This window comes from Synechococcus sp. MIT S9451, from assembly GCF_047304725.1.
Taxonomy (GTDB): Bacteria; Cyanobacteriota; Cyanobacteriia; order PCC-6307; family Cyanobiaceae; genus Synechococcus_C.
The window spans coordinates 1,179,181-1,234,263 of the sequence record NZ_CP138971.1 but is presented as its reverse complement, the minus strand read 5'-3'; the positions used below and the strand labels follow the sequence as shown (position 1 = coordinate 1,234,263).

General features: G+C 56.7%; 63 protein-coding genes, 2 tRNA genes and 1 pseudogene (1 of these 66 only partly in view). 32 read left to right on the top strand and 34 right to left on the bottom strand.

Features of this window, described 5'->3' with window-relative positions; genetic code table 11:
• Positions 1 to 244: the 3' portion of a phosphoribosyltransferase gene (locus SIB72_RS06175; protein WP_413744986.1), read on the top strand. It extends 347 nt beyond the left edge of the window; 244 of the gene's 591 nt are visible here — the last part of the coding sequence; its start codon lies off the left edge, out of view; the stop codon is at positions 242 to 244.
• A 7-nt stretch (positions 245 to 251) separates the two neighbouring features.
• On the opposite strand, the gene pheA is transcribed toward SIB72_RS06175, so the two are convergent.
• Positions 252 to 1,094 (bottom strand): prephenate dehydratase, encoded by an 843-nt coding sequence (pheA, locus tag SIB72_RS06170; protein ID WP_413744985.1) that lies wholly within the window; start codon positions 1,092 to 1,094, stop codon positions 252 to 254.
• A 29-nt stretch (positions 1,095 to 1,123) separates the two neighbouring features.
• Between pheA and SIB72_RS06165 the strand changes: the two genes are divergently transcribed.
• Entirely contained in the window at positions 1,124 to 1,666 is a 543-nt protein-coding gene (locus SIB72_RS06165; protein WP_115121272.1) for a DUF1997 domain-containing protein, read from the top strand.
• A gap of 9 nt (positions 1,667 to 1,675) precedes the next feature.
• Here SIB72_RS06165 and SIB72_RS06160 read toward each other — a convergent pair whose 3' ends face one another.
• From SIB72_RS06160 to SIB72_RS06150, 3 genes are all read right to left on the bottom strand, one after another.
• Entirely contained in the window at positions 1,676 to 2,260 is a 585-nt protein-coding gene (locus SIB72_RS06160; protein WP_115121271.1) for a ribonuclease HII, read from the bottom strand.
• A 13-nt stretch (positions 2,261 to 2,273) separates the two neighbouring features.
• Positions 2,274 to 4,232, bottom strand: a complete 1,959-nt coding sequence (locus SIB72_RS06155) for an Rne/Rng family ribonuclease (protein WP_413744984.1) — start codon at positions 4,230 to 4,232, stop codon at positions 2,274 to 2,276.
• A gap of 278 nt (positions 4,233 to 4,510) precedes the next feature.
• Positions 4,511 to 7,180 carry a TIGR03960 family B12-binding radical SAM protein gene (locus SIB72_RS06150; protein ID WP_413744983.1) on the bottom strand — a complete coding sequence of 890 codons (2,670 nt, stop codon included), beginning with the start codon at positions 7,178 to 7,180 and terminating at the stop codon, positions 4,511 to 4,513.
• A gap of 97 nt (positions 7,181 to 7,277) precedes the next feature.
• Between SIB72_RS06150 and SIB72_RS06145 the strand changes: the two genes are divergently transcribed.
• From SIB72_RS06145 to SIB72_RS06135, 3 genes are all read left to right on the top strand, one after another.
• Positions 7,278 to 8,504 (top strand): LL-diaminopimelate aminotransferase, encoded by a 1,227-nt coding sequence (locus SIB72_RS06145; RefSeq protein WP_413744982.1) that lies wholly within the window; start codon positions 7,278 to 7,280, stop codon positions 8,502 to 8,504.
• Between the two features lie 211 nt (positions 8,505 to 8,715).
• A complete protein-coding gene (gene clpS / locus SIB72_RS06140; protein ID WP_115121380.1) occupies positions 8,716 to 9,030 on the top strand; it encodes an ATP-dependent Clp protease adapter ClpS in 315 nt (104 codons plus the stop codon).
• An 18-nt stretch (positions 9,031 to 9,048) separates the two neighbouring features.
• On the top strand, positions 9,049 to 10,029 hold the full coding sequence (locus SIB72_RS06135; protein ID WP_413744981.1) for a CPBP family intramembrane glutamic endopeptidase: 981 nt from the start codon (positions 9,049 to 9,051) through the stop codon (positions 10,027 to 10,029).
• Here the strand turns inward: SIB72_RS06135 and SIB72_RS06130 are convergent.
• Positions 9,993 to 11,606, bottom strand: coding sequence for a photosystem II high light acclimation radical SAM protein (locus SIB72_RS06130; protein WP_413744980.1), 1,614 nt, complete (start codon positions 11,604 to 11,606; stop codon positions 9,993 to 9,995). The genes SIB72_RS06135 and SIB72_RS06130 overlap by 37 nt on opposite strands.
• 235 nt (positions 11,607 to 11,841) lie before the next feature.
• On the opposite strand from SIB72_RS06130, the gene SIB72_RS06125 reads away from it, so the two are divergent.
• Both SIB72_RS06125 and psbA read left to right on the top strand, forming a co-directional pair.
• Positions 11,842 to 13,377, top strand: coding sequence for a bifunctional orotidine-5'-phosphate decarboxylase/orotate phosphoribosyltransferase (locus tag SIB72_RS06125; protein ID WP_413744979.1), 1,536 nt, complete (start codon positions 11,842 to 11,844; stop codon positions 13,375 to 13,377).
• A gap of 154 nt (positions 13,378 to 13,531) precedes the next feature.
• A complete protein-coding gene (gene psbA, locus SIB72_RS06120) occupies positions 13,532 to 14,611 on the top strand; it encodes a photosystem II q(b) protein (RefSeq protein ID WP_413744395.1) in 1,080 nt (359 codons plus the stop codon).
• A gap of 34 nt (positions 14,612 to 14,645) precedes the next feature.
• Here psbA and SIB72_RS06115 read toward each other — a convergent pair whose 3' ends face one another.
• Entirely contained in the window at positions 14,646 to 14,990 is a 345-nt protein-coding gene (locus tag SIB72_RS06115) for a hypothetical protein (RefSeq protein WP_413744978.1), read from the bottom strand.
• 42 nt (positions 14,991 to 15,032) lie between these two features.
• On the opposite strand from SIB72_RS06115, the gene SIB72_RS06110 reads away from it, so the two are divergent.
• Together SIB72_RS06110 and aroC are read left to right on the top strand one after the other, a co-directional pair.
• On the top strand, positions 15,033 to 15,533 hold the full coding sequence (locus SIB72_RS06110) for a cupin domain-containing protein (protein WP_413744977.1): 501 nt from the start codon (positions 15,033 to 15,035) through the stop codon (positions 15,531 to 15,533).
• Positions 15,534 to 15,601: 68 nt separating this feature from the next.
• Positions 15,602 to 16,690: a chorismate synthase gene (aroC, locus tag SIB72_RS06105; protein WP_413744976.1), complete on the top strand. Its 1,089-nt coding sequence runs from the start codon at positions 15,602 to 15,604 to the stop codon at positions 16,688 to 16,690.
• 39 nt (positions 16,691 to 16,729) lie between these two features.
• Here the strand turns inward: aroC and SIB72_RS06100 are convergent, their stop codons facing one another.
• The 5 genes from SIB72_RS06100 to psbO all read right to left on the bottom strand — a co-directional run bounded on the left by SIB72_RS06100 (position 16,730) and on the right by psbO (position 22,110).
• Positions 16,730 to 17,431 (bottom strand): hypothetical protein, encoded by a 702-nt coding sequence (locus tag SIB72_RS06100; protein ID WP_413744975.1) that lies wholly within the window; start codon positions 17,429 to 17,431, stop codon positions 16,730 to 16,732.
• A 39-nt stretch (positions 17,432 to 17,470) separates the two neighbouring features.
• Positions 17,471 to 18,085 carry a bifunctional 4-hydroxy-2-oxoglutarate aldolase/2-dehydro-3-deoxy-phosphogluconate aldolase gene (locus SIB72_RS06095; RefSeq protein WP_413744974.1) on the bottom strand — a complete coding sequence of 205 codons (615 nt, stop codon included), beginning with the start codon at positions 18,083 to 18,085 and terminating at the stop codon, positions 17,471 to 17,473.
• 46 nt (positions 18,086 to 18,131) lie between these two features.
• Positions 18,132 to 19,979, bottom strand: coding sequence for an ATP-dependent zinc metalloprotease FtsH (ftsH, locus tag SIB72_RS06090; protein ID WP_413744973.1), 1,848 nt, complete (start codon positions 19,977 to 19,979; stop codon positions 18,132 to 18,134).
• Between the two features lie 47 nt (positions 19,980 to 20,026).
• Entirely contained in the window at positions 20,027 to 21,187 is a 1,161-nt protein-coding gene (gene sat / locus SIB72_RS06085; protein WP_115015988.1) for a sulfate adenylyltransferase, read from the bottom strand.
• Between the two features lie 101 nt (positions 21,188 to 21,288).
• Positions 21,289 to 22,110, bottom strand: coding sequence for a photosystem II manganese-stabilizing polypeptide (gene psbO, locus SIB72_RS06080; protein ID WP_115015986.1), 822 nt, complete (start codon positions 22,108 to 22,110; stop codon positions 21,289 to 21,291).
• A gap of 21 nt (positions 22,111 to 22,131) precedes the next feature.
• Between psbO and SIB72_RS06075 the strand changes: the two genes are divergently transcribed.
• Complete coding sequence (locus tag SIB72_RS06075; protein WP_413744972.1) at positions 22,132 to 22,545, top strand: hypothetical protein; 414 nt, start codon at positions 22,132 to 22,134, stop codon at positions 22,543 to 22,545.
• 10 nt (positions 22,546 to 22,555) lie between these two features.
• Here SIB72_RS06075 and coaBC read toward each other — a convergent pair whose 3' ends face one another.
• Together coaBC and SIB72_RS06065 are read right to left on the bottom strand one after the other, a co-directional pair.
• Positions 22,556 to 23,824 (bottom strand): bifunctional phosphopantothenoylcysteine decarboxylase/phosphopantothenate--cysteine ligase CoaBC, encoded by a 1,269-nt coding sequence (coaBC, locus tag SIB72_RS06070; RefSeq protein ID WP_413744971.1) that lies wholly within the window; start codon positions 23,822 to 23,824, stop codon positions 22,556 to 22,558.
• Positions 23,814 to 24,026, bottom strand: a complete 213-nt coding sequence (locus tag SIB72_RS06065; protein ID WP_371410867.1) for a DUF2555 domain-containing protein — start codon at positions 24,024 to 24,026, stop codon at positions 23,814 to 23,816. Before SIB72_RS06065 ends, coaBC begins: the two co-directional genes overlap by 11 nt.
• A 61-nt stretch (positions 24,027 to 24,087) precedes the next feature.
• Between SIB72_RS06065 and SIB72_RS06060 the strand changes: the two genes are divergently transcribed.
• From SIB72_RS06060 to SIB72_RS06045, 4 genes are all read left to right on the top strand, one after another.
• Positions 24,088 to 24,160: transfer RNA gene (locus SIB72_RS06060), tRNA-Ala, on the top strand.
• A gap of 339 nt (positions 24,161 to 24,499) precedes the next feature.
• A complete protein-coding gene (locus tag SIB72_RS06055) occupies positions 24,500 to 25,102 on the top strand; it encodes a hypothetical protein (RefSeq protein WP_413744970.1) in 603 nt (200 codons plus the stop codon).
• A gap of 32 nt (positions 25,103 to 25,134) precedes the next feature.
• Positions 25,135 to 25,830, top strand: coding sequence for a LuxR C-terminal-related transcriptional regulator (locus tag SIB72_RS06050; RefSeq protein WP_413744969.1), 696 nt, complete (start codon positions 25,135 to 25,137; stop codon positions 25,828 to 25,830).
• A gap of 840 nt (positions 25,831 to 26,670) precedes the next feature.
• The gene (locus SIB72_RS06045) at positions 26,671 to 26,988 is read left to right on the top strand and encodes a DUF3303 domain-containing protein (protein ID WP_413745059.1); all 318 of its coding nucleotides are present in this window, start codon (positions 26,671 to 26,673) and stop codon (positions 26,986 to 26,988) included.
• 85 nt (positions 26,989 to 27,073) lie between these two features.
• Here the strand turns inward: SIB72_RS06045 and SIB72_RS06040 are convergent, their stop codons facing one another.
• Positions 27,074 to 27,256 carry a hypothetical protein gene (locus tag SIB72_RS06040; protein ID WP_413744968.1) on the bottom strand — a complete coding sequence of 61 codons (183 nt, stop codon included), beginning with the start codon at positions 27,254 to 27,256 and terminating at the stop codon, positions 27,074 to 27,076.
• A 369-nt stretch (positions 27,257 to 27,625) separates the two neighbouring features.
• On the opposite strand from SIB72_RS06040, the gene SIB72_RS06035 reads away from it, so the two are divergent.
• Positions 27,626 to 28,189 (top strand): hypothetical protein, encoded by a 564-nt coding sequence (locus SIB72_RS06035; protein ID WP_413744967.1) that lies wholly within the window; start codon positions 27,626 to 27,628, stop codon positions 28,187 to 28,189.
• 160 nt (positions 28,190 to 28,349) lie between these two features.
• Here the strand turns inward: SIB72_RS06035 and SIB72_RS06030 are convergent, their stop codons facing one another.
• Both SIB72_RS06030 and SIB72_RS06025 read right to left on the bottom strand, forming a co-directional pair.
• Positions 28,350 to 28,790 carry a hypothetical protein gene (locus SIB72_RS06030; RefSeq protein ID WP_413744966.1) on the bottom strand — a complete coding sequence of 147 codons (441 nt, stop codon included), beginning with the start codon at positions 28,788 to 28,790 and terminating at the stop codon, positions 28,350 to 28,352.
• A 346-nt stretch (positions 28,791 to 29,136) separates the two neighbouring features.
• A complete protein-coding gene (locus SIB72_RS06025) occupies positions 29,137 to 29,301 on the bottom strand; it encodes a hypothetical protein (protein ID WP_413744965.1) in 165 nt (54 codons plus the stop codon).
• A gap of 129 nt (positions 29,302 to 29,430) precedes the next feature.
• Here SIB72_RS06025 and SIB72_RS06020 point away from each other — a divergent pair, with 129 nt between their 5' ends.
• Entirely contained in the window at positions 29,431 to 29,688 is a 258-nt protein-coding gene (locus SIB72_RS06020) for a hypothetical protein (RefSeq protein WP_413744964.1), read from the top strand.
• A gap of 1,445 nt (positions 29,689 to 31,133) precedes the next feature.
• Complete coding sequence (locus tag SIB72_RS06015) at positions 31,134 to 31,331, top strand: hypothetical protein (protein WP_413744963.1); 198 nt, start codon at positions 31,134 to 31,136, stop codon at positions 31,329 to 31,331.
• Positions 31,332 to 31,424: 93 nt separating this feature from the next.
• Here SIB72_RS06015 and SIB72_RS06010 read toward each other — a convergent pair whose 3' ends face one another.
• Together SIB72_RS06010 and SIB72_RS06005 are read right to left on the bottom strand one after the other, a co-directional pair.
• Entirely contained in the window at positions 31,425 to 31,652 is a 228-nt protein-coding gene (locus SIB72_RS06010) for a hypothetical protein (protein WP_413744962.1), read from the bottom strand.
• 215 nt (positions 31,653 to 31,867) lie between these two features.
• Positions 31,868 to 32,113 (bottom strand): hypothetical protein, encoded by a 246-nt coding sequence (locus SIB72_RS06005; RefSeq protein ID WP_413744961.1) that lies wholly within the window; start codon positions 32,111 to 32,113, stop codon positions 31,868 to 31,870.
• A 540-nt stretch (positions 32,114 to 32,653) separates the two neighbouring features.
• Between SIB72_RS06005 and SIB72_RS06000 the strand changes: the two genes are divergently transcribed.
• The 5 genes from SIB72_RS06000 (at position 32,654) to SIB72_RS05980 (ending at position 35,471) form a co-directional block, all read left to right on the top strand.
• On the top strand, positions 32,654 to 32,818 hold the full coding sequence (locus SIB72_RS06000; RefSeq protein ID WP_115120041.1) for a PCP reductase family protein: 165 nt from the start codon (positions 32,654 to 32,656) through the stop codon (positions 32,816 to 32,818).
• A 26-nt stretch (positions 32,819 to 32,844) separates the two neighbouring features.
• A complete protein-coding gene (locus SIB72_RS05995) occupies positions 32,845 to 33,015 on the top strand; it encodes a hypothetical protein (RefSeq protein WP_413744960.1) in 171 nt (56 codons plus the stop codon).
• Between the two features lie 28 nt (positions 33,016 to 33,043).
• Entirely contained in the window at positions 33,044 to 33,244 is a 201-nt protein-coding gene (locus SIB72_RS05990; protein ID WP_007099795.1) for a hypothetical protein, read from the top strand.
• 251 nt (positions 33,245 to 33,495) lie between these two features.
• Positions 33,496 to 33,837: a DUF565 domain-containing protein gene (locus SIB72_RS05985; protein WP_413744959.1), complete on the top strand. Its 342-nt coding sequence runs from the start codon at positions 33,496 to 33,498 to the stop codon at positions 33,835 to 33,837.
• 119 nt (positions 33,838 to 33,956) lie between these two features.
• Positions 33,957 to 35,471, top strand: coding sequence for an NAD(P)/FAD-dependent oxidoreductase (locus SIB72_RS05980; RefSeq protein ID WP_413744958.1), 1,515 nt, complete (start codon positions 33,957 to 33,959; stop codon positions 35,469 to 35,471).
• On the opposite strand, the gene SIB72_RS05975 is transcribed toward SIB72_RS05980, so the two are convergent.
• From SIB72_RS05975 to SIB72_RS05920, 12 genes and pseudogenes are all read right to left on the bottom strand, one after another.
• The gene (locus tag SIB72_RS05975) at positions 35,414 to 36,460 is read right to left on the bottom strand and encodes an aspartate carbamoyltransferase catalytic subunit (RefSeq protein ID WP_413744957.1); all 1,047 of its coding nucleotides are present in this window, start codon (positions 36,458 to 36,460) and stop codon (positions 35,414 to 35,416) included. The genes SIB72_RS05980 and SIB72_RS05975 overlap by 58 nt on opposite strands.
• Positions 36,457 to 37,113 carry a DNA-3-methyladenine glycosylase gene (locus SIB72_RS05970; RefSeq protein ID WP_413745058.1) on the bottom strand — a complete coding sequence of 219 codons (657 nt, stop codon included), beginning with the start codon at positions 37,111 to 37,113 and terminating at the stop codon, positions 36,457 to 36,459. Before SIB72_RS05970 ends, SIB72_RS05975 begins: the two co-directional genes overlap by 4 nt.
• A 113-nt stretch (positions 37,114 to 37,226) precedes the next feature.
• Positions 37,227 to 38,111: a hypothetical protein gene (locus SIB72_RS05965; protein WP_413744956.1), complete on the bottom strand. Its 885-nt coding sequence runs from the start codon at positions 38,109 to 38,111 to the stop codon at positions 37,227 to 37,229.
• Positions 38,112 to 38,175: 64 nt separating this feature from the next.
• Positions 38,176 to 38,331 (bottom strand): hypothetical protein, encoded by a 156-nt coding sequence (locus SIB72_RS05960; protein WP_413744955.1) that lies wholly within the window; start codon positions 38,329 to 38,331, stop codon positions 38,176 to 38,178.
• A gap of 200 nt (positions 38,332 to 38,531) precedes the next feature.
• Positions 38,532 to 38,888 (bottom strand): hypothetical protein, encoded by a 357-nt coding sequence (locus SIB72_RS05955; RefSeq protein ID WP_413744954.1) that lies wholly within the window; start codon positions 38,886 to 38,888, stop codon positions 38,532 to 38,534.
• Positions 38,889 to 38,971: 83 nt separating this feature from the next.
• Complete coding sequence (locus tag SIB72_RS05950) at positions 38,972 to 39,058, bottom strand: hypothetical protein (RefSeq protein ID WP_413745057.1); 87 nt, start codon at positions 39,056 to 39,058, stop codon at positions 38,972 to 38,974.
• Positions 39,059 to 39,186: 128 nt separating this feature from the next.
• Positions 39,187 to 40,551: an MBL fold metallo-hydrolase gene (locus SIB72_RS05945; protein WP_413744953.1), complete on the bottom strand. Its 1,365-nt coding sequence runs from the start codon at positions 40,549 to 40,551 to the stop codon at positions 39,187 to 39,189.
• A gap of 27 nt (positions 40,552 to 40,578) precedes the next feature.
• Positions 40,579 to 40,794, bottom strand: coding sequence for a hypothetical protein (locus SIB72_RS05940; RefSeq protein ID WP_413744952.1), 216 nt, complete (start codon positions 40,792 to 40,794; stop codon positions 40,579 to 40,581).
• 82 nt (positions 40,795 to 40,876) lie between these two features.
• Positions 40,877 to 41,431, bottom strand: a complete 555-nt coding sequence (locus SIB72_RS05935; RefSeq protein ID WP_413744951.1) for a hypothetical protein — start codon at positions 41,429 to 41,431, stop codon at positions 40,877 to 40,879.
• Between the two features lie 321 nt (positions 41,432 to 41,752).
• A complete protein-coding gene (locus SIB72_RS05930) occupies positions 41,753 to 42,331 on the bottom strand; it encodes a site-specific integrase (protein ID WP_413744950.1) in 579 nt (192 codons plus the stop codon).
• A gap of 2 nt (positions 42,332 to 42,333) precedes the next feature.
• The gene (locus tag SIB72_RS05925) at positions 42,334 to 42,825 is read right to left on the bottom strand and encodes a hypothetical protein (protein ID WP_413744949.1); all 492 of its coding nucleotides are present in this window, start codon (positions 42,823 to 42,825) and stop codon (positions 42,334 to 42,336) included.
• Positions 42,826 to 43,003: 178 nt separating this feature from the next.
• Positions 43,004 to 43,330, bottom strand: a pseudogene (locus SIB72_RS05920) (DNA-3-methyladenine glycosylase); the annotation flags it as partial.
• Positions 43,331 to 43,351: 21 nt separating this feature from the next.
• Here SIB72_RS05920 and SIB72_RS05915 point away from each other — a divergent pair.
• The 8 genes from SIB72_RS05915 to gatC all read left to right on the top strand — a co-directional run bounded on the left by SIB72_RS05915 (position 43,352) and on the right by gatC (position 49,067).
• Positions 43,352 to 43,777: a hypothetical protein gene (locus tag SIB72_RS05915; protein ID WP_413744948.1), complete on the top strand. Its 426-nt coding sequence runs from the start codon at positions 43,352 to 43,354 to the stop codon at positions 43,775 to 43,777.
• A gap of 231 nt (positions 43,778 to 44,008) precedes the next feature.
• A complete protein-coding gene (locus SIB72_RS05910; protein ID WP_413744947.1) occupies positions 44,009 to 45,211 on the top strand; it encodes a hypothetical protein in 1,203 nt (400 codons plus the stop codon).
• Between the two features lie 193 nt (positions 45,212 to 45,404).
• Positions 45,405 to 45,914, top strand: a complete 510-nt coding sequence (locus SIB72_RS05905; RefSeq protein WP_413744946.1) for a hypothetical protein — start codon at positions 45,405 to 45,407, stop codon at positions 45,912 to 45,914.
• Positions 45,915 to 46,155: 241 nt separating this feature from the next.
• The gene (locus tag SIB72_RS05900) at positions 46,156 to 46,887 is read left to right on the top strand and encodes a VanW family protein (RefSeq protein WP_413744945.1); all 732 of its coding nucleotides are present in this window, start codon (positions 46,156 to 46,158) and stop codon (positions 46,885 to 46,887) included.
• A gap of 11 nt (positions 46,888 to 46,898) precedes the next feature.
• On the top strand, positions 46,899 to 47,630 hold the full coding sequence (locus tag SIB72_RS05895) for a queuosine precursor transporter (protein WP_115120019.1): 732 nt from the start codon (positions 46,899 to 46,901) through the stop codon (positions 47,628 to 47,630).
• Between the two features lie 151 nt (positions 47,631 to 47,781).
• On the top strand, positions 47,782 to 47,925 hold the full coding sequence (locus SIB72_RS05890; RefSeq protein ID WP_413744944.1) for a hypothetical protein: 144 nt from the start codon (positions 47,782 to 47,784) through the stop codon (positions 47,923 to 47,925).
• A 63-nt stretch (positions 47,926 to 47,988) separates the two neighbouring features.
• Complete coding sequence (locus tag SIB72_RS05885) at positions 47,989 to 48,777, top strand: creatininase family protein (RefSeq protein WP_413744943.1); 789 nt, start codon at positions 47,989 to 47,991, stop codon at positions 48,775 to 48,777.
• Positions 48,774 to 49,067, top strand: a complete 294-nt coding sequence (gatC, locus tag SIB72_RS05880) for an Asp-tRNA(Asn)/Glu-tRNA(Gln) amidotransferase subunit GatC (RefSeq protein WP_115120015.1) — start codon at positions 48,774 to 48,776, stop codon at positions 49,065 to 49,067. Before SIB72_RS05885 ends, gatC begins: the two co-directional genes overlap by 4 nt.
• Positions 49,068 to 49,123: 56 nt before the next feature.
• Here the strand turns inward: gatC and crtR are convergent, their stop codons facing one another.
• Both crtR and SIB72_RS05870 read right to left on the bottom strand, forming a co-directional pair.
• Positions 49,124 to 50,146, bottom strand: a complete 1,023-nt coding sequence (gene crtR, locus SIB72_RS05875) for a beta-carotene hydroxylase (protein WP_115120013.1) — start codon at positions 50,144 to 50,146, stop codon at positions 49,124 to 49,126.
• A 56-nt stretch (positions 50,147 to 50,202) separates the two neighbouring features.
• A tRNA-Leu gene (locus SIB72_RS05870) sits at positions 50,203 to 50,284 on the bottom strand.
• A gap of 29 nt (positions 50,285 to 50,313) precedes the next feature.
• Between SIB72_RS05870 and SIB72_RS05865 the strand changes: the two genes are divergently transcribed.
• Both SIB72_RS05865 and ileS read left to right on the top strand, forming a co-directional pair.
• Positions 50,314 to 51,222, top strand: a complete 909-nt coding sequence (locus tag SIB72_RS05865) for a hypothetical protein (protein ID WP_413744942.1) — start codon at positions 50,314 to 50,316, stop codon at positions 51,220 to 51,222.
• Between the two features lie 25 nt (positions 51,223 to 51,247).
• The gene (ileS, locus tag SIB72_RS05860; protein ID WP_413744941.1) at positions 51,248 to 54,154 is read left to right on the top strand and encodes an isoleucine--tRNA ligase; all 2,907 of its coding nucleotides are present in this window, start codon (positions 51,248 to 51,250) and stop codon (positions 54,152 to 54,154) included.
• A 1-nt stretch (position 54,155) separates the two neighbouring features.
• Here the strand turns inward: ileS and SIB72_RS05855 are convergent, their stop codons facing one another.
• Positions 54,156 to 54,464 carry a hypothetical protein gene (locus SIB72_RS05855; protein WP_413744940.1) on the bottom strand — a complete coding sequence of 103 codons (309 nt, stop codon included), beginning with the start codon at positions 54,462 to 54,464 and terminating at the stop codon, positions 54,156 to 54,158.
• A 4-nt stretch (positions 54,465 to 54,468) separates the two neighbouring features.
• Positions 54,469 to 55,080, bottom strand: coding sequence for a DUF3177 family protein (locus tag SIB72_RS05850; protein ID WP_115015856.1), 612 nt, complete (start codon positions 55,078 to 55,080; stop codon positions 54,469 to 54,471).
• Positions 55,081 to 55,083 lie beyond the last annotated feature (3 nt).

Genomic DNA, 55,083 nt, shown 5'->3' with positions numbered 1-55,083 from the left:
GGACGACCTGGTCGACAGTGGTGACACCCTGCATGCATCCAGACACTGGCTTCAGGAGACTCTGCAACCGGAATTGATCAAAACCGCAGTGCTTTGGCTCAAAACGAGCAGCCGGATAAAGCCCGACTTCTGGGCCATGGAACTGCCCGGCAATCCTTGGGTTGTACAACCGTTCGAACGATGGGAACACTTGCACCCCAGCCAACTGCAACCCCTGCCTGAGGGATCGGGCGACGCCAAATGAGCTCCAGTCAGCTTTCCTCCAATTCGCTACTGGGATAGGCACCAAAGTGGGCCAGATGCTCACAAAGGGGGAGAAGTCTTTGCGTGAGCTGATGCAGCAATGTCCCTCCCCCGTCGGGCAGCTCCACATCCACAAAGAACACATACTCACCGAGCTCACGCTTTGAGGGCCGCGATTCAATCCGACTCATATTCATGGCCAGGTCTGCCACTGCCGCAAGAGCCTCGAGAAGGGCTCCAGGTGCATTGCGATGCAGGGAGAAGGCCAGGCTGGCAACGTCTCCATCCTGACGTCGCTCCCCTCGCTGTAAGAACAGAAAACGAGTGCAGTTACCGGGTGCATCATTGATCGGAAACGCCAGCTCCGACAGCTCGCCCTGCTGATGGAGCGAATGACTGGCAATCGCGGCGCGGAAGCGACTTCCCTGCACCATCCGAGCCGCCTCAGCGGTGGAGGTGGTCGCTAGCTGCAGGGCATGGGGCAGGTGTTTAGCAAGCCAACCACTGCACTGAGCGAGGGCCTGGGGATGGGACAACACCTCTGAGATCTCTTCAAGCCGGCCGCTGCTCAGCAACGCATGGCGGATTGGCAGCACTAGGGCACGACGGATGCAGAGATCGGGATTGGACCAGAGCGCATCAAGGCTGGCGGTCACGCCGCCCTCAACGGAGTTCTCAACCGGCACGACAGCCGCATCACAGCGCCCATCCGCCACATGCTCCACAACGGAACGCAAACCAACACAGGGCACAAGCTGGGCATGCTCCACTCCTTCCAGCCTCAGCAACGCGAGGGCCGCACGCTCTCCGTAGGTGCCCTCGGGGCCAAGGAATGCCACTGAGTTCGGCATCGGTAGGCGCACAAACACTCGATAGGATCATGCCGCGTCAGCCAACGCCCATGCCTCTGGCCTTCAGCGCCAGCCAGCAGCTTGATCTGCCGGTACAAGCCGAGATTGATCGCCTGCCGGACTATCTGCAGGAAGAGGATCGGGTGGTGAAGGCTTTGCTCGATCCCAGCCAGCTCTCCCTGATCCAACCGGGTCATTACCGCTACACGGTGACCACCATTCAGGTTTTCCAGTTGCAGGTCAAACCTGTGGTGTCTCTGGAAGTGCTCCGGGAGGGACAGACCCTGATCATGCGAGCGGTCGATGCCCAGCTTGAAGGGCTCGGTTTGGTCGACGATTTTCAACTCAGCCTGGAATCTGTTCTGGAAGCCAGCAGCACGGGCCTCAAAGGCGTTGCCACTCTCGGAGTCGCGGTCAGCCAGCCACCGCTGCTGCGCCTGATCCCGCGCAAGGTGCTGGAAAGTACTGGGGAATCAATCCTCAATGGAATCCTGCTCACCATCAAAGGAAGAGTTGGTCGCCAGCTTGTCTGTGATTTCAAGCAATGGTGCGCCTCCACCAGCGTCGACTGAACGCGCGGTTCAGCCGAGCGGCGGCAACACCTTCTTCAGAAACGAACGCCGATGCATCGCTGTTGGGCCTTGAGAGAGCAGGGCTTGGCGATGAATGGCCGTTCCATATCCGGCATGGCGTTCCAGCCCATACGACGGGAATCGTTCCGCCAAGCGTCGGATCAGTGCATCCCGGGCCTCCTTCGCCAGCACGCTTGCGGCCGCAATGGCCGCGTTGCTGCTATCACCGCGAACGATCGTCTGCTGCGGATGGGGCCAGAGTCGCAGAGGCAACACCCCATCGACCAGCACGAGTGCAGGCTGCAAGGGCAAACGCTGCAGGGCACGCAGCATGGCGAGCTCCGTGGCTGTGCGAATGCCATGGCCATCCACCTCTAGGGCAGAGGCCTGACCAAGCGCCCAGGCAGTCGCAGCACTTTCGATCAAAGGCACGAGCCGCGCCCGCTTTCGTGGAGTGAGCGCTTTGCTATCGGTGAGGCCCAACTGACGCAGTTCGATCGCTGCCTGAGTCGACAACACGACGGCTCCCGCGAAGACGGGGCCGAACCAGCAACCGCGACCCACCTCATCGACTCCTGCCTCCCAGGCCGTCATCAGTGGATCGCCCTTAATCAGCGACTGCAGCCGAGGAGCGACGACGACGACGACGCGGCTCCTGCTCTCCACTATCGGCTTCCGCCGGTTCTGCCTCAGGAGGAGATACTGCTGCTGCCGATTCAACCGCGGGAGTGGACAGGGTGGACTGAGGAGCAGGGCTCGGATCCACTGCAGGAATTGTGGCTTCTAGAGGTGTGATCTCAACCAGCAATGGGGCGGATGACTCGTCAGGCAGCGAAGCCTTGCCATTCGCATCGGAGGCAGCACTGGAACGGCCATTGCCACGACTCACTCCACGACCACCCCGGCGGCGACGGCGGCCGGAGCTGGTTGCCAGTTGCTGACGAGCCTGTTCCAGTACCGCTTCCTCGCTATCGCCTGGACGAACCACACGCACCATCAGGTTCTCGGTTTCTGGCGGATTCTCGAGAAGCAGAGCAGGGCTGAGGCCAAGCCAACCAAACACCTGCTCCTGGTCATCACTCATCGGAACGGCGACCAATTCAGGTTCCGGGCGACGCGTCGGTGCTTCGACTGCAGGGCTGACAGCGGGAACAGCCGCCTCGTCGATCGCTGTGTTGGACGGTTCAGCCGTTCCCTCCGACACTGCAGCCACTTGGGGGGCAGAGCGGCCACGGCCACCCCGGCGGCGGCGGCTGCCACCTTCGCCAGCGGGGACGACTTCAGCGCGAGCCGATGCAGCCGAACGCACCATTCCGGAAGCGGTGGCTAAAGGCTGTAGGAGATCTTTCCCTGGCAGAACGGCGACATGGCCGAGTCCTCCGCAGCTGGGACAAGCCCGGCCAAACAGTTCATAGATGTTCTGCCCTTGGCGCTTGCGGGTGAGCTCCACCAGGCCGAGTTCGGAAAGCTGGGCGATCTGAGGGCGTGCAGCATCGTCACGGATGGCGGCGGTGAAGTGCTCCAGCAACTGCAACTGATCACGCCGTGAATCCATGTCGATGAAATCGACGATGATCACTCCACCGATGTTGCGCAGTTTGAGCTGACGAGCGATCTCAACAGCCGCCTCACAGTTGGTCCAGAGCACCGTCTCGCGAGCATTGGCGGAACGGGTGAACGAACCGGAGTTGACGTCGATCACCGTGAGCGCCTCCGTGGGCTCGATGATCACGTAGCCACCAGAAGGCAGATCAACTCGGGGCTTGAGGGCATCACGGATGGCCGCGTTGACCTTGAAGTGCTCCAGCAGCTCTGAGGGTTCGCTGTGGGCTTCCACCAACACATTGCTGTCGTCCTGTCCGAGGAACTCCTGCACCCGATCAACAGCCGCTGAATCATCGAGCACCACCCGCATCAGCTCAGGGGAGGCATGGTCCCGCAGGATGCGATGAATAAAATCCTCGTCACGATTCAGCAGCACAGGCGGAACAGCCGACTCGGCGGCCTTCTGAATCGCCTCCCACTGGCGAAGAAGAGCCTCAAGGTCATCGATCAGCAGTTCTTCACTGATCCCTTCGGCTTCGGTGCGGATCAGCAAGCCGGCCCCTGGCGGCTTGACCAGCACCCCAAGGGCCCGCAAACGGTTGCGTTCCCCTTCAGCGGCAATGCGGCGGGAGATATTCACACCCTGGCCACTCGGCTGCAGAACGAGATAACGGCCAGGCAAAGCAAGGTTGCCCGTCAACCGCGGCCCTTTGGTACCGGTGGGTTCCTTCATCACCTGCACCAGCACCTTCTGGCGGGGCTCAAGCAACTCGGTGATGCCTGCCGAGCCTTTTTTCAGGCGCAGGGGGCCGAGATCGGTGACATGAATGAAACCATTTTTCTCACTCTCACCAATGTTGACGAAAGCTGCATCAATTCCCGGCAGGACGTTCTCAACAGTGCCGAGATAAACGTCGCCGATCTGATACCGACCTTGGGCAACAATGAGTTCATCAACCCGTTCATCAGAGAGCACCGCTGCGATGCGCAGCTGCTCGGCGATGACAATCTGCTGAGGCATGGAAACGTTCAGGGATCGCCCACAGGGGCGTAAGTCCAGCCCATGACCAATTGGTCCAAGGGTTGGGTGAAAGGAAAGATTTGGGCCGAAGCCTTGGAATGAAGCGGAGCTAAAACTCCTCTGATTGGCACTCGGCTTCGACGCTGACGGGTCGAAGTACCGGAGGCGATGGGCCTCTCGTTCCTCAGGATCTGGGAAGTGAAAGGTCGGGACGTGGCAATGGCGATAACGCCCAAAGCCTTTCGTCTTGAAGTCAACTTAGCACCGGGCCCTTCCTGTTACTGCAGCAGCAGAGCGCTTCGTTGCACCTGCTCCAGTTGCAGCTCCATCCCCAGCTCCTCACTTAGCCAAGACTGAATCTGCAGCGGCTTGAGGCTGCGTCCCATTGGATCAATTGCGGCATGCAACTGCAACTCCACAGCATCAACGCCAGTGGGAGCAGGTTGCTCATGCTGATCGGGATGCAGCTGAAGATTGAGCAGACATGGTCGGCAGTCCCGTTCACGCGGCCTTCCCTTCTTGTCGGTGTCCTTCCAGATCAACTGTTGCCTAGCCATTAAGGCCGTGCACCCCTTCTGAACCGCAGCCGCGAATCGAACCTCCGAAGCAGAATCCGAACCACTGAGCCGAGACAGCCTGAAGCCCCAAACAGCAGACTCCAGGCGTTGGGACAGGCTTGATTCCGACACCGGAACCACTTTGGCCGACAGCAATCGGAACTCGTTGGGCAGAGCCCTTTGCCAGAGCGTCATCACCTGCTCGGGATCGACCACGTCTAGAAACTCCAGATCCATCCATTCCCCATGGGCTTCCACACCAAGGGGGAGGGCCAGGGCCAGCTGCAGACGGGGCAGCGGATGGAAGCCTCCGGTGAAACTCACCGGCAAGCCTGTCCGACGCAGGGATCGCTCAAGCATGCGCACCACATCGAGATGACTGAGGAGAGCCATGGAGCCTGTCTTACTGAACTGAAAACGGATCCGGCAGACCCTTGCACTGCCGGGTGCCTGACTGGGCCGCTGGACTGGAATGCTCGGAGGGGGCACAACCACGTTGTGCCCCAAGTCAGGTCCGCAGACACCACAGCTGCTACAGCCATCAAAAGAACAGTCCGGCACCACTGCAGCTGCCAGTGCGCGCTGAAGGTCCTCCGCTAGCCAGGTCTTCTCAATGCCTGAATCGATGTGATCCCAGGGCAGTGGCTGGGAGCAAAAGCTCTCGAGATCGGCGGCACTCAAGGCATTGGCCGCTCCCCAGCCTCCAAGTTCCAGATCGCGATATCGCCCTTCCAGACCAGCAGCAGCAATGGCCTCCGTCCAAGCGGTGTAGGTGCGATCAAGAGCCTCAAACCAGGCATCCATGCCAGCTCCCGCCCGCCAGGCGGCTTCGATCACCGCTGCGAGACGTCGATCACCCCGACCAACAAAGTCTTCCATCGCCGACAACCGCACATCAGTGAAGTTGAAGCGCACGCCACGGAGGCGTCGCGCCGCATCCCGCAACAGCCTCTGACGGCGTTCGAACTCCGCCGTCGAAACGCTGTGCCACTGAAAGGGGGTGTGTGGCTTAGGGGTGAAATTACTGATGGTGATGTTGAGGGAGAGGCGACCCAGATCACGACAGCTCTGTTGAAGCATCACGCAGGTGTCGACGATGCCGAGCACATCGTCATCCGTCTCGCCTGGTAAGCCGATCATGAAGTAGAGCTTCACCTTGCGATAGCCGTTCTGCATCGCTGTGCGGATGCCGTTGAGCAAGTCATCGTCTGTCAGTCCCTTGTTGACGATGTCGCGCAGACGTTGGGTGCCCGCCTCGGGCGCGAAGGTCAGGCCAGCCTGACGCCCTCCTCCAAGGATGTGGGCAATGTCATCGTCGAAACGATCGACCCGCTGACTGGGCAATTGAAGGGTGACGTTCTGATCCGCTAAGCGGTTGCGCAGCTCCACACCAACGGCTGGGAGAGCCAGATAATCGCTGCAGCTGAGCGAAAGCAGGGAGAAATCGCTGTATCCGGTGCGCTTCATCCCGGTCTCCACTGCTTCGATCACGGCCTCCGGCTCCACATCCCGGGCTGGCCGGGTCAACATGCCGGGCTGACAAAAGCGGCAGCCCCGGGTGCAACCGCGCCTGATCTCAACGGTGAGCCGGTCATGGACCGTCTCCACATGGGGCACAAGGCCCATCGCGTAATGGGGCATCGGCGTGGCCACCCGCCGCAACGGACGACGAGGGAGATCCGGATGCAGTGGCTCGACCGTCACCCCATCCTTTCCTGGGGCATACAGAGACGGCACATAGACGCCAGGCACCTGGGCCAAGTCATGGAGCAGGCGTGAGCGCTTCCAATTTTCAGCCTTGGCCTCGGCCACCACGAGACCGATCTCAGGCAGAAGCTCTTCACCATCTCCCAAGGCAAAGAAATCGAAAAAGGCCGCATAGGGCTCGGGGTTGCTGGTCGCAGTGGGACCACCCGCAAAGATCAGAGGAGGAGCCTGAGGATCACCAAGAGGCAGGTCTCCACGATCACTGGCCCGCTGCGGAACCCTTGCTAAATCAAGCATCTCCAGGATGTTGGTGGCGCCGAGTTCGTAGCTGAGACTGAAACCAAGAATGTCAAAGGCCGGCAGCGGTCGACGGCTCTCGACGGCGAACAACGCCTGCTGCCGCTCCCGCAGACGTGTCGCCAGGTCAGCTGCTGGCAAATAAGCGCGATCACAAAGCTGCCCCGGCACAGCATTGAGAATCGAATAAAGGATGATGTGGCCCAGATTGCTGGAGCCCACCTCATAGATCTCTGGATAGGTGAGAGCCCAGCGAACTCTTGCCGCAGACCAATCGCGGGGCTCCACCCCTAGTTCATGCCCCATATAGCGGGCAGGACGATTAATGCCTGAATCAACCAGACTGCTGAAATCGACTGGCTCCAGGCTCGGGGACGCGACGGTCATAGCCAGCGGGGCAGTGACTCCATCGTAAGAAGCCAAGGGAAGCCGACGTCAAGCCACGTCGCATAGCAGGATGCCCGGCAAGACACCAAGTGATTCCGTGGTTCAGGTCAACAGCAACTACCTCAAACTCAAGGCTGGTTATCTCTTCCCAGAGATCGCCCGTCGCGTCAAAAGCTTCAGCGAGGCCAATCCCAATTCGGCCCTCATTCGCCTGGGCATCGGCGATGTAACCGAACCCCTGCCGCTCGCCTGCCGCGAAGCGATGAAGGCCGCCATCGATGAGATGGGCACCAATGCAGGCTTCCACGGTTACGGCCCCGAACAGGGGTACGGCTGGCTGCGTGACGCAATCGCCAAACACGATTTTCAGGCTCGCGGTTGCCAGATCAGCCCTGAGGAAATCTTTGTCTCTGACGGCTCGAAGTGTGACAGCAGCAACATCCTCGACATCCTTGGCAGTGGTAACCGCATCGCCGTCACCGATCCGGTGTACCCCGTCTATGTCGACAGCAATGTGATGGCCGGCCGCACTGGTGAAGCAGGTGATAACGGGCGTTACGGAGGCCTGAGCTATCTACCCATCAGCGCCGACAACGGCTTCGCAGCCCAGATCCCTAACGAACCGGTTGACCTGATCTATCTCTGCTTTCCAAACAACCCCACCGGTGCCGTCGCCACCAAGGAGCAGCTCAAAGCTTGGGTGGACTTCGCCCGCTCCAACGGCTCCCTGATCCTGTTTGATGCGGCCTACGAGGCCTTCATCCAGGACCCTGGTCTGCCGCATTCGATTTATGAGATCGAAGGAGCACGGGAATGTGCAATCGAATTCCGTTCGTTCTCCAAGAATGCAGGCTTCACAGGAACACGCTGCGCCTTCACGGTGGTTCCCAAGGGACTGAAGGGCAAAGCAGACGATGGCTCGGAGGTTGAACTCTGGGGACTGTGGAACCGACGCCAGAGCACCAAATTCAATGGTGTCAGCTACATCATCCAGCGCGGTGCCGAAGCTGTGTACTCCGACCAGGGCCAGCAGGAGATCAAGGCCCTGGTGAATTTCTACATGGAGAATGCGGCGATCATCCGCCGTGAACTCAGTGCAGCAGGCATCGAGGTTCACGGTGGTGAACATGCTCCTTACGTGTGGCTGAAGACTCCCTCCGGAATCGATTCCTGGGGTTTCTTCGATCATTTGCTCCAAAAGGCCAACGTGGTGGGAACCCCCGGCAGTGGCTTTGGTGCAGCCGGCGAAGGCTATTTCCGCCTCTCGGCCTTCAACAGCCGCGCCAATGTGGATGAGGCCATGCGCCGGATCCGTGCCCTTTGATCCCGTCTAAGGCGCAGAAGAGCAAGATCAGCAAAAACCACACACCGCCTGCCTTATCGAGGTGGGCGGTGATCCACTGCAGACCAAGGACACCTGCAGACCAAGGACCAGTCCACGTCAGTGATCGGCCATGACGGCCGACAGAAGGATGTTTTTCACAGCGATCCCGAGACCCCCCATTTACATTGGGTTCCGTCCAAGCATCGTGGCCATGGCGGTGAATAGCACAAGCCCAGGCCCCGGCGGAGCTGCCGTTCTCGATAAGCAGACCGAGCGGGTGCGCAAGCGATCACCCCTCTACAAGGTGCTGCTGCATAACGATCCGCTCAACACCATGGAATATGTGGTCACCACCCTGCAGCAGGTGGTGCCTCAACTCAGCGAGCAAGATGCCATGGCCGTCATGCTCGAAGCCCACAACACCGGAGTTGGCTTGGTGATCGTGTGTGACCTCGAACCCGCAGAGTTCTATTGCGAAACCCTTAAAGCCAAAGGTCTCACCAGCACCCTCGAGCCGGAAAGCTGAGTGGGGATACGCCCAGGGATGCCTGAACAGCCAGCCAACAACGCTGAGAACAACGAGCTGAGCCAGCACAGAGCTGAGAGCGAGGCTGGCCTCGAGAGCAGCGAAGCTCCCAGCGGGGGCGGCACACGCAACGCCAGACCGCAACGAGCCAGACAACGGTTCCATCCAGGCTGGACGGCATGGCTGAAGCAACCCTCGAGCTGGATCCCCACCGTCACCCTGATCCCGATTCTGTATGGGCTGGGCTGGCTGGTGATGCAACCGGTCGCCCAACTACTTCCGGCACTGCCAACAGTGACCAGGGACCTGATGGGCACAGGGGTCAGCTTCGCGCTCTTACTACTGGTGCTGCCGAGCTGGGTGCGCATCCGCTGGGGCACGCGCCACCCCTGGCGAGAGCTGGGTTTGAGCGGCAGCAGAAAAGGTCCGCAGGGGAGTCGCGCCCTGCTCAATGGCCTGGGCTTGGCTGCGGCCCTGCTGCTTCTGATCAGCCTGATCAGCCTCGGAGGTCACTGGGGCTACTGGCTCGGCGATCTCACCCTGCCTGAACTGATCAACGCCGTATTGCTCGGCTTCGGGGTGGGATTCGTGGAAGAACTGCTATTCCGCGGTTGGCTTTGGGGAGAGCTGACGCTGCTGATCGGCCCGAGACGAGCGATGCCGATCCAAGCCCTTATTTTCAGCCTGGCGCACACCCGCTTCAACCTCGGGTTCTGGCCCATGCTTGGGCTCCTGCTGGGATTATTTCTGATGGGCATGGCCCTGGCGATGAGCCGCCGATTGCACCAGGGATCCCTTTGGGGATGCATCGGCTTACATGGCGGCCTGGTTGGAGGCTGGTTCGCCCTTCAGGCGGGCCTGATCCAATGGTCGCCTCAATCTCCGCTTTGGCTCACCGGCCCCGAGGCGAATCCCCTAGGAGGACTGGTCGGCATTCTGGCCATGATGGTGGTGCTGGCCTTTCAGCTCACAGCATTGGCCAAAGCAGCACGCCCCTGAACAGGAGCTCGCAGGGCTTGCTCCAAGGGAGCCTGACCGTAATCTCGCTCCAACAGATCCATCACAGTGCGGCCAAAGTTGCTGGGATCGCGATCAAAGGCCTCGAGACAGACCCGTCCGAAAACACTGCCCATTGGCTCGGGATTCCAGAGCAGCTTGCGAGCCGTCCAGGGCATCATGCTCATCGGGTTGTAACCAGGCTTGATCAGTCCCTGATCGAAGCCGTACTGCTCGAGATGGGTGTGGGGCTGAAGCCCGATGAAAAAGATTGCAGGCTCGACACGCTCTGCCCCAAAGATGCTCTCCATCGCCCGGTGGTAGGCGATCGTCTGGCGGATCGTTTCCGGACGTTCATCAATCACGTTGAAGGAGTAATTCACCGAAACGTGATCTCGAAACCCTGCATCAGCGAGCATCTGGCAGCTTTCCAGCACGGTGCGCAGGTTGTACCCCATGCGCATCTTGCGCACGAGCTCCTGAGAACCAGAGGTGATGCCGATCTCGAAATAACTCATGCCGGTCTCCACCATCAGCTGGGCGAGCTCCGGATCAAGATTGTCGGCACGGATGTAGGCCGCCCAGCGAATGCCGGTCAATCCCTCCTCCTTAATCGCGCGTAGCAACTGCTTGGCATCCTCGATATAACGCCGAGCTGGAATAAATTGAGCATCGGTAAACCAAAACCCGCGCACGCCTCGGTCGTAGAGCTGACGCATCTCTTTCACGACTTCTTGCACCGGATTGAGGCGCACCTGCTTGCCCTCCACCACGGTGTAAACGCAGTAACAGCAATTGTGCGGACAACCACGCTTGGTTTGCACGCCAACGTAGAAGTCACCCCCCTCCAGATACCAGTCAAGCTGGGGCCAAATCGAAGCGATGTAGTCGTAATCGCAGGCGGTTTTCGGACGACTTTCGGGCTGTTCGTGAATCAAGCCAGGCCGTGGTCGATCGCCAACTACGAAGCAACGCTCGTGGTCCAGAGAGCCACCCGCAAGAAGCTTCTCGAGCAGGGGCTCACCTTCCCCCAGTGACACGATCGTGCCCTTGGGCAACGAACGCCCCAACTGCTCATAAAACACGCTGACTGCACCACCCCCGAGCACGGCCCGGGCCGCGGGGTGATGACGGCGGGCCCTGCCCAAACCCAACCGCACTAAGCGCTGGTTTCGCCACAGCTCACCGTAATGGCTAGTCATCAAGCGAAGTCCGCCCAAAGCCCCCCGCACACGCTTGAAGGGATTGCGGGCGTAAAACACCTCAAAGGAGTTCTGCAATGGATTGCCTCCGCGGCCATCCACGGGCGCATAAATCTGAATATCGCGCCAAGAGAAAACCAGAAGAGTGGGACGAAACTGGTCCACAACCGTTGCCAACACTCGTGCCACATCGAGTACTGGTAGGGCCGCCAGATCGAGGATGCGCTGCGGAAGCCCCGGGAAACACTTATGCAGATGATCGGCCAAATAGATCGGACCGATCGGAAAAATTGGATTGCAGGGCAAACGCACGAGGAGGACCCGCTCAGCGGCAGCCGCTCCGGATGATTCAGCTAAGGACGACGGTTCGAAAGCCATGCAGAGGGTCGCGGCGTCTCAGCAGCGGCTCAAACGTGAATTGACGCTAACAATCGTTCGACCAGATCAGCGTGCCGACTCGACCCAGTGCCCTTGGCCAGCTGCCAGAGCATTCAGCAGCGCCTCGACGGACGTCTGCTTCTGCTGACGACACTGCAATTGATTCATTTGTTGGATGGAACGAGACGCAGAAGGGCACAACGGCCCAATCTGGTTTCAACCACCACTGAGCGCCATGGGATTCTTCACGGCACTCACCGAGGCGATGACCAGTAGGCAGTCCCTACTGATCACCGGACTGGATCCCAACCCGGAGATGCTGCGCAACTGGGCGACCCCCCGAGGCCTGGGTGGGAGCTCACTACTGAGTCAAGCGCGGGCATGGTGCAAATTCGTGATTGAGGCCACCTCAGATCACGTTTGCGCCTACAAACCCAGCCTTGGCTTCTACCAAGCGATGGGATCAGCCGGCGTTGACCTGCTGATGGAGGTGCGCGAACTGTTACCTCCTGATCTGCCCCTGATCATCGACATCAAACACGGCGATCTCAACAGCTCAAGCGCCATCGCCGCCTATTTATTCCAAACCCTGCAGGCTGACGCAGTCACGCTCAATCCCTTTGCAGGACAAGACATTGCCGCTCCGTTCTTGCTCTATCCAGGCAAGGCTGTGGTGATCAATTGCCACAGTTCCAATCCGGCGGCCAGAAGCCTGCAGCACTACCCCGATGAAGAGCGGCCTCTGTATCTGATGGTGGTAGGCGAAAGTCAGCGATGGGGGACACCGGATCAACTTCTTCTCGAAGTCGGCACGAGCGATCCGACCATCCTCGGACGTGTTCGCAAGGCCGCCCCAGAGCGATTCGTGATGCTGCGATCTCTCTGGGGAGAAGAAGGCAATCTGGAGCGACTACTGGCCAGTGGGCTCAATGAGGCCGGGGATGGTCTCCTGCTGCCTCTGCCTCAGAGTCTTCTGAACGACAGCAACATCAGCGACCAGACAACCGCCCTGAAGCAACGGATCAATCGCATCCGCTCCGAGCATCTCGAGGCTCGAATGCAACAGAGCCAGCTGCAATCTGTGCAATGCAGGATCTGGCCCCACGCCGATCAACCTTCAGCGCAGAGCGACACAGCAAACGGGGAGCCTTCAGCTCAAACAGGCACCGATCCGGAACTAAGGGATCTGATCATCGACCTGTTTGATATTCGCTGCCTGTTGTTTGGTGAATTCAAACAAGCAAGTGGCGCAATCTTCAATTACTACGTGGATCTGCGTCAGATCATCTCGGACCCAGCCCTCTTTCATCGCGTACTCGACTGCTATTCCCGGGTACTGCGAACGCTCAACTTCGACCGAATCGCAGGCATTCCCTACGGCTCCCTACCCACCGCCACCGGCCTTTCTCTCCAACTGCACAAGCCCCTGATCTATCCGCGCAAGGAGGTGAAAGCCCATGGCACCAGACGGCTCGTGGAAGGGGAATTCAACGCAGGGGACACAGTCGTGGTTGTCGACGACATCCTGATCTCAGGAGGCAGCGTGCTGGAGGGCATTGCCAAGCTCACGTCCTCCGAGCTGAAGGTGAGCGATGTGGTCGTTTTCCTCGACCATGGTGGCCGGCATGACCCCCGCGCTAAGCAAAGACTTCAGTCCGAAGGACTGCGGCTGCACGCGGTGCTCACGCTTGAAACGATCAGCACAGTGCTGGTCGAGACAGGACGCATCAGCACGTCCCAAGCGCAAGAGCTCAACGCCTGCAACGACTGATCAGCCCAGCTAATCAAAGCCATCAGAGCCTCTGAGGCTGAATGCACCATCAATCAAGTTCACATTGCGCAAAAGTCCTTTACATTGACTAGGTCGGCAAACCGACTTTCTTTACAAGCCATTGGGCCCTGGCCCACCGGCGTTTTCCGTTCTCATGACCACCACCATCCAACAGCGCTCCGGCGCGACCGGCTGGCAGCAGTTCTGTGAGTGGGTCACCTCCACCAACAACCGCCTCTATGTGGGCTGGTTCGGTGTGCTGATGATCCCCACCCTGCTGGCTGCCACCATCTGTTTCGTCATCGCCTTCGTCGCCGCTCCTCCGGTTGACATCGATGGCATCCGTGAGCCCGTCGCTGGCTCCCTGCTTTACGGCAACAACATCATCTCTGGTGCTGTTGTTCCTTCCAGCAACGCAATCGGCCTGCACTTCTATCCCATCTGGGAAGCAGCCTCACTCGACGAGTGGCTGTACAACGGCGGCCCCTTCCAGCTGGTGATTTTCCACTTCCTGATTGGCATCTTCTGCTACATGGGTCGCGAGTGGGAACTCTCCTACCGCCTCGGCATGCGCCCCTGGATCTGCGTTGCTTACAGCGCACCTGTGGCTGCTGCTTCTGCAGTGTTCCTGGTTTACCCCTTCGGTCAGGGTTCCTTCTCTGACGCGATGCCCCTGGGTATCTCTGGCACCTTCAACTACATGTTGGTGTTCCAGGCTGAGCACAACATCCTGATGCACCCCTTCCACATGCTTGGTGTGGCTGGTGTCTTCGGTGGTTCACTGTTCTCCGCCATGCACGGCTCCCTGGTGACCTCCTCCCTGGTCCGCGAGACCACCGAGAGCGAGTCCCAGAACTACGGCTACAAGTTCGGCCAAGAGGAAGAGACCTACAACATCGTGGCTGCCCACGGTTACTTCGGTCGTCTGATCTTCCAATACGCCTCGTTCAACAACAGCCGCAGCCTTCACTTCTTCTTGGCTGCCTGGCCCGTTGTCGGCATCTGGTTCACCGCCCTGGGCGTGTCAACCATGGCCTTCAACCTGAACGGTTTCAACTTCAACCAGTCCATCCTTGATGGTCAGGGCCGCGTCCTGAATACCTGGGCTGACATCCTCAACCGTGCCGGCCTCGGCATGGAAGTGATGCACGAGCGCAATGCTCACAACTTCCCCCTCGACCTGGCTGCTGCTGAGTCCACTCCTGTGGCTCTGCAAGCACCTGCAATCGGTTGATCGGAACAGCCTTTGGCTGAAGTCTCCAAACGATTCAGCGCAAGCTGAATCGGAAAGCCCCCGCCGCAAGGTGGGGGCTTTTTGTTGCCTCTGAGCCCAGCACTGTGGCCGATGCCAAAGCAACACATCGACGAGAGCCGCAGCTCAAGGCGATGCAGTGGTTGCCATCTGGGGCATCAACGCCACACTTCAGAAGGCGTTGCTGATCCAGCAGAAGCCCTGCTGCCAGCAACAGAGGGCACGAGCCAACAAAACTGAATGGCGATGCTTCCACCACCTCCAAAGGGGCTGTGCTCAGCCTCACCCCTGCATCGGCAGGTGCACCGGCAAACCGGGGCATCCGGATCAACAACTCGGTACCAAAGCGAAACGCCTTCACGCGCTGGGCAGACGGGCTACAAGTAGTGAAAGCGGGGAAACAATGACAGACCACCAAGCAGGCCCCACGAGCGAACACAGTGCCAATGCAGTGGTCGAAGGCTTGATCGAGGAGTGGAAGATGCAGCCCCACCCCGAAGGGGGTTGGTACAGAGAGATCCATCGCAGCTCCCAAACCGTCACCCGCTCCGATGGAGCTAAACGCGCAGGCGTCACCACCATCCTGTTTCTGCTGAAAGCTGGCTCCACCAGCCGTTGGCATCAAGTGCGCCACGCCGATGAGGTCTGGATCCACCTTCAAGGGGCACCGCTCAGCCTTTGGGACCTGCCGGAGACAGGAGGAGAAGCATCACGACAGATTTTGTCACTGCAGCAGCCAGTTCAGGTCATCCCAGCAAACCACTGGCAGGCCGCCAGGCCTGAGGGCCCCTACTCCCTGGTGAGTTGCTGCGTCGGACCTGGCTTCGCCTTCGAGGACTTCACGATGCTGCACGAACTCCCGCAATCAGAATGGCCAGAAGGCGCGCTCACGGATCTGGTCTGACCTCAACAGCTCAGACCTGACAGACGACTCATTACGCTCTATCCAGCTCTATCCAGGTGGAGAGAGGCATGGGAAGCAGCTTCGGCACACTGTTCCGGATCAGCACATTTGGGGAATCTCATGGGGGTGGTGTCGGCGTGATCGTCGACGGATGCCCGCCCCGCCTCAGGCTTGATCTAGACGCGATCCAGGCCGATCTCGAACGGCGCAAGCCGGGCCAAAGCAAGATCACCACCCCACGCAAGGAAGCCGATCAGGTGGAAATCCTCAGTGGTCTGGTCGACGGCGAGACCCTTGGAACGCCGATTGCCATGGTGGTGCGCAACAAAGACCAGCGTCCTCAGGATTACAGGGAGATGGAAATAGCCTTCCGCCCCTCACACGCCGATGCCACGTATCAAGTGAAATATGGCATCCAAGCCAGGAGTGGAGGAGGCCGTGCATCCGCCAGGGAAACGATCGGCAGGGTTGCCGCTGGCGCCATCGCCCGCCAGCTTCTGCACAAGGCCGGGGGCACCGAGGTGATCGCTTGGGTCAAACGCATCCATGACCTGGAAGCCAGCATTGACCCAGCCAGTGTGGAGCCCGACGCGGTTGAAGCCAATATCGTCCGCTGCCCGGATCAAGCGATGGCTGAACGCATGATCGAACGGATCGAAGCGATCGGCCGCGAAGGAGATTCCTGCGGAGGGGTAATCGAATGTGTGGTGCGCAATCCCCCCGTAGGTCTCGGCATGCCGGTGTTCGACAAACTGGAAGCTGACCTTGCCAAAGCGGTGATGTCTCTACCGGCCACAAAGGGATTCGAAATCGGATCCGGATTTGCTGGCACCCTGCTCAGGGGTAGTGAACACAACGATGCCTTCCTGCCGAGCGAAGACGGCCGCCTACGCACGGCCACCAACAACTCTGGAGGCATCCAGGGAGGCATTAGCAACGGCGAACCAATCCTGATCCGCGTGGCTTTCAAACCAACGGCAACGATCCGCAAGGAACAGACGACCATCAATTCGGCTGGAGAAGCCACCACCCTTGCTGCCAAGGGTCGGCATGACCCTTGCGTGCTGCCAAGGGCTGTGCCGATGGTGGAAGCGATGGTCAACTTGGTGCTGGCCGACCACCTGCTGCGTCAGCAGGGGCAGTGCAGTCTGTGGTGAGTCGCCTCAGGCTGCACTACAAATCCAGCGCCAATCGAATCAGCTTCGCGCTGGCGAACTGATCCCACTGGTCGCAAGAGCACTGCTACTGCTGAGGCGACCGGCGGCCTTGGCCATGCGCTTGGCGACCGACGTGGTGCCAGTGCCACTGGTCGCCTTGCGGGCCCGCTTGGCTGGCCTTGGCTTACGGGTCGCGGATGTGGTGGTCGTCGAGGCCGATTTACGCACGGTCTTGGCACTGGCCTTCGAACTGGTCTTCGTGCTGGTCTTGGCACTCGCCTTCGTCACAGGCTTGGCCGACTTCGAGGTCTTGGCACTGGCCTTGGTCGCAGGCTTAGCGGTTTTGGCAACCTTGGCGACCGCTTTAGCAGCTGTTGCTGTTGAGGCCTTTGTCTTCGCAGCGGCTTTCGTGCGTTTGCGAGGTGCCGACTTGGAGGCTGAACCATCGCTAGCGGAGCGCTGTCGATGGTTCAGAACCATCGCCCATTCAGCATCACTCAACGACGATGGCTTGCTGCCATGGGCATTGGCGAGCTTCGCCGCTTTTTCAATGTCCTTGATCAGATTGGTCCAGGACGTAGCGAAACGCTTGTCGGACTGGGAGCGGGCACCACTTTCAACGAGGGTCTCCACCACACCCGCCGCGGTGACTTTTTTGCGGCGACGGTTGAAGATCTCCTTCTGAAGCTGAGCGATCAAGGCATCAGCCTTATCGGACAGCTTGATCGACAGCTGAGACATCGAACAAAGAATATCTATCTCATCTGTAGCACTTGATTCTCATCCCAACCATGAAAGGAGGCTTTGATCGAGCTTTTCGCCGTCGATCAAACCGCGACCAAGGGCCAAGGCGTGATACCCCGCCGCAAGCCAAGGATCCAGATCTGCTGCCGTGAGACCACCCGCCGCGATCATGCAAGGCAACGGCGAAAGCGGTGCCGATAACTGACGGAGATAGTTGATCCCCACTGTGGCTGCAGGGAAAAGCTTCACGAGCTCACATCCGAAAGCGACGGCCTGCTGCACCTCCGACGGCGAAAACACCCCGGGGACCAGAAGCTGGCCATGGCGACGGGCCAACCGAAGTAGAGATGGATCAAAACAAGGAGACATGGCATAAGCCATGCCGAGATCGATCACCATCTCCAACGCTTCCCGTCGCGTCACCGATGCAGCGCCTAGCCGCAGGGCTGGATAGCGGTCTCGCAGCCAGCAGATCAGCTCACCCCAGCGGCAATGAGGAGTCCAGGCGATTTCGATGTGGTGAACTCCAGCGTCGACCAGTTGATTGATCACACAGAGCAGAGGTGCCTGATCAAACGTCTCCACTGACCAATCGAGAGGAGAGGGGCGAAGCACCACCAGAAAGGGCTGCTCACGCAGAGATCGGATCAACTGGTGCTGGCGATCAGTCCAGTTGATCCGATCAGGACGCGATCGATCAGATGTATTCGGCAACGCGAACGTCGCGGCGAATCAACAACTCTTGCAGCTCCTCGGAATCGACTGTCTCCTGCTCAACAAGCATCTCGGTCAGTTCATCCAACACTGCCCGATTGTCGAGAAGCACCTTGGTTGCGCGCTTGTAGGCGGCATCAACAAGATCAGAGACCTCGGCATCGATCGTGGCCGCGGTGTCTTCCGAGAAATCTCTTTCGGCTGCGATGTCGCGTCCGAGGAACATTCCGCCCTGAGCACGACCAAGCGCGACGGGTCCTAATTTGTCGCTCATGCCAAAGCGAGTCACCATCTGACGGGCAACCTGAGCAACCTGCTGGAGGTCATTGGACGCTCCGGTTGTGACCTCGTCTTCGCCATAGATAATTTCTTCAGCGACACGACCGCCAAGGGCCACTGCCATTTGGCTCTGGAGATAGGTGCGGGAATACAACCCCGACTCCATCCGCTCTTCACTGGGCGTAAAGAAGGTGAGACCGCCGGCATTGCCACGAGGAATGATCGAGATCTTTTGGACTGCGTCGTAATCAGGCATCACAGCTCCCACCAGAGCATGGCCTGCCTCGTGATAAGCAACGAGACGCTTACGCCGTTCCGTCATCACCCGATCTTTCTTTTCGGGTCCCACCATGATGCGCTCAATCGCATCACTGATCTCGTCATTGCTCACCTCCGTGAGGCCACGACGTGCGGCCAGGATCGCCGCTTCGTTGAGAAGGTTCGCTAAATCAGCCCCGGTGTAGCCAGGCGTTCGCCTGGCTACCTTGTCGAGGTCGACGTCCTTGGACAGCGTCTTGCTGCGGGCATGAACGCCGAGAATCTGGAGCCGACCGTTGTAATCAGGACGATCGACGGTGACTTGTCGGTCAAAGCGACCAGGACGCATCAAAGCAGCATCCAGAACATCAGGACGATTGGTGGCGGCGATGATGATGATGCCGGTGTTGCCCTCGAACCCATCCATCTCTGTGAGCAATTGGTTCAGGGTCTGCTCACGTTCGTCGTTGCCACCGCCTAAACCTGCCCCACGCTGGCGTCCAACGGCATCGATCTCGTCAATAAAGACGATGCAAGGAGCATTTTTCTTGGCCTGCTCAAAGAGGTCACGAACACGACTGGCGCCAACACCGACGAACATCTCCACAAACTCCGAGCCGGAGATCGAGAAGAACGGCACACCCGCTTCACCCGCCACAGCCTTGGCGAGCAGGGTCTTACCGGTACCGGGAGGACCGACCAGAAGGCAGCCTTTAGGGATCTTTGCGCCAACAGCGGTGAAGCGGTCAGGGTTCTTGAGGAAGTCGACAACCTCAGTGAGCTCAAGCTTGGCTCCTTCGATGCCAGCCACATCTCCAAACGTGACCTGAGTGGAAGGCTCCATTTGGACACGAGCCTTGCTCTTGCCGAAGTTCATGGCTGGATTGCCACCGCCTCCGCCCTGGGCACGGCGGAAGAGGAAGAACAATCCACCAAGCAGCAGCAAGGGGAACACCAAACTGCCAGCAGCCTGCTGCCATGCACCCTGTTCTCGGGTGGGTTGCACCGCGATATCCACGTTGTGATCGGTCAACAACTTGAGCAGATCCTTGTCCGGGGCGAGATTCACCTCGGCGCGTCGGCCATCGTTCTCCACGATCAACGCTGAGGCGCGGTCTGGAGAGATGGTCACCCGACTGACCTGATCCTCCTGAACCGCCTCCACGAAATCGCTGTAACGGAGGGTACGGGCTGCGGTCGCAGGGTCTGGACGGTCAAGGAAGGCTGTTCCCACCGCTATGACCACGACCACAAGCAGGACGTAAAGCCCAACGTTGCGCCAACGCTTGTTCAAGGTTCTCTTGCCTCTGATGAAGGAATGTTAATGGAGATGCTCAGGGATCAGGCGGAGCGGAGCACATCAACAACGCTCTTGAACGCGAACCACTCCGGGATCTCCTCACCACTGCGCAGCATCTTGCGGAATTGGGTGCCGCTCAGCTTTTTGACATGGAGACCACGGGTCTCTGCATGCTCAGCCGTCACATAGCCCTCTTCCTCCGTGAACACAAGATTGAGGGAAGGAACAGTCTCCATCGACAGTTCAACAGCACACTCCTTGGCAAAGTTCTGAGCGTCATAAGGGCCGTAAAAGTCATCGCCGTTCAGCGACGACTTACAGCCAGCCATATCGCGGCCGATGATGAAGTGGGTGCAGCCGTAGTTGCGGCGGATGATCATGTGCTGCAGAGCCTCACGCGGGCCAGCCATGTGCATCGCATAAGGGAGGTACGCCCAGCGGATGCTCGCGTTGTCCACTTCAGCCGCTAAACGTTCATAGGTTTGAAAGCGCACCACCCCGGGGATGTCGTCTTGTTGGGTGGGGCCGCAGGTGGGATGCACCAGCACCACAGCGTTCTCACTCACGTTTTGGGCATGCAGCGCCCGGGTGAAGAGCTCATAGTGGGCACGGTGAATGGGGTTACGGCACTGGAATGCCACAACATCTTCACCACTGGGCAAGCCTGCACGCACCTCAGCAGGCGTCTTACAGGGGAAGACTCGCTTGGGCAGTGCAAGACCCTGGATCAGCCCACCTAAATAAAACCGCTTCCGCTCCATCGTGATCATGCGAACGGCGGGGTGCTCAATCGACGTGGTGCCATAGCAACCCTTGGCTTCCACCACCTTGTCGGGCTCCCACTTGTCTTCAACAGTGAGCACCGCCAGATCCTGACCCTTGTAGGTGAGCAGCACCCGATCGCCGACCGCAACATCGTCGCAATCGGTGTCCATCACGATCGGCAGGCCGAACAGATATCCCGACGTGGTGCGATGAGACGCCACAACGGAGTCGTAATCGGCCTGATGCATGAACCCCCGCTCAGGGGAGAAGCCACCCACCACAAGCAACTCAACATCGCAAGCATTGCGATCGGAGCACTCCAAGGTCTTCGTGGCTGAAGCCTTCACTGCTGCCTGTTCCGCATCGGAGACCATCAGGTCCACCAGGGTGCCGCCGTATGGAGCGATCACGCTGTTCGGAGCAGAGCTGGCAGTCATGGCTGAGCTTGGGAGGGAAACAAGGGGGGATTCTCACAGACGACACAAAAAAAGGGGGGCCAATGGCCCCCCTTGCGATCTGGCAGGTGTTCGGCTTGCGATCAGCCCTCTTCCAGACGTCCGTAAAGATCACCACTGATTTTCACGTCGACAATCTCGCGTCCTCCCATGTCGGAGTCGGAAGGCTGGGTGGCAGAGAACACTCCAGCGAACTCGCCGGTTTCTGGATCCACCTTGGTGATCGAGAGGGTCATTTGACCCACGCCATCGATGTAGCGCTTGATGTTCTCGCTATCCAGTTCCTCGTAGTCACCAGCCAAACCAATCAAACCCTGGGGATAGTCCACACCGGTGGTGAGGGCACGACCCTTGGGATCAATGAAGTTGCTCGTGCGGTAGCTGGGGGTGCGGTAGGTGCCTTCGAAGTCAGTACTAGTGGTGATGGCAGCGCCATCAGCTGTGGCTTCAAGCGACTTACTGGAGAAGGTGAAGGGGTACTCCTCACCGCCAGGAACCAGCACGGTGATCGGCTGAAAGTCGATACCGCCTTGCTCGCTGAAATTGATGCCGTCGCTCTTCACGGTGAGGTTGCCGTACACCTCATCAAGGCTGGAGGTGAAGCGAGTGAGGATCTTGCCCTCAACGAACTGAGCCTCCTGACGCTTGTTCGCGGGCTCACCTTTCACGAAAACCCTTGTGGGATGCATGCAGATGCCCTTGAGCTCATAGGAGCCACCGGGGGTGAGGCTGATCGATCCGCGGGCGGAATCAGAAATAACTGGGCAATCATTCGCTTTGCCGGTGTTGCGAATGTCGTCGTAAGTGATGTTGGAACTGTCAACAGCCTGGGCACCACCGCTGCAGGCGGTCACCACGGTGAGACAGAAAGCCAGCACCAGGGCCAGCAGGGGACGGATGCTCATGAAAGGAAGCCGAATGGCCGAATGATGACGGTATCCACCGATCAGGCGGATCCTACAGGTGGCAAACGCTTGTTCCGGGTACCCTTTCGCAGCTGTAAACAACCCGTCGCGTTGTCCGTCCTCAGTCATGAGATCGAAACACTGCCTTCAGCAGAGCAGGAACGACTCGAAGCACTGTTGGCAGAACTGAATGCACTGGCCGGCCATCTTCAGGGGCGGCCCCAAGCTCTGCTCACGATGCTGCGCAGCATCGAAGCCCTGCATCGCGACATTCAAGATGGATCCTTCCGCAGCAGCCTGCCGGAAGATCGTCACCAATTGTTCAACCTGCTTCAAGCGATTGAGCGGTCAGGCGGATGGCCCTACATCCCCAGGCTGCAGCTCAAGACCTTCATCGCCATGCTCGACCAACCCCAAGTCGAGATGGCAGCCTGAGGGATCGAGATCAGGCTTCCTGCAAGGAGAGCAAACGATCCAGCAACCGATGGGCCAAGCAGAACTTGTCCATCACAGGCACCACCTCTACGCCGCCATTGGCGCTGATCAACCAACCACCATTCGGAGCCTCTCCGAATCCCTGGCTAGGGATGTCGATGGGATTCGCCATCAACAGATCGCAACCCTTGGCTGTGCACTTCGCGTGGGCACGGCTGATGATCTCCTCCTCCCCACCGCTAAGGGCTGCGAACCCAAGCAGCCGCTGCGTAGCTGGTCGGTTGGCATGCAGCCCCGCCAGCAAATCGGGCACAGGTTCAAGGTTGGAGGTGAGGGACGCTTGCAACGCAACCTTGGCAGCCTTGGCAGGGGAAGGCCCGCCTCGCAGACGCAGATCAGCCACGGCAGCAGCCATCACGACTGCATCAGCGTCTGGCTGGAGAGCACCAAGCTGCTCTTGCATCGCTTCTGCTGAGCTGACCGGATAACAGCCGAGCCCTTCCAGCCAGGCTTCAGGCACCTGGAGAGGACCGTGCACAAGCTGTACTGCCGCTCCGCGAAAGCGCGCAGCTTGGGCGATCAGCACCCCCATGCGTCCAGTGCTGCGGTTGGTGATCAACCGGGCAGGATCCAGTGCTTCCACGGTCGGTCCCGATGACACCACCAGGGTGCGGCCGGCCCAGTCACGCGGAACGCCACCATGGGGATCACAGCGCTGCAGAGCACTGGTCGCTGCAAGCTGAATGCACTCCGGGGCCGCCATACGACCATCCCCCATGCGGTCGCAGGCCAGCAGCCCGACCTCGGGGCCAAGGCTGAGAACCCGCGGATCCTCCGCCAAGAGAGCCCAGTTCCGTCGCACTGCGGGATGATCCCACATGCCTGTGTTCATGGCGGCTGCAGCCACCACAGGCCGCTCACAGGCCAAAAGCAGACTGGCCAAGAGACCATCAGCTAGGCCTTGAGTCCATCGCGCCAGGGTGGTGGCACTGAGCGGAGCAACGATCACCACCTCCGCCCATTCCGCCAAACTGACGTGCAGAGGCCTGGGCTGGTCTGGATTCCACTGATCCTCGTCTTGATAACAACGATGACGACTGAGGCTTGACAGGGCCACTGCACTGACCAACCGGGCGGCACTGGGAGTGAGCACACACCGCACCTCCGCACCAGCTTTCACCAGCGCACTCACCAACAGGGGGGTTTTAACCGCGGCGATGCTTCCACTAGCGGCAACAAGCACCCTGCGCCCGCAGAGGGTGCCGGGATCAGTCCTCATCGAAGGGTTCCTGATCAATCAAATGCACATAGGGGGCTGTGAGCTCAGGACGATGAATGGCGAGAGCCCGTAACAGGTGCCAATCCCCCAACCCAGCGAAGGGGGTGGGGTAGTCATCGTCTTCGAGGCGCTGTGCCAAGACAGCCACAGAGGACTCATCAAAGCTCTCGAGCTGTTCTGGGGTGATGGCTGAACTGGCCATGGGCATCTCTGCCGCCTATGCCTGCATTCTGCCTGGACTCTGACGCTAGGTTTTTGCAATCGGGGAATTAGCTCAGCTGGTAGAGCGCTGTGATCGCACCGCAGAGGCCAGGGGTTCGAGTCCCCTATTCTCCATTGACAATTCAACAAAACCCTTGTGCCAACTGGATCTGATCCAGCGACACTTAACAGTGCAGGATCAGATGCGGTGCCAATCTCCACGGCTGCTTTTGCAGAGGAGGACACGTGCAGGGCCGCCAGGGCAACAGCACCAACCATCACGCCAACTCTCAAGCTGGAGCAGTGCGGAACCCGTGAGACTGCAGACCTCTTGGAGCGTGGCCCAGAGCGAGCAAGATGGCGGGGCGGTATCCCTAACGCCCCAAGACATTTTGAACCGTTTTTGAGAGCGACCGCGAGCGCTGTGGACCCGATACACAAAGCCCAGGTGTCGTCACCATCCATCCAGCGGGGATGACGCTTTATCTCCCCACAGGCTCGCCAACCTCAAGATGTCGTGCTGCTGCGCCTGTGCAGTTCGGCCTAGCAGCCCATCAAAAAAGGACGACCGCCCTCCCCGGCGGGAAGGCGGCCTACGTCGCTCGTTGGTGCATGGCTAAACCCAATCAATGCAAAGGAGAGAAAGGTGTCAGCGTCTGGCTCGAGGCGGCCTGGGGCCATTGGCTCGAGGTGTTGGGTCGCGATCTCCAGGGGTACCTAGGGCGATGCGAGCGGAGCGTCGATTGGCGCGGCGAACATTCCAGTGCCGACCAAAAGAGCAACCCAGACGCTTGTTTGAGACTGTTGGAGCAGGCGCCAGAAAGTCAGCCTGCTTCTGCAATCTGCTGTGGTGGAGTATCCGCCGTCATGGGCTCCTCCGATCTGGTTGGTCTTAACTTTCCACCCTTGAAGCTGCTTCTGACATCCGTCGAATCGCGCATTGTTCTCGAAGACGAAACAGCCGAAAGTGGCGCTGGCTTGCCTGAACGTGGCGCAAGGCTGAATGTCCAGTCCAATCCGATCGGAGAGTCAGACAACACCAAGGAAGCGCTAAGGGGTCGCACGGCTTTGATCTAATGCCTGAACTGCAGACCTAACCAGAGCTCAAGATGGAATTCGCTCGCCAACCGCTTCGAGGCGAAGTCAGCGCTGAGGCCACAGCCCTACTTCAAGGCACTCAGGTCATCGTTTGCATGGCGGACCCATTGACGCTGGGAGCATTCAGCCTCCTACCCCCAATCTCAGAGGGGTTAATTGGGGCCTACACCACAGAATCAGAGGTTGTGGAGATCACAAAGAGCTGCTGCCCAGATCTGCTTTTTGTGACTGAGGACTTGGAAGAGGGCTGCGGCATCAGCCTGGTCAGGAAAACCAAGCTTGCTTGCCCTGACACCATCTGCCTTGTGTTCCTGCGCACTGAGACCAAATCGATGGTCCATCACTGCATCGAAGCTGGTGCAGAAGGGGCGATGTTCGTGTCATCTCTCGGTGGCCGAGGAGATGGTGACTTCATGGGTGCGTTACGGAAAACCCTGCATGGCGGCATCTATTACCCGCGCGATGTGCTTCAAGCGGCTGATTTCGCCAACAACCCACAACATTTACTGCCATCTGATCTAACCAAAAAGGAATCCGAGGTCCTGAGCTGCCTGGCCTCAGGCTCAACGAATAAGGAAATTGCTGAGCGGCTCTTCGTGTCTGTGGAAACAGTCAAAAGCCACGTCAGCGCTGTCATTGGCAAATTAGGAGTACGCAACCGTCAAGCAGCCGCAGTCGTAGCAATCCAAGCAGGCGTGGTGATGTAATCAGCCAATACAAGTGCCGCACAAACGAACAGCAAAAGTCACTGACATCAATCCTTCTGGAGTCCTTTCAGCCAGGCCTCACCACATGCCATTGATCCAAGCCCTGACAGGGAAGCCAAGCAACGCACAAGCCTTCAACAAACATTGACGCTCTAAACACAATGCATGCGTTAGAGAGCACATCATCATCAAGCTATCGACTTCTCACCAGCAAGCCAATCCACACCAATCGAAGCATTCAAGCCTTGATCCAAACGCACTAGAAACCGAGGAAGGCCTAATCTTGCACAGGCAAAATCGAGCAGATGCAATTCGGATGCTGCTTAATATAGTCATTGAATTCCATGGCAAGAATGCGAGCTTTCACCACATCAGCAGCAGAAATGGAGGTGCACTCTGTAAAACCGTCAGGTTTTTTGTAGCAAATACTGTAAGCCTGTTCAGCGGTAGACATTTAAAAAATCGAATCGAATACTCTTAAAGGCTGGCTCGACTATGACGCAAGGCAAAGAAACAACAGATTTCGTCCATCCGCTTGCACAAGCGCAAAAATACTCAAACAGCGTGCACCCTCTTGATGGAGGCATCTTTGACGCTATCAGCAGAGGCCTATGGAGACTTCTCCGTTCCAACCTGCAAATGAAGTCTGCTTGCAGCAACCACTGGTTCAGCAACAGAGGCAGAACACTCAATTGTTGATCTTGGCTCGATAAAGGCCTGACAAATAGGCCTCAAGGCCCTCCAAGCCTTTGGGAAGAAGCCCGAGTGTCAGCACTCCATCGCACAACTGCATGCATCGATCCAAGTGTGGCTACCAACAGCAAAGCCACTGGTCGACTGATGCAGCACTTCCTGATTGTTTGGACGTTCCCAACTGTTGAGGGAGCGTGGGAATCCTGCCCCGGTTTTGCTGACTACATCAATGCAGGAGGTCCTGGGGACACATTCGAAGGCTTTGAGCTGAAATACCGCGTTTGCGAACCTGTCAGCGGGAGCGGCGTCGCCATCGCGATGGCCAGCGACATCGGAAAAGTTTGGGCACACCTTGGCCCTTGGATCAAGGGATATGGGATTCAATTTGAAGTCACGGCGGTCGTGTCTGACGCAGAGTTCGCTGCTTTATGGCCAGGGGTTGAAGCAGCGGCTGCTGTGGCATAAAGACAGCCACAAACCCGAGAGACGCGAACGGCCGAGCCATGCACTTGCCAATGGCCCCATCAAACCAAACACGGAAGGTCAACACTTAACGACTGGGCTGGTCGCTCCAGCATTCCTCCCACTCGTCTTGAAGCTCGCTGGCACTGAGGGAGTTGTAGAAGCCTCTCCACTTCGCCTCGGCTTTGGAGTCAGTCGCCACCAGAGACACCAACAAGTTGATGACTTCTTCAACTGAGAAGAGCCGTCCTGTCTGCGATCTGAATTGCATACTCCCAGTCGTCAACCTTGCGGGAAACTATCCTGCCAAAGCAAATGCAGCACGTCAGATCTTTAGAGAGATAGGGCAATCAACAATGAAGACATCGGCACCCATTTGGAAGCTGGTCTCGTGAGGCCCGAGGGCAGCGGCTCCCGAGTCAGGTGTGATGGGAGCCACCGTTAAGGGGCATCACAGCAGCCACCGCACATCCCAGTGGAGACGTGTTAAGACCGCTTTCGCCAAAGCGAGTTAGCGTTGCTCACGTGAAGGGTGCGCCGCTCTTTCTATTGGACGGCTCGGCACAACGCCATCACTCCGGATTCAACGACTCTGAAGGGAAAGATCCGACCTCAACCGATTTTGCTTTCCTTGAAGACCATGCGCCTCCTGCGCTCTGCTGCACATATCCCGCTCATTTGCGCGCCTTTACTTGTTCTGAGCTCATGCTCAGACCTTCAGGAGAATCGATTCATTTCAGTATATTGTTCAAGCTCCAATCATGCGCTCGATCAAGCTAAAGCAGCCTTTGATACCTATCCAGACGCGAGCTCCCTTCATGCACAAAGAGCCTCTCAAGGCAAAGAACCTTTATGGGCTTTTGATAGAAAAACTGGTCAAATCTATGCATACGAAGGATGGCCCACAGAAGCTTTTATCCCTCTTACAAAGACCGAAGAGAAAGAAATAGCGGCAGGATCAGGAGCTTACTGGGAAGAGTACCAGTCTTCTCTGAGCCCTGACAAGAAGCGGGTGGAGATCAAGATGCGACATATGAAGAGAGATTCACTCATGAATGAGAACCTCATCGGTGAGGCTCTCATTCATTTTTCCTTCGATGAATTGCAAATTACCTGGGGCGCGGGTGGTTCTACTGAGTTAGTAGAGAAATGCGTGCTAGTACCCACTCTTGGCATCCAAATTAATTGGAAGGAGCATGGCTAGGCATCATGCAGAACGGTGATCAGTGCTCCCAATTCCGTGAAGCGAGCTGACGAAAAGACTCCTGCTACTCATGCCGTTGCAAATTCTCAGCGAGTCACCAGCACGGGCCCAAGACAATTCAGAAGCCTGACTTCAGGCCCATACCAAGAAACAGCTCCAGCTAGTTGAGCACCGTTAGTTGTTGAATTCGAGCCCGACGGACCCAGGCGGCCAATGCATCGATATCTGATCGATCCGGAATGCAGATGCAGCCAGTACCTGGAAAACAGCGATGGATGCCAAGCGCACTGCGAGTGGTCTCAAACCGAGGCTGCAAATCAAACCAGAGATCATGCCCCCAGGGTTCCGGTTGACCAAGGGCATAGATCCCGATCGGTAGAGGAGAAGCATTGCCAGGGCTCCAGCGGCGATCTGCATGTTGTCGCTGGGAGACCCCACTGGCCGCATCCCAGCTGGCGAGCAGTCTTCGCCCACGATGCAACTCCACTTTCCAGATGGGATTGCCATCCGGAAACCATTCATCCGTTCGGCGAGCACTAAGAAGAGGGACCTCTCCGACCAAGAGATCCGCTGTCGGACCAGCCTGACCGGGTGGTTGCAATGGAAGCTGCGCAGCTACAGCGCCAGAAGAGATGGCACTTGGCTGGAGCTCTTGGGTGCTGTCGAGAGACGAACAGGCAGCAAGAAAGCAAATAACAGCCAGTGAGACTGCTCGCAGCAAAACGATCAGCGCAGAAATCACATCAACTCTGGCGGAGCCAAAGCCAAAAGGCTGTGCCTACGAATGATTAGCAGTTGATTCTTATGCGACGAGCGAACTGGCAAGCCGCTTGTGTGAAGTCAACGCAATGCCTGGTGCAGTGAGCGAGCAAGCCAGAAGGAGCATGGATGCCAACGAGTACGGGATTGAATGGTGGGGAGCAACCATCACACAAACTCTGCGGGCACTATGCAGCAGACGGCTTCTGACTCAGCTCGGAGAGAGTGGGCATCGGATCAGGCTCACCATCAGCGATGGCACGAGCTCGCAGATAAAAGCCGCTATGGATTGCACCAGCAGCCTCTAGATCTGATGCGATCTTTTGCCAGTTTTTAATTTCGGATTGATCCATACCAACCTGAGGTCAACACCAATTTGACTGGTCGGACTGGACCACTGCCACACGTTCCAAGGGTGGTTGCCGAACCAACGACCGAACAACACCAACCGTGCGGAGATCCATAGCTTGTCTCGATGATCAATGACCCCCATGAACCACCATCGCTTGTCTGTCGAACAGAGATTTCAGCTTGAAGCCGCCTTCCGTGAGATTGATGCCTGTCAAGAACTGGCTGCACTGAAAGAGGTCACCAAGCAAATCCTTACCGCACATGAGAACGAAAAAGCATTTGTTCGTGAAGCCACCACTCACCTACGCAAGGAGCTAGAAACACGCTCAGCATCCAGAGTTGGCCTCCATACCAAAGCGATGCAAGATTTTTCTGATGCGCGCGAGTGATCAAACACCCACTCTGGGCACAAGCCGCTCTGAGCCCATCACCATCAAGACAGGCTGAGGCAGGCAAGAGAACGGGCAGTCGCCAATATGTATCGCCGGTGATGACGATGCTGTGTGGTTGCTTCGGAAGCGCCCTTTTTGGCATCAAGTATCTGCATGATCCTCACCAACTGAGAGTTTCATGAGTGTGACGATCTTCAGCACTTGCCTGGACACTGCTTCGATGCAGCATCCAACGAAACGGCACGCCATCGATATGTAAAGCCACTGGAAACCCCACTCACCCAGCCAAGAGAAAACGATAAGATTATTTGACGCGATTGGGCTTCAAAGCCACCGCGCGCGATCCGATAAGCGTCAACTCAAATGAGCAGAAGAGGCATCCACCCCCTTTTGATGGGGTGCAACAAAGCAGAGAGAGCCAAGGAGCAACAGCAGAAGGAACTGACTGGCTATGAGTCAGCCCAGCGCAAGCGTTTCTTGCTCTCCGAAGAGGAAACCAAACAAGAAGAAGCTGCTTAGACAGCCTTTTCAACCGGTTGTGATCAGCTCACACACTTGGGTCGATCGCTTCACAACCACGAAACTCCTGCAAGCATCCCCCTGAACAGAGCAGCCCCCTTGGGTCAACTCTGAACGGTTGGATGAAATTGATGGCAGAGCGATCAGTCGCAATCACCAGGGACGAGATCATCGTTCGTCGCAGCCAGCAGAGACCTGTGTGGTCTTGAGAGCGACTGAAACTCCAAGGCGGCAATCGACGCGCGCAGAGTGCCAACCGTGAGAAACAGATTGATGACACGACAAGGCCATCACAGTGACTGGCCTGCAGTCTTGACCATCCACAGCCGATAACACTGTTGATCTTCCGCGGGCTGGTCAACGCTTGCCAGATGAAAAGTCGGCAACACGGCATTGCATTGAATGATGCGTTGACTTCGCTGCTGCCAGATACAAATGATCAGAGCAGGAACAAGAGCTGATGGCTCGTGACCACCACCTCACTGATCACGAGGCGATACCTCAAGCGATTGGCAGGGGAGAGCCTGCATTCCTGCAGGATGTTGTTCGATGCAATGACCTGGCCAGCGAGGCTGCACGACAACCTGCATGGTCTTGGCTGACCCTGGTCGACTTGATCGTGAACTGGTGTGGAGACCACAAAGCAGAGGAACGTTTACTTTCAGCCGAAGGTGACTGCAACGCGGAAGCATGAGCTGCCAACAAAAAAGTGCAACTTGCCGTACCAATAGCTGACAGCATCAGCCTCAACTCTTCACTCACGCGTGCTCAAAACTGGATCCACCAAGATGCCTAGCCAGAACAGATTGAAGCAAAACCGGCCCTTAGACATCCATCATGTTTGCAACTTGATGCTCGACGACAACAGTGACCAGCTTGTAGAGCTTGGCCTATCTGCTGAAATGCATGCGGAGCTATCAGCCATGCGTTCCACGTATCGAGATGCTGAGCGACTCCAGGAGCTGGCTGAGCAACGAATGGTTGCGTATGAGATGGGATACAACCGCCTGAAGCAGCTCATGCTTGCCGATCAGCCAGCCATCCAGACCACAACACTCGCCTCGAAGGGAGGTGAGATGCAATCACGATCTCAACGACCAACACGGGAACAAAGTCGTTGAGATTGGCTGCAGAGCCATCGCACTTTCAAGCATGATCAGCAGGATCTTGCTGAAATCGAGGCTCAAGATCGAGACTTTGAGCGCTTCGCAGGATCAGGCACGGCTCTGGATGAGATCCACTGCAGGAACGCAGTTGAGGGACAGAGAAGAGTTGGGTAACGCCTGATGCAGCATCCAGACCACACACCCAACGATGCGACGCAGGGCCGCAACGCGTCGTGGAGCCAACCCATGCAGGCTCAACAAACAGCCGCACACCAACAAGGCCAACGCAATCACAGCATCAAGGCATTCAGCCAAGAGGCCGCCGGAAGAGATCACTTCAACGCGAACATCAAGAGATAAATTTTAAAATATTAAGACGGACAAGCTTCTTATACCAAAAAACCAGAGAGATCATCATCGCAAATGCAAATACCATTCCCATTCCCCACTCAACAGTTCTTTCTACACCCAACCAATCAAGGCAATGGAAAGCTGAGCCCATAAAAAAAATAAACGCCAAGGCGAGACTCCTAGGCGCGAGCAAAATAGAGCTAGACAATTTTCTCACCTTCAGAACCCAAAGCAATGTTAATCAGAACGATGAAAAAACCCAAGGACACAACAACCATTGGCAAGACGGCAATCCCCATACTCAGCACATCTGCTGAACCTAAAAACATCTTTCGCGCATAGACAGCACTGATCAAAGAAAGCATTGCGCAGACCAATGCTTTACTCATCAGCCCCGTCATCGATTGAGCAACGAGCGCTTTAAAGCGGAGTGCTAGTTCAGCCATAGAGCCAGGAGAACCACAACCTCCAGGTTAAATCGAGCCAACGGCTAACCCTCATCAATTGAGCCAAGCACTGGCGACATACGGCCCATCTCAACGCACAAAGCATACATAGATGCGAACATTTCCTTACAACCTTTTGCCACCATCTTCAATAACCCCAGCCTCACAAGGAAACCATCCAAACTTCCTCACACCGATCATCCCAAAACAAAACATCACTGCTCACGACACAATCACAACCAATGCGTGAATCGCATCCTGCCATTGCCATCAGAGAAAGGAGGCCGCCGTGGCGAGAGTTGATCGCAGCGTGAGCAACAAGTGTGAGCAACAACCGTGCAGCAACAACTGTGCAGCACATTCAGGCGGGCAGGCCCCAGAACAGCCTCCCCTCCCAGCGAGAAGGGCAGACAGAAGCGAGAACACTAAATCACACTCAATCAGCGCCCAAATGCCAGTGGCAGCAAAAGAACTCAAAGATGATGCCCTTCAAGCACTGGATCCTTTAGTCTCTTAATTAAGGCGAAGATTGATAAGAGCATGGAGTGGAGCAGCGAAGCGGAACAAGCCCTGAAGGAAGTTCCTTTCTTTGTGCGTCCTGCCGTGCGCAAGAAAATCGAATCAATCGCCAATGCCGCCGGCATCAACGTGATCGATGCTGATGTGTATGCCGAAGCCCGCGCCCAGTTCAACAAAAGGGGATAACCATGGCCAAGCGACGGCCATCAACATTGGCCCGATCCCTAACGCGCCGGCCGCGACTCCCCCTGCTCACAGCGCTCAGCACACTCGTGGCAGCCACGGTGCTGGCCAGGCCAACCGCCCTCGTCACCTTCGGACTGATCGCTCTGGCAGGAACGCTGAACAGCAAACGCCATCCGCAAGGACGGATCATGAGGTAAAAGGGAGGGCATTAGTAGCTTTTCCCTCATGTCGCAGTCGAAGCGAGAGCAGGTAGTCAGCCACCTGCGCTACATCCGTCAGGAGCTGCGAGAAATGCACCAAGGCGTGATGGAGGACGGGCTGCTGCCAGAAGCAGGCGAAGTGCGTGGTGTGATGGCTCAGATGGAAGCCCTGCTCGAGCTACTGGAAGGGAAGGGATCCAGGAAGGCCAAAGCAGAGTCGAAATAAGCAATCGCCCCCTTGCCAAGCCCCTCGTGGGGAGGTTTGCTTGGGACATGCGTGCTGACGGCGGGCCAAGGACTTCAACAGTCGAGCCCTCTTTACCCCCACCCGTAGTGCATCGTTACGGCACGAACACCAGAAATGGTGTATATAGCTAATGGCAGGGCACTGGGTCGGGTGATGGGGATCATCTACTGTCATCCCTGCCTCTTTTTCCACGGGATTGACCGGATCCTTCCGCATGGTGCCGGAGAGCGATGAGTCAACGTTTACAGACAACTCAGCTGCAAAGAAGCTTGGGTGATTGGTGGGGGCGACTGCAGCGCTGGGCAGACAACCCATGGCGACGAGCCTCCTTGCTGCTGATCTTGATGCTTGCCAGCTTCCTGATCGGAAGTTCCGTGGGGTCGATCGCAGGCGCCAGCGCGCTGATGGATCCTGTGGCTGCTCTCATCACAGTGGCCTTCTGGGAACTGCTGGTCAGGATCCGCCGGCCATGGCCGAAGCGAACCGAGACCCTTTTAGGCCTGCAAATGATCGATATGATGAGAATCGGCTTGCTCTACGGCCTGCTGCTGGAAGGCTTCAAATTGCTCTGAACAGAGCCCATCACAACGCGCACGCCTTGCATCCGGATCAATTCCGAAGTTTCAAAGCAAAACGGTCATTTCCTAACAACGTCCATACCCTTCGGGATAGGACCGTTGCTACAGGGTTGATGGCAGCAGAGCATTTCTTCCTCGAGCTAGAGCCACCAGAAGAGAGGCTCCGCGATGCGCCCCACGTTGTGATCGTGGGAGGTGGATTTGCAGGCGTCAGGGCCTGCAAGGCCCTTGCCAAGGCTGATGTGCGCATCACCTTGATCGACAAGCGCAACTTCAATCTGTTTCAGCCCCTGCTGTACCAGGTCGCCACTGGCCTGGTCTCTCGTGGTGATGTTGCCACCCCACTTCGTCAGCTCGTGGGCAAACAAAACAACGTTCAGGTGCTGCTGGGCGAGGTCACCAATCTCAAGCCTGAAAGCAAACAAATCATTTTCAACTCCAGGGCCTACAGCTACGACCATCTGGTTCTGGCCACGGGCTCCGGAAGCACCTTCTTCGGCCATGAGCAGTGGCGCACCTTTGCGCCCCCAATGAAGATCCTCGAGCACGCTGAAGAAATCCGTCGACGTCTGTTGATGGCGATTGAGCAGGCAGAACAATCACCGGATCCTGCGGCCCGCAAGTTCCTCCAGACCGTTGTCATTGTTGGAGGTGGGCCCACCGGCTGTGAAATGGCTGGTGCGGTGTCGGAACTGATGCGCAACGCGATGCGTCGCGAGTTCAAGCAATTGAACACCGAGGACACGCGAATCGTGCTGGTAGACCCAGGAGACAGGCTGCTCAAGGCGATGCCGGAGTCGTTGTCAAAGGCGGCGCAGAGCAGCCTCGAAAAGCTTGGAGTGGAAGTGCAATTCAAGGCTCGGGTGCAAACGATGCAACCGGGCGAAGTGACGATGAGCACCCCGGAGGGTGACCTGCTCATCCAGGCGGCCACCGTGATCTGGACCGCTGGGGTGCGCCCTTCTCACCTTGGCCGAAAACTGGCCGAAGCAATCGATTGCGAACTCGACCGAGCCGGTCGAGTGGTTGTCGAACCAGACTTCTCGATCCAAAGCCATCCGGAGATTCGGGTAGTGGGGGATCTTTGCTCCTACCTCCACACCAGCAGCGGCAACCCACTTCCTGGCATGGCCGGACCTGCCACCCAGGCGGGAGGTTTCGTGGGCAAAGACATTGGCGCCATCGTGGCTCAAAGACCTCGCCCGAACTTCAACTGGTTTGATTTCGGCAGCATGGCCGTGCTCGACCGGGTCGACGCAGTCGCCGATCTGCGTGGCTTGAAATTCAGCGGCGGGATTGGCTGGATCCTCTGGGCACTGGCCCACCTCGCCTTCATGCCCGAGCGTGAAAACCGCTTGACCCTTCTGATCAAGTGGATCTTTGCGGTGACATCACAACAACGAGCATCCATGCTGCTCACTGGCATGCCTAGCCAGCACATCGGCCTGGATGCTCCAGATGCACCTTTCCCGATGCAGAGCGGAGGCACAGGCCCCTCGATCTCGGCGCCCGATGCTGCCTTGAAGGCCGCCATGGAGTACTACTCCAATCAGGTGTCAGGCCATCAGGATCATCCCGCAGACACGTCAGAAGGCTCCACCGACGATTCTGCAGCTGCCATGAGATAAAGCAGGGCCATGCGCACTGGGATGCCGTTGCGCACCTGCTCCTCGACCAAACAGCGGGATGTGTCATCAAGAAGGGAGCCACTCATCTCCACCCCACGGTTGACGGGTCCTGGGTGGAGAACAGGAATATCAGCACCACACCGCTGCAAACGTTGATGGCTGAGGCCATAGGCGCGGTGATAGCGATCGAGATCGGTGAGCAGATGCTGGCGCATGCGTTCTTTTTGAAGACGCAAGGTCATCACCGCATCCACCCCAGCCAAAGCGGTGTCGAGATCTCGCTCCACGCTGACCCTGCCACGTTGGGGTACCGGATCCCACTGCTGACCAGGGGGAGGCGCATCCACAAAGCGGGCAAAGCTCTCGGGGAGCAAACTCGGCGGTCCGCAAAGGGTCACATCCACACCACAGGCAGTGAGTGCCCAGAGATTGGAACGGGCCACGCGGGAATGAAGGATGTCTCCCACAATCAACAAACGTTTGCCCTCAAGGGCATCGATCGATGCCCCTTGAGGATCGAAATAATGGGCCAAGGTGTAGAGATCGAGCAATCCCTGGCTGGGATGGCTATGCAGCCCATCGCCGCCGTTGAGCACCATCGTGCGTTCACCGGACGCTTCGAGCGATTCCGCCAGCTGCTGAGGAACACTGGTGCACTGATGACGCACCACCAGCACATCCGCCCCCATGGCCACATAGGTGCGCGCCGTGTCGAGCAGTGATTCACCCTTGCTCAAGGAACTACTGGCTGGCGCGAAGCTCTGAACATCCGCAGAAAGACGCTTGGCAGCCAACTCAAAGCTGCTTCGGGTGCGTGTGCTGGGTTCAAAAAACAAGGTGGCAACCAGCCTGCCCTGCAACGCCGGCAACTTGCGCGCTCCGGTTAAGGGCATGGAGCGGAAGCGTTGGGCAAGCTCCAACACCATCGCGAAATCGTCGCGAGAGAACGCCGCCAGATCGAGGATGTGGCGATGGCTCCAGCTGCTCATGCCGTTACGGCTCCATCGGGCATCCAGGCAGCGGAAACAGGCGGGAGCCGATCACCACGGGCCCGCTTACTAACGCTGCGGCTCGCCTGGAGATACCAGCGCCAGGGCAACTCATGCCCCTGGGAGATTCCGATCCGGGTGGTCGTCACAAGCACAGGCTGCTCGAGTGCTGCTGGTCGCGGCGCCAGCCACAACTCATTCTCACCACAAACTGAGCAGCTGTCATCACTGCGATCGATCCCGAAACGACGTGCAAGAAGCCCCGGACCGGCCGCAACCCTTTCAGGCTCAGCAGGGAGAGCAATCGCGCGAAGAAGTACCCCGTTAGCCCATTCAGAGCGGTGAGTCACCACATTCACGCAGTGGTGGATGCCATAGCTCACATACACATAAAACCGCCCTGGCTCGCCAAACAGGGTTTCGTTCTGCGGTGAGCGGCGCCGGTAGCCGTGGCAGGCAGGTTCATCCTGTGAATACGCCTCCGTTTCCACCACCACACCCCAGAGCAGGCTGCCGTCTGTTTGGCGTTTCACCAACCGGCAGCCAATCAGCTCAGGGGCAACGACCTCCGCTGGACGGCAGAAGAAGGATTGAGGGAGGGATTGGGAGGGATTGGGAGGGATTGGGAGGGATTGGGAGGGCGTGGTGGCTATGGGAGTGGCTTAGCAGATGGCGTGGATTGGCAATAAAAGACAACCACGGGGATTGCATTAAATGATCTATAAACAATTAAACTCCAGACGCAGATTGCTGGGAACATGACAATTCAAGCGAGCCTCAGGTCATAAAGATTATCGGCGTATTCAGAACAGTAACTTTTAATTTCACTTAGCGCCTGCTCTGGCTCAAGAGAATGCCAGAAATCAACATTTGCGTTCCAAGGAAAAACCGACAAGCGATCTTCCCGCGCAAAATAACCCATACGAAATGCTTCCGATGCTGACAAATCAGGCAAAGCAGGAGCAACGCTCTGCTTCACAAAGAAAGCGTTATTCCATTCAACAGCAGCCAAAGAATAACCAAATTTCTTTACGACGGCACAAGCAGCCGCAATAGAGCAGCCATAAAAGTGATCACCCCGATGAACGTGCTCGTGATTATATCTGACAGAAAAGATTACGCCTTCGGGAATCTTTTCGTTAATCTCCATAGTTATGAGCGAAGGCAAGTAGCCAGACTTGAGCAACGATTCAATAACGAATAAATCCCAAGAGTCAATATCAAGATTCAGAATCTGAAAGTCTTGAGGCACATCGCAAGCCTTGAGAATATTTACAATATTATACGGGCTGACCTTCGCCCTTACGAGGGAAATATTCTCGCGATTAGAATAAAGGGTTGAGAGCGACGAAAATTTCAGGGAGTCGCACTCAATCATACATCCGCTCCAGCCATAAATATACGCATATTTGTTCGTTGAAGACTGGCTGACGCCATCGCTGGCACCAATATCAACAACCCAACTGGCACGTGGCTGCTCAAGCGGATTTATTAATCCGATCTCACTAGCAAGCGCATCAAGTGTCGCCTCTTCATTCGCGAATGATGTATCGAGATATACTCTACAGCGCTCTAATAAAGCCACTATTCCACAAGGTAGAGAATTTTTAATCAGCCACTTCGCAACAGACTTGGCACGCGGAATCATCATTTATGGTGCAACTTTTTCAATTTTATCACAACCCGCTCGAGCGCATCAGGTTAATTACTAAAGATCAGCGATTTCCACCTAGCTTTAGAAGTTTGCCATATTCTTGTCTTACAGCTTGAGCAATAGCTTGACCAAGGCGTGCATAAGCACCACCAGATTTTCTCAGCTCTTCAAACATCGCCACCTCCACATCAGGTAGCCGAATGGTGATGGTCTTCATTTGACCACCTCCAGGCGATCCAATCGCTCCAGCTTCTCAGCAATCGCTTCACGGCAGAATGCTGAGATATTCAAGCAACATCTTCTCTTCAGCAGAAGAAGGATTTGTGTAGGGCTGGGAAATCCTTGGTAATAGGCTGGGTGGCTGATGCAAGCCAAGTAGTCACCTACCCCATAATCTCAGACTCAACCCACCTCTACTCACACACTCCCTATGCGATCACGAAGAGCTAGAACTTTTATTCTAAAAATCAGGAAAGAAGCCAAAGGGGCGATGTAACCGAACAGAACACCCACCACAAGCCCAATCAGCCCTGCGGCATCGTCAGAGCCACCAGCTGCACCAATAACAGCCCCAAGAATCCCTCCAACAATAGCGGCAGCGACAATAGATACAATCGCGGTCAGCGTAGCCACCAAAAATGGCTTCCAATAATCAAGATAAATCGCGTACCCAAGGGAGGCAAAAAATGCGAAGAAGAGGTGAAGAACACCCATTACAACTAAATTGACACCTGCTCTTTTGGCATCCTTTTCAGACTTTTCCAATTCGGTCATAACTCAGTCAAGTTTCTTTGACTTTTTCTTTATGACCCAAAAAGGATTGGCAACAAGCAGCGCTTAGGAAATGCCTAACCCCTTTAATGGCAAGGTACATCCTGGAAATACGCCTCCGTTCCCACAATCACGCCCCTGAACAACGCACCAGAGGGCTTGCGTTTGACCAACCTGCAACCAATCAGCTCAGGGGCAACGACCTCCGCTGGACGGCAGGAGAAGGCGTGGGGCAGAGCTGTGTAATTCTTTGCGATGGATTGGTGACTATGGGAGTGGCTTGAGGAATCGAAAGCAATCCTTACTTACGGATCAACTTCTTCAGCGCATTTCTGACTTCGCCAGAAATAGACGCAGAAATAAAACCTCTCGCGCGACCAACTCGCATCTCCAGACGATCAGCCATAGATCTATTGCCCCTATAAAAAGCAAAATAGTCCTTGAGCTGATCCGACAACTTGACGCCGCCATTATCGGAATATTTTGCGACCGACAAAGTGAAGTCGGGGAAGTATAAGTTATTGGCTCCAGCAATAGTAGTTTTCATAAAGTTACCTATCAAGAGATCGTCAAATATTTCTCTTTTAACAGCCCTCATTAAAGATTTCCTTGGCACCTCAAATTGAAGATCGACAGACCCTCTACCATCTGACAAGACGCTAGCCTTACTGTCACCGACAAGCAAGCTTATAGACCTAAAGCTTCTAGATAGGGATGAGATCGAATTGAAATACTGCTTACACAAACCAATATCTCGGTCAGTGAGCTTGTCCGACCAGCTATCACCGAATGCCGCCTCGTCAACAGGGGCATCTAAAACCTTTTCAGGTGGGTTTATAGAATAGAATTTAATCTCACCACCCTCAAATAGAATCCGCTGAAAAGGAGGATAAATACGCTTTCCCCCATCTCCAGAAAAACCCTCTGAGTACGCAGAAGTGGGAGTTATGTATTCATTAGCCCACCAGGAGTCACGGCGTTGATACTGATGGAAGGAACTAAATGGCACTGCAATATTGCACTTAAATTTCTTCATATAGGCGCTAAAGTCCCTGCCTACTGGAAATTTATTTGCAGCGACTGGAGGGATTTGGCACCCATTTTCATCAAACAAATTAATCATGTCTGCATCTCCATAACCATGAAGAGCAAGATAAATCGAGTTTTCATATGAAGCAGCCAGACGAGAAACCGAAGTAACGAAACCTATTGCCCCCGAGTCATTAAGATTAACCAGCAAAGATTTAGACTTTCCATCATTAACTTCTACCATCAACGCAGAGTCCTGGAGCTCGTTGCTAAACAGCATTACTCTGGTTCTCGCACCTAGAGAAATCCACTTAGCAGAAGGAAGGTTTAATACAGTAAAGCCAGCAGAACGGAGTTCTCGCTCAACCCGCGATCCATAATGCTGGGCGAGAAGTATTGTCGCACCTTTAAAATGCCGCAAAGAAGCAAGGTTTAGATGATCGGGATGAAAATGTGATATGAATATAAACTTACACTTTGCAAGCTTGAATCTTTGTTCCTCGGGAACTTTATGCGAGAGGACCCATGAACCAAAATATGCTGGATCCTCATCAAGCCATACATCGGTAGCCAAGAGGGGCTCCCCCCCTTCAGACACGATCAAAGTTGCATTGCCGATGGTTTCAACTTCTACCATTGCAGCGGAGCAAACAATTGTATAATATCACATATTGATGGAATCCGCCCTATATTCAGCCTTGATTTTATCAGCGACCCATCTCTGAAAATCTCTGAGGCTTTTGTTTTTCCTCTTTAATTCAATAAGCATCGCAGCCTCCACATCAGGCAGGCGAACAGTAATGGTCTTCACTGGACTGCCTCCAGTCGCTCCAGCTTCTCCGCAATCGCTGCTCTGCAAAATGCTGAGATATTCAGGCAACGGCTTCTCTTCAATAGGAGCAGTACCTGATGAAGTTGTTGAGCTTCTCCCTCTGGGTAGGTAATCGTGAGTTGGTTTCGTCTCATCTCTTTCTCGTTGATAGGTCACTATTGAATGGATCAAGGGCAATCAGCTCCAAGTTGGTCTGTTTTCCCAAATAACTACTGATACGCCTGTATTCAGGCTCTTCTGGGTTCATGCGCTGAATATCAATGGATTTCCATTTAAATAACGTCTTGACCTTGGCTGGCAATCGCCTCTGAAACAGGGTTTCCATCCCAACTTGATTATTTAGGCTCTCTGGCAACTTCTCCACAATCAGGTGGGTGTGGAATTGACCTGTTCCCTGGTAGCTAGTTTCGTGAAAAAACAGCATCCGTGGATAAGGATACTCTCCAGCACCTTTGACGCTCTTATCACGGCTCTTGTAGATGATGCGATGCAGTTTTCGCTTTAGGTCAGTGACATCCTTTAGCAGATCATCTTCTTTGCTGGGGTGGTCTCGGTAGTGAAAACTAACAAACCACCAGGGGCGGATGCTGTGGAGCTCATCATGAATAAGGTGCTTGATCTTCCTTTTCAACCTTTGTGCCTGTTGCCTCTGTTGTTGTTGGTCTTGAGTTTTTATTGATGTCATTTGGATTTTTCCTATCGCTTGTCACGCAGAGACACTGACACCAATTCCTTGGCATCCAACGCATCTCTTCTTTGATCTGACTTGCAGTTTTTGCTTCTCAGTCCACCGAGCAAGCACTGCAGGCGATAGTTATTTATGCAAGTTGCACCTTTTGCAGGGTCGGCATATTTTGATTTAATAACACTTAAATAACTGCAGGCAAAGCCAACCAAAGCGATCATTAGACCAAGCCAGTTTTATTCATGCTTTTCCGCACTAATACTCAGCAATGCACCCACTTTTATAGCTTGACTTGTACCATCTTTTTTTTGAATTTTGGCTTCAAGCTGTTTGCCATCTCGGCATCTTCAATTTGCCTGTGGGTTTGGCATAGGTCTCTAGCAGCATCTTGGTGGAATGACCTGCTGCCGCTGCCAAGTCAGCTGGCGAGTTCCCCATCGCTAAAGCATGAGATAAAAATCTATGGCGTTGGGCGTAAAGACGGCGGGGCTTCAAGCCACAACGCTGCAATGAACGCTTCCACACACGACCCACTAGATGGTCGTAGATGTTGGTGTGACTGGTGAGAGAGATAAACACCAATCCATACGCCTCATAAACACCCAGCTGCTCCATCTCAGCCTTGTGCTGCCTCAACACCTCCAGCACCTGAGCGGTCAGTGGCACAACCCGCTCTCTTCCTGTCTTCGTCGTTGCCCAGCTGTGATGACCTGAGCAATAGCCATCACGCCGCAGGCTCTTGCAGACCAGCACCTCACCGTCTTCCCAGCGAATGCAATCCCAGGTCAATCCCCTGATTTCTGCATTCCGCATCCCTGTGCTGAGCCACAGCAGAAACAGCGGGTAATACCAGCTCTCATTGCTCTCCAAATCAGCAAGCACTGAGTGGATTTCATCCACGCTCAGCACTTCGCTCTGCACTGAGCGCCGCTGCCACTTGAGCTTGTGAGAAAAGAGATGGCGCTGCCTCCACTGCACTGGCGGTAATGGCTCATCAACCCAGCAATCGTGCAGTCGCTCAATCCACGCTCCTCTCTCAACCAGCGCAGAAACTCCTCTGCTTCACTGCGATTGCGGATGGGTTTTCCATATCGCTCCAGCAGCTTGTGAGCGTGAACTGCAGCAGCCTGGCGTTTGGTCTCTGCCCTCACCCTCAGCGCCTCCAGCAGTGCTACCTGCTTGCCACCTATCAGCGGTTGATATGCCATCAGGCTGCGGTCAAAGCAGCCTTGTTGATAGTCGCTCCAGATTTGGGCACTGATGGCTTGTGCCTTGGCGACAGCCACAGGGTCGCTCCAACGACCCAGGCGGTTGACAAACGCATCCTTGCCATCAATCCGCACCCTCACCTGGAGTGTGCCGTTGTTATTGCGGAGCGATGGCGGCTTGAGCAAGATGCTGGATTGCTGCTGACATCAGGGCTACGGCTGCACCACTGATTTATCCATCAACCCCACCAGAGCTTGTAGCCCTACTTAGCCGTTGAGCATCTGCAAGCAAGAAAAATCGCTCAAATCAGCTGCAGTGGCTTGAACCTTGGCTGACTGACCCAGAGCAAACTTTCAAAAATCAAGCCCAGCCTGAGCTGCTTGAGCTCACGGCTCGATTCACGCAGTGGTGGATGCCATAGCTCACATACACATAAAACCGCCCTGGCTCGCCAAACAGGGTTTCGTTTTGCGGTGAGCGACGGCGGTAGCCGTGACAGGCAGGCTCATCCTGCGAATACGCCTCCGTCTCCACAATCACGCCCCAGAGCAAGCTGCCATCCGCTTGGCGTTTCACCAACCTGCAGCCCACCAAGCCAGGTCCCACTACCTCTGCAGGACGGCAGAAGAAGGATTTGTGTAGAGCTGGGAAATCCTTGGTAATGGGCTGGGTGGCTACAAAGTTGCCCACAAAATGCCACCCGTGCCAACCTTGGCAAAAGGAGCCGCATTAAAAAGAATGCTAAAGCAAGTTTTTGTAGGAACTTGGGCAGTAATCACGTCCTTCACCCCTTCATGCACAGCTACAGAGACCACATCAAAGATCCAATGCGAGGCGGCAGGAGATGCCGTGATAGCCACCCACACTGGTGAACTAATTCTCGAACAACGACTAGTAAAGTTTCAAGAACTAGAAGAGTATGGAAGAAACACAACAGGCCGAAGAGGAGGACAAAGAGCAATATGCACAATCAAAAATGATCCCCCTGGATATCGGTGGGTATCATGCGGGAAAGACGGCGATGGCTATACAAGCTATATCAACGGAAGCAGACAAAAGCTAATGGAGGTGGAAGAAGCCATAACCAACAGAATTCAATACCGTGGCTGGTCTGGAGCCTGCAAAGTAAAGCTCTGAAACCCCATCAAGAGCAGGTCGACAGCAGAAGACCTTCGGGGGAGCAGATCATCCAAGAGAATGGGCTGGGCATCGGACCAACCAGAACATTAGACCTGCAAATACCTACACAAAAGCCTTACATCCTCTGATATCAGCCATTCACACACAACAACAAACAAGCTGAACATTATTGACAGCATGAATTAAGCCGAAAGGACACAGTGCAAGCGACAAAATCCATCAGCCGCCATGCCAAACGTCAAAACAATAAGACCGAGGAAGAGCCTTCACAGACTACTTCGGGCCCTAAAGAGAGCAACAGCGTCGCCAAGCAAATTAGGGACCAAAGGACTCCGAGCATCTGGGATCATAATCATTGCCATACTAATCGGCTTCATAATATTCAATACCACTCAGACGAATACTCTAACAGTTGCGAAAAAAGACCACTATGAAGCCATCACCAGAAAAGACAAAGAGAATGCATACACGCAATTCACGATTGGAATATTTATACAGAAAATATCTGCTTTTGACCCGCAAACTAAAACATTTGCCGCTGACGGATACGCATGGGTGAAATGGAAGAAGCCCGTCAAGGCATGGGACGAGGAAACACAAGCAGACCCAGCACGGACGCTTGAGTTCCTTAACGCCGTTGAGCATTGGGACTTTACAAAAGAGCTCTCACCTGAAGACCCCTATACAGACAGCGATGGATGGACATACCAGTCCGTTGTCTTCTCTGGAAGATTCCTCGCTAATGACATCGACCTGAGACGATTCCCATTTGAATCTATTACCCTGCCAATAGAAATAGAGTCAGACGATTTTTGGCTTACAGAGCTGGTGTTTGAAACCGACCATTCAGGGTCCTCCGGAATTTCTCAAAAAAATGCACTTCAAGGCTATACACTTAATCAGGCGACCTTTAAATCAAGGAAACACATATACCCAACAGCAATGGGACTCAATGCAGATGCCAGGGAGGAGTTTGGCAGCGAGAATATTGGCATTTACCCCAACTTTATAACAGAGGTAAGCTACACAAGAAATTTTGGATCTAGCTCTTGGCAGCTACTATTACCCTTAGGAATTGTTTCGTCAGTAGCCTTCTTAACTCCCATGATTGACGCGAGAGCTGCGGAGGCAAAGATAGCCCTTCCAGCGTCCGTCATACTTACACTTGTCTTTCTGCAAGACGGCTACAAACAGATGCTCCCTCCATCACTATCCTACCTAACGCTATTAGACAAGTTTTATATTGCAATGTACGTCTCAGCCCTTGCGGTCTTCGGCATAACGATTTGCTATGCAAACAAAATTTCTCGGTCAACAGACGAGGACAAACCAGAAACTGCACAAACAATTAGAAGAGAGGAAGCACAAGCAAACTTTGCAGTAATTGCCCTTCTGTGCATCTTCCTAATGGGGATTTGGGCCAGCTCATAGAGGTAAATGCCTCTTACCCCAAAGCAATTTCAACGACTACCTGAAGAGCCCAGGCAATAGCTTTAGAGGCGCATTGACTCTCCAATCAACCCACAGGCCTCATTATTGTTGAGCATCGAGGCAACTTCTCAATTCAGCGCCCACAGCCTCCGCAGGCCGGGCGAGCAAGGCCCTTGCAAGAGCAGGTCAATCATTGGCGATGGGTCAGGCGGCCACAGAAGTGGCTTCATCAAGCCATCAGTGCAAGACTTGCAATAGACCAGCCTTAAGACCAATGCTCAGACAGTCTTTTGCAGTCACCTGTCTTGCCACCTTGCTGCTCAACACTGCTTGCAGCAAAGCAAAGACGCAGGACCTCAAGGTCACGCCCCTTGCATGGCAAGAGCTGCCACGCGGATGCAGCCTTTATTTCTACAACAACAGCAACACAGAGCCCCTTGTGTGGGCAACTTTTCCAAAAGCCAAAACATCTAACAATCGTTTGCTTATCGGCATCAACGGCAAGCAAAGAGAGGCCTATATCTCCACTTACACAGACACAAGAATAGAAGCAGAAAACGATGGATACAAAGTAGTTCTGTCCGTCAAACAATGGGACAGGGTTGGCTACGAATTACAGAAAGGAAATGGGCTGCTGACAATCAATCAACGAAAAGGGAGCCAGAAGTTAAGGCTCAACGGCACAGCAGAGCGAGGCTGCTAGAGAAACTGCACGACCAACATGAAGCCTAGATTTTGCATGAAAGATTCATGCAAAACGTTCTGGCCTGCACAGCCCGAAAAGATGTTGAGGCGTCCCGATCTGCCTGTGATCTGAGAAAAGGCGGCTTCTCGATACCTGCTGAACAACGGTCTGCTTGGCTGGAATCGGCCGAGGCCTGAGCATGCTTCATCGACTTCCGCCTCCTTTAAAGCGTCGGATCCGGTTAGCTGGATGCCAGGCCATGGCGCAATGGCGTCGGTACCCAGGCACACCAGCGCTCCAACATCGGCAGCTGAGCCAGACAGAAGCCGAAGCCTTCACAGCTAAGGCCAGACCTTGGCAAGAGATCACTACACCCATTCCGGAACGGGGAGACGCCACAACCTGCGCAAACCGCCTCCACAACCTGGAACGTGCGATTGAAACGCTTCACAACCACCTCATCCCTTCCGGTGAGGCTTTCAGCCTGTCGCAGCTGCTCGGAGAGCCCACAGAAGCAGCTGGCTACCGAGCTGGCCCCGTCTTCATTCGGGGGCAAGTTCTCTCCGAGGCCGGAGGCGGCCTATGCCTGATTGCCACCAACCTGTACCAATTGTTCCTTCACGCCGGCTGTCGGGTGCTTGAGCGCCATAACCACAGCATCGATGCCTACGGCGAGGAGCGCTTCTACTCGCTCGGAGAAGACGCAGCGATCGCATACAGCACCAAGGATCTCGCCATCCGCAATCACTTCCAGATGCCGATGTTGCTTCAGATCCGACTCGGCCCCCATGCCGTCCATAGTGCGCTTCTGGGGCCAGGGGCTAGGCCTGTACAGACCCTCGTGCACTCAGTGGTTCTGGAGCGCTATCCACCATCGACCGAGCAACAGCACCCGGGGTGGCAGGTGAGCACGAGCCGCTTTAGCAAACAGGCATCAAGCTCAAGATGGCTACAGGACTACCTGGCCTTCAGCCACTACAGGCCCTGTTGAGCATCCCAGGCATGTCTCCCTTCACCACCGTGACCAGTAGCAGCTTGCAAGCCCGCCGCGATCTGGTGTTTCTCGTGCTGGTGGGATTGTTCCTCGGCACCCTGGGGATGCTCAACATCCTCGGGCTGACGCGCTTTCTAGCTCTGGGCCACATCGGCTCCTGGCCAATCGTGGTGGCCGTCGGTGCACTCCCCTACCCAGTCACCTTCCTCTGCACCGACCTGATCAGTGAACTGTGGGGTGAACGCAAAGCAGCACAGGTGGTGTGGGTGGGGCTACTGCTCAACGTCTGGGTGGTGCTGATCCTCTGGCTGGGAGGCGTGATGCCGGGGCTCCAAGACGCTCCAGAGACGACCTTCTTTGAGATCCAGCGGCTGGCCTTTGGTTCAGTAGGAGCCTCGATGGTGGCGTATCTCACCGCCCAGTTCGTGGATGTTCGTCTGTTCCATTTCTGGAAAGAACGCACCCAAGGGAAAGCTCTATGGCTGCGTAACAACGGCTCCACCCTGGTGAGCCAGCTGGTCGACACCAGCGCGGTCGTGCTGATTAGCCACTACGCAGCCCACGTGCTGCCAATCCGCACCGGCGAACCAGTGCTGCCGCAGCTCACCGCCTTCATCGCCAGTGGCTATCTGTTCAAAGCCATGGCGGCCCTCGCAGACACACTGCCCTTCATCTGGCTTACTGCCTGGTTGCGGCAATGGCTGGACGTTCCAGAGGCAGGTCAGGAAATCACTGGTTAACCACCAACCGTTGCATCCTTGACTGTGTCGTTGCCTGGATCGCGCCAAAACGACAGCTGAGCGATCACTGCACGCCAACGGTGACGATCAGCGCACCAATTCCAACTCCAACCTGATTGGTTGGCATGCTTACAGCATCAAGCATCTGACCATGGACGCTGCCCTCTCAGGATTCAACCTCGGCACCGTGCTGCTCTTTAGCTGCGGGTTTTTCGTGCTGGCGACGCTCTATTTCGGGACCAGAGGTGGCTACTACAACACCGACAAGTACGACGGCAACGGCACCGCCCATTGATCCCTTCCCCGATCGGCAAGCGGGGGGTTGCTGAGCGATCATCAGACGAATGATTCGCTTGGCATGAGTTCCCCCCTCCCAGGACCGGTCTCCAGCACCGAAGCGATTCGACTGGCTCTGCGCAGCTGGCCTGAAGTAGATCGCTATCTGGAGCAGTACAAAGGTGTGATCATCCCGCTCGGATCGACCGAGCAACACGGACCCACCGGAGCGATTGGCACCGACGCACTCACCGCCGAAGCGGTGGCCCTCGAGCTAGGGAGACAGAGCGGTGTACTCGTGACTCCAGCCCAGGCCTTTGGCATGGCAGAGCACCATCTAGGTTTCGCCGGCACGATGAGCCTGCAGCCCAACACCCTGCTGGCCGTGCTGCACGACCTGGTTTTGTCCCTGGCCACCCATGGCTTCGAGCGGATCTTCGTCGTGAACGGACACGGCGGGAACATTGCAACAGCCAAAGCCGCCTTCGCCCAGGCCTATGGCACCGCCACCAGCCGCGGCCTGCCAGTCGCTCCACGACTGCGCTGCAGGCTGGCGAATTGGTTCATGGCCGGACCAGTGATGCAACATGCGCGGTCGCTCTACGGCGACAGGGAAGGTCAGCACGCCACCCCGAGCGAAATCGCGCTCACCCTGCATCTGCATCCCAGCCTGGAGGACAAACAACGCCCACTACCTGAACCACCCCCCTGCGGGCCCATCCATGGCCCGGCAGATTTCCGCCGCCGCCATCCCGATGGCCGCATGGGCTCTGACCCGTTTCTGGCGAAGGCTGACCATGGCGCCGAATTCCTGAGCACGGCAGCGACGGCGCTGCGCAATGATTTAGCCACCTTCCTCACCGCCGCATGAGCAAAATCACAGCCGACGACGTGCGCAAGGTGGCCAAGCTGGCTCGGCTCGACCTGCCGGAGGAGACCATCACCACCTACACCGGCCAACTGGAGCGCATCCTCGATTACGTCGAACAACTCCAAGCCGTGGAGACAGAAGGAGTGCCGCCAACCACTCGCGCTGTGGAAGTGGTCAACGTCACCCGAGAAGATGCCGTTGTGCCAACTGATGTGCGCGAAGAACTGCTGGATCAAGCGCCACTGCGGGAAGGCGATTTCTTCAGGGTTCCCAAGATCCTGACGGAGTGATCAGCCACGAACAGAAGGCACCAAGCCGAACCGAATCAGCACAAACTCAATGCTGATTAGAAGCGTCTGCGTGCCGGCGTAACGGCTGTGCGCTGGAGCAGACCCATCCAACCCCGACGCATGCGAGAACTTGGCATGACCCAAGCAAGACGGCGCATCTTGCTGCCATGTGGCTTATGGCTACGCACCCCAAGGAAGATGTCGTAGAGGAAGTTGAACAGATCGGTGCGCGTCTCAAAGAGCCCAAGGCGCTGAGGGGAACCCTTTGAATCGAGCAGGGGCTTGGTGGCTTCATAGGCCGGCTTGTACTCGAACCAAGGGATCGAAGGCCAGAGATGGTGAACCAAGTGATAGTTCTGGCCCATGATCAGCCAGTTCATCGTGCGACCGGGATACACGCGCGCGTTCTGCCAGCGGTTACGCGACAGAAACGGACGATGGGGCAGGTAGTCGAAGAACAAGCCGAGGGTGACACCCACCATCAAGGCTGGGGCAAACCAACAATTGAAAATGAAGGACAGAAAATCAAAACGAACTGCAGCGACCACAATCGTGATGAAGACAGCCCGTTCAAACCCCCACTGCATCAACTCCCAGCGTTTCCAGAGCTTGCGCTGAAAAAAGAAATACTCGTGATAAAAAAACCGCGGTGCAATCAGCCAAAGCGGACCGAAGGTGCTGACGATGTGATCGGGATCGTTCTTGGGGTCATTCACATGGGAGTGATGCTGTAGATGCACTCGCGTGAACACAGGAAAACTGAAGCCAAGCAGCAGAGCTGACCCATGCCCCATCGCCTGGTTGATCCAGGGCACAGGATGGGCGGCCTTGTGGCATGCATCGTGCACAACGGTGCCTTCCAAATGCAGTGCCAGAAATCCCGTCATCAACAGCACGGGCAGGGGCCAGGTCCCGATAAACCACCCCCAAATGGTGACCGCGGCGAGGGCATAGCCACAGAGGAACAGCCCCACGGTGGGGTTCCACGCCGCAGGGGGGTCAAGGAATTCCTTTGGCACTGAGCGCAACCCCTGGCCCGCAGGCGGTGCAGTGAAGGCAGCAGCGGTTGCGTTGGTCATCGGTTGACGCAGCCTTCTCAACATGTCACAAGCACTTGACCCTAAGAAAAGTGCAATGCCCACCGGGGGACTTGAACCCCCACGACCGAAGCCACTGGTACCTAAAACCAGCGCGTCTACCAATTCCGCCAGGTGGGCAGCGGCCGAACTCTAGGCATCCAACCAGAATGGAGCCAACCCGCACCCACTTGCTGATGCTGGCCAACCTCACCGGAGATCTCTGCCTGCTGGTGGGCATGGCAGTGCTGTTGCTGCCCCTGCTGGCAACTGAACTGAGCCGACCGCGCGATGGTCTCTGGGGGGCAGTGGTTCTGCTGCTGGGGCTGGTGCTGGTGACCAGCAGCGATCTGCTGCGGGGGTCGCCGATGCTTGCTGTGGTCTGCGGCACTCTGCTCATCGGCCGACTGGGCAGTGAAGTGGCCCAGGCTCGCTGGCACCAGCTCAGCAGCGAGGAGAAACAGCGTCTCAGTTCTCGCGAACGCTGGATCACAAGCGTGCAGCAGCTGCTTGCGGCCATGGTGAGCCTTGGCAACAGCGCCGGAGCAGCACTCACCGCCCTCAAGCCCTCCCCACCGACCTCCGCAAAGCCTGAAGGAACAAGCCGCACGGGGAAACGCTGGGTCCGTCCTGAAACAGAGGACACCACCCCTGAGCCATCCAGTACTGACCAGGCCGAAAGCACAGCGCCTGAGGTCCACCACGACACCACAGTGGCCTCCCTCAGTGCTCCTGAACCCCTAGAAGCCGCAGAGATAAACGCACCATCCGAAGCAGCCGAAGCAGCAGTCAACGCTGAGACGATCACCGTGACAGCCGATCCAGTTGCTGCCAAGCAGACATCCCCCGAATCGGCCTTGCCAACGCACAGCGCACCCTCAGAGAAAAGAGGCAAAGGCTTCGGCAGCCCTCGTGTGAAGGGAAAAGGCAAACGTTGGGTTCGGCCGGAACCGAAACCAGCAACATCACTGGAACCACCCAGCGATGCAGACATCACAACGGCTTCGAGCACGGTCCTGTCCGAGCCATCCGGCGACGATCCGGAAGCCGAAACCCCGATGAGCACCGGCGAGGACTGATAATCCCGGTTGCTGCAGCGCCATTGTGTCCCAGGAGAGCCGCCCGGCCGCTGATGCGCGCCCCTCATACAAGGAAACCCTCAACCTTCTCCAGACAGGGTTCGGGATGCGTGCCAACGCAATCCAGCGCGAACCGCAGCTGCAGAGCTTCTGGACCGAGCAAGGAATCGACCAGCGCCTTGGCGAAGAGAACCCAGGCCCGGTCTTCACGCTTCACGACGGTCCCCCCTACGCCAACGGGGCCCTGCACATGGGGCATGCCCTCAACAAGGTGCTCAAAGACATCATCAACAAACATCGGGTGATGAAGGGTCAGCGCGTGCGCTTCGTGCCCGGCTGGGACTGCCACGGCCTGCCGATCGAACTCAAGGTTCTCCAGGCCATGGACCAAGAGCAACGCAAAGCGCTGACACCGGTGAAGCTTCGCAAGAAAGCTGCGGTCTATGCCCGCAAGCAGGTGGACAGCCAAATGGCGGGCTTCAAGCGCTGGGGGATCTGGGCCGACTGGAGTCACCCCTATCTCACCCTCCAGAAGGAGTATGAAGCCGCCCAAATCGAGGTCTTCGGGAGCATGGCCCTCAAGGGCCACATCTATCGAGGCCTGAAACCGGTGCACTGGAGTCCAAGCTCCCGCACCGCCCTTGCCGAAGCCGAACTGGAATACCCCGATGGTCATACCAGCCCAAGCGTGTATGTGGCCTTCCCAGCTGTCTCCGTGCCAGATGCACTACGTGCCTCTCTCAAGGAGCAAGGCCTAGAGCTACCGATCGAGGGTCCCGAGCTCGGGCAGACGTTGAAGGTGGCGATCTGGACCACCACCCCCTGGACTCTTCCCGCCAACCTGGCGGTGTCGATCAATGAGCGCCTGGATTACGCCTTCGCGGCCGATGCAGATGGCCGTTTGCTGATTGTGGCCTCCGAGCTGTGCGAGAGCTTGGCCTCCAAGTTCGAGACCTCGCTAACCCAGAAAGCCGTGGTCAAGGGAGCCGATCTTGCAGGCCTCAGCTACCGCCACCCCCTGCTCGAGAGGGAAAGTCCGATCGTTGTCGGAGGGGAATACATCACCACGGAGTCCGGAACCGGGCTGGTACACACCGCCCCTGGCCACGGTGTGGATGACTTCAACACTGGCCGGAAGCACGGGCTGCCCGTGCTGTGTCCGGTGGATGAAGCAGGCACCCTCACCGCCGAGGCCGGTCCTTTCGCGGGCCTGAACGTCCTGAAAGATGCCAACCCGGCCATCCTCGAAGCACTGGAAGAATCGGGCGCACTGCTCAAACACGAGAGCTATGCCCACCGCTACCCCTACGACTGGCGCACCAAGAAACCCACCATTTTCCGTGCCACCGAGCAGTGGTTTGCCTCCGTGGAGGGGTTCCGCGCCGATGCCCTTGAGGCGATCGATCAGGTGAGGTGGCTCCCGGGCTCCGGCCGCAACAGGATCGAGTCCATGGTTGCTGAACGGGGCGACTGGTGCATCTCCCGACAACGCACGTGGGGTGTACCGATCCCAGTCTTCTATCACCGCAGCAGCGGCGACGTGCTGTTGAACGCCGACTCCATCAGCCACATTCAGGCTCTCATTGCCGAGCACGGGGCCGACGTGTGGTGGGAGAAAGACGAAGCCGAGCTTCTGCCACCCAGCCATCAGACGGAAGCTGACCAGTGGCGCAAAGGCACCGACACCATGGACGTGTGGTTCGACTCCGGCTCCAGTTGGGCCGCCGTGGCCAGCCAGCGCGAGGGCCTGAGCTATCCCGCCGACCTTTACCTGGAAGGATCCGACCAACACCGGGGCTGGTTCCAGAGCTCCCTGCTCACATCGGTGGCGGTCAACGGCCATGCCCCCTATCGCACTGTGCTCACCCATGGCTTCGCTCTCGACGAGAAGGGCCGCAAGATGAGCAAATCCCTCGGCAATGTCGTTGATCCGATGGTGATCATCGAGGGTGGCAAAAACCAAAAACAAGAGCCGCCCTATGGCGCCGATGTGCTGCGTCTTTGGGTGAGCTCCGTGGACTACTCAGCGGATGTGCCGATCGGCGCCGGCATCCTGCGCCAGCTCGCCGACGTCTACCGCAAAGTGCGCAACACTGCCCGCTACCTCCTCGGCAACCTCCACGACTTCGACCCGACACGGGATGCCATCCCGATTCACGAACTGCCGTTGCTCGATCGCTGGATGTTGCAGCGCACCGCCACCGTGCTCGACAGCATTTCAGAGGCCTTTGAGAATTTCGAATTCTTCCGCTTTTTCCAGTTGCTGCAGAACTACTGCGTCAGCGACCTCTCCAACTTCTACCTCGACATCGCCAAAGACCGGCTTTACGTCAGTGCCCCCAACGACAAACGCCGCCGCAGTTGTCAAACGGTGATGGCTCTCATCATCGAACGACTCTCCGGGGCGATTGCCCCCGTGCTCTGCCACATGGCGGAAGACATCTGGCAGAACCTGCCCTACCCGGTAGAGGAAGACTCCGTGTTCCGCCGCGGTTGGCCCACGGTGCCAGACAGTTGGCGAGACGACAGCCTCCAGGCCCCGATGCAGCAGCTGCGAGACCTACGAAGCGCCGTCAACCGCGTTCTCGAAGACTGCCGCGCCAGGAGAGAACTAGGCGCGTCCCTCGAAGCCACCGTGCGGATCGATGTGCGCAGCCCAGCACTGCAAGACGCGGTGAACTGGATGCAGGAGCACGGGCAACCGGAGGTGGATGGGCTACACGATTGGTTGTTGGTCTCCCAACTACAGCTGGGAGGTGATCCCTGGGCCGAGCTTTTGGCGAGCGAGGAGAGTGAGCTGGCCGTGATCGAAGTCGCCCGTTCCCGTGGTCAGAAGTGTGAACGCTGCTGGCACTACGAAAACGACATCGGGCAACACCCAGATCACCCCGAGCTGTGTGGTCGCTGTGTGGCCGTGCTTGAGCGTCGTTAACTCAGATCCAAGCCTCAGGGTCGAGCAACTGGTGAACGGGGACTGGTCCCAACAGCGGTTGCTCAGCATCCGGATTCAATGGCCCCACAAGCAACGTGGCCTGCTCAATGCAGGCCCCATCAGGCAACACGCTCTGATCGGGATCAAAGGCTGTGGGGTGAGTGATGCAACTGCTGAAGCCACGGAACAGCAAGAGTTCAAGCGCTTCTGTTGCACCTCCCGACAATTGGACATAACCCGCGAGCCGCACGACACGGTCGGGGCGCTCACGGCTGATGCTCTCCAAGATGACGAGCTCGCCTGACGTCAACGGATCAGAACTCACCTGCGACGCGCCCCTGTCTGGGCAGACGGACCAACAACCACTGGAGCAGGCCCACGACATAGGCCACCAGCATCACGTAGCCAAAGAAGGCCGCGACGGCTTCGTTCCAGTCTCCACCGAACAGGAAATCAAACACTCTCTCCAGCACCCGATGCAATCCTTGGGGGGCCTCAAGCCAGGCTTTGCAGTCACTGCCCTGGAGTGCCGTCACACAAGAGAGACTGCTGATCGCCATCGCGGTGGCGATCACCGAGAACCCACTCAGGGCCCACCGCCAGAGCCTCACCGTGAGGGTGAGTGGGTTGCGCAGAGATCCATCAGCGAGCTCCTCATTCAGATCCACCCAGAACCACACGCTGATCGTCATCAGCACGGGGGCCAACAAGGCTGTGATGTAACCCAGTGGGCGCTGATCCGTCAGCAACAGCAAGGTGATGACAAGCAAGCTGGCCACCTTCCAATAGATGCCGAGCAAACGATTGATCACCGCCTCCCTGCGCACCGCGGCCCAGATCAGCAGGACAAGCGGCAGACCCAAAGCGAAAGTGGCTCCGAGGCGATAGGTCAGCCACACCAGGCTGCGGTAAGGAAGATCGGGCACCGG

What these genes read in the sequence shown, in the direction of transcription:
- SIB72_RS06065 (WP_371410867.1), bottom strand. Translation starts at nt 24,026, where the DNA reads ATGGCCAGTTCAGCCATCACCCCAGAACAGCTCGAGAGCTTTGATGAG.
- SIB72_RS06040 (WP_413744968.1), bottom strand. Translation starts at nt 27,256, where the DNA reads ATGCAATTCAGATCGCAGACAGGACGGCTCTTCTCAGTTGAAGAAGTC.
- SIB72_RS05975 (WP_413744957.1), bottom strand. Translation starts at nt 36,460, where the DNA reads ATGAGCAGCTGGAGCCATCGCCACATCCTCGATCTGGCGGCGTTCTCT.
- SIB72_RS05965 (WP_413744956.1), bottom strand. Translation starts at nt 38,111, where the DNA reads ATGATGATTCCGCGTGCCAAGTCTGTTGCGAAGTGGCTGATTAAAAAT.
- SIB72_RS06055 (WP_413744970.1), top strand. Translation starts at nt 24,500, where the DNA reads ATGACGCTTTATCTCCCCACAGGCTCGCCAACCTCAAGATGTCGTGCT.
- SIB72_RS06125 (WP_413744979.1), top strand. Translation starts at nt 11,842, where the DNA reads ATGGGATTCTTCACGGCACTCACCGAGGCGATGACCAGTAGGCAGTCC.
- SIB72_RS05980 (WP_413744958.1), top strand. Translation starts at nt 33,957, where the DNA reads ATGGCAGCAGAGCATTTCTTCCTCGAGCTAGAGCCACCAGAAGAGAGG.
- gatC (WP_115120015.1), top strand. Translation starts at nt 48,774, where the DNA reads ATGAGCAAAATCACAGCCGACGACGTGCGCAAGGTGGCCAAGCTGGCT.
- SIB72_RS06135 (WP_413744981.1), top strand. Translation starts at nt 9,049, where the DNA reads ATGCCTGAACAGCCAGCCAACAACGCTGAGAACAACGAGCTGAGCCAG.
- SIB72_RS05985 (WP_413744959.1), top strand. Translation starts at nt 33,496, where the DNA reads ATGAGTCAACGTTTACAGACAACTCAGCTGCAAAGAAGCTTGGGTGAT.
- SIB72_RS06100 (WP_413744975.1), bottom strand. Translation starts at nt 17,431, where the DNA reads ATGTCTCAGCTGTCGATCAAGCTGTCCGATAAGGCTGATGCCTTGATC.
- SIB72_RS05955 (WP_413744954.1), bottom strand. Translation starts at nt 38,888, where the DNA reads ATGACCGAATTGGAAAAGTCTGAAAAGGATGCCAAAAGAGCAGGTGTC.
- SIB72_RS05885 (WP_413744943.1), top strand. Translation starts at nt 47,989, where the DNA reads ATGAGTTCCCCCCTCCCAGGACCGGTCTCCAGCACCGAAGCGATTCGA.
- sat (WP_115015988.1), bottom strand. Translation starts at nt 21,187, where the DNA reads ATGACTGCCAGCTCTGCTCCGAACAGCGTGATCGCTCCATACGGCGGC.
- crtR (WP_115120013.1), bottom strand. Translation starts at nt 50,146, where the DNA reads ATGACCAACGCAACCGCTGCTGCCTTCACTGCACCGCCTGCGGGCCAG.
- SIB72_RS06035 (WP_413744967.1), top strand. Translation starts at nt 27,626, where the DNA reads ATGCGCCTCCTGCGCTCTGCTGCACATATCCCGCTCATTTGCGCGCCT.
- SIB72_RS06160 (WP_115121271.1), bottom strand. Translation starts at nt 2,260, where the DNA reads ATGACGGCCTGGGAGGCAGGAGTCGATGAGGTGGGTCGCGGTTGCTGG.
- psbA (WP_413744395.1), top strand. Translation starts at nt 13,532, where the DNA reads ATGACCACCACCATCCAACAGCGCTCCGGCGCGACCGGCTGGCAGCAG.
- SIB72_RS06045 (WP_413745059.1), top strand. Translation starts at nt 26,671, where the DNA reads ATGCAGCACTTCCTGATTGTTTGGACGTTCCCAACTGTTGAGGGAGCG.
- SIB72_RS06165 (WP_115121272.1), top strand. Translation starts at nt 1,124, where the DNA reads ATGCCGCGTCAGCCAACGCCCATGCCTCTGGCCTTCAGCGCCAGCCAG.
- SIB72_RS06000 (WP_115120041.1), top strand. Translation starts at nt 32,654, where the DNA reads ATGGAGTGGAGCAGCGAAGCGGAACAAGCCCTGAAGGAAGTTCCTTTC.
- psbO (WP_115015986.1), bottom strand. Translation starts at nt 22,110, where the DNA reads ATGAGCATCCGTCCCCTGCTGGCCCTGGTGCTGGCTTTCTGTCTCACC.
- SIB72_RS05945 (WP_413744953.1), bottom strand. Translation starts at nt 40,551, where the DNA reads ATGGTAGAAGTTGAAACCATCGGCAATGCAACTTTGATCGTGTCTGAA.
- SIB72_RS06075 (WP_413744972.1), top strand. Translation starts at nt 22,132, where the DNA reads ATGATGACGGTATCCACCGATCAGGCGGATCCTACAGGTGGCAAACGC.
- SIB72_RS06110 (WP_413744977.1), top strand. Translation starts at nt 15,033, where the DNA reads ATGACAGACCACCAAGCAGGCCCCACGAGCGAACACAGTGCCAATGCA.
- SIB72_RS05910 (WP_413744947.1), top strand. Translation starts at nt 44,009, where the DNA reads ATGCCAAACGTCAAAACAATAAGACCGAGGAAGAGCCTTCACAGACTA.
- SIB72_RS06005 (WP_413744961.1), bottom strand. Translation starts at nt 32,113, where the DNA reads ATGGCTGAACTAGCACTCCGCTTTAAAGCGCTCGTTGCTCAATCGATG.
- SIB72_RS06025 (WP_413744965.1), bottom strand. Translation starts at nt 29,301, where the DNA reads ATGGATCAATCCGAAATTAAAAACTGGCAAAAGATCGCATCAGATCTA.
- SIB72_RS05990 (WP_007099795.1), top strand. Translation starts at nt 33,044, where the DNA reads ATGTCGCAGTCGAAGCGAGAGCAGGTAGTCAGCCACCTGCGCTACATC.
- SIB72_RS06015 (WP_413744963.1), top strand. Translation starts at nt 31,134, where the DNA reads ATGCGTTCCACGTATCGAGATGCTGAGCGACTCCAGGAGCTGGCTGAG.
- pheA (WP_413744985.1), bottom strand. Translation starts at nt 1,094, where the DNA reads ATGCCGAACTCAGTGGCATTCCTTGGCCCCGAGGGCACCTACGGAGAG.
- SIB72_RS06130 (WP_413744980.1), bottom strand. Translation starts at nt 11,606, where the DNA reads ATGGCTTTCGAACCGTCGTCCTTAGCTGAATCATCCGGAGCGGCTGCC.
- SIB72_RS05895 (WP_115120019.1), top strand. Translation starts at nt 46,899, where the DNA reads ATGTCTCCCTTCACCACCGTGACCAGTAGCAGCTTGCAAGCCCGCCGC.
- clpS (WP_115121380.1), top strand. Translation starts at nt 8,716, where the DNA reads ATGGCGGTGAATAGCACAAGCCCAGGCCCCGGCGGAGCTGCCGTTCTC.
- SIB72_RS06150 (WP_413744983.1), bottom strand. Translation starts at nt 7,180, where the DNA reads ATGACCGTCGCGTCCCCGAGCCTGGAGCCAGTCGATTTCAGCAGTCTG.
- SIB72_RS05935 (WP_413744951.1), bottom strand. Translation starts at nt 41,431, where the DNA reads ATGACATCAATAAAAACTCAAGACCAACAACAACAGAGGCAACAGGCA.
- SIB72_RS05900 (WP_413744945.1), top strand. Translation starts at nt 46,156, where the DNA reads ATGGCGCAATGGCGTCGGTACCCAGGCACACCAGCGCTCCAACATCGG.
- SIB72_RS05960 (WP_413744955.1), bottom strand. Translation starts at nt 38,331, where the DNA reads ATGAAGACCATCACCATTCGGCTACCTGATGTGGAGGTGGCGATGTTT.
- SIB72_RS06155 (WP_413744984.1), bottom strand. Translation starts at nt 4,232, where the DNA reads ATGCCTCAGCAGATTGTCATCGCCGAGCAGCTGCGCATCGCAGCGGTG.
- SIB72_RS05890 (WP_413744944.1), top strand. Translation starts at nt 47,782, where the DNA reads ATGGACGCTGCCCTCTCAGGATTCAACCTCGGCACCGTGCTGCTCTTT.
- coaBC (WP_413744971.1), bottom strand. Translation starts at nt 23,824, where the DNA reads ATGAGGACTGATCCCGGCACCCTCTGCGGGCGCAGGGTGCTTGTTGCC.
- SIB72_RS06050 (WP_413744969.1), top strand. Translation starts at nt 25,135, where the DNA reads ATGGAATTCGCTCGCCAACCGCTTCGAGGCGAAGTCAGCGCTGAGGCC.
- SIB72_RS05865 (WP_413744942.1), top strand. Translation starts at nt 50,314, where the DNA reads ATGGAGCCAACCCGCACCCACTTGCTGATGCTGGCCAACCTCACCGGA.
- aroC (WP_413744976.1), top strand. Translation starts at nt 15,602, where the DNA reads ATGGGAAGCAGCTTCGGCACACTGTTCCGGATCAGCACATTTGGGGAA.
- SIB72_RS06020 (WP_413744964.1), top strand. Translation starts at nt 29,431, where the DNA reads ATGACCCCCATGAACCACCATCGCTTGTCTGTCGAACAGAGATTTCAG.